At 56.8% G+C, this 57671-nt stretch carries 52 protein-coding genes (2 of these 52 only partly in view); 27 read left to right on the plus strand and 25 right to left on the minus strand.

The annotated features are described in order from the left end of the window. A protein-coding gene (locus tag GRI41_RS03770; RefSeq protein WP_160603433.1) for an SDR family NAD(P)-dependent oxidoreductase crosses the window boundary here: on the minus strand, positions 1-898 show its 5' portion. Its footprint begins 17 nt before the window's first position; 898 of the gene's 915 nt are visible here — the first part of the coding sequence; the start codon lies at positions 896-898; the stop codon falls past the left edge of the window. Positions 899-1083: 185 nt separating this feature from the next. On the opposite strand from GRI41_RS03770, the gene GRI41_RS03775 reads away from it, so the two are divergent. Beyond that, positions 1084-2439, plus strand: coding sequence for an aromatic ring-hydroxylating oxygenase subunit alpha (locus tag GRI41_RS03775; protein ID WP_160603434.1), 1356 nt, complete (start codon positions 1084-1086; stop codon positions 2437-2439). Between the two features lie 19 nt (positions 2440-2458). After that, positions 2459-3031, plus strand: coding sequence for a nuclear transport factor 2 family protein (locus GRI41_RS03780; protein ID WP_160603435.1), 573 nt, complete (start codon positions 2459-2461; stop codon positions 3029-3031). Here the strand turns inward: GRI41_RS03780 and GRI41_RS03785 are convergent. The 4 genes from GRI41_RS03785 to GRI41_RS03800 all read right to left on the minus strand — a co-directional run bounded on the left by GRI41_RS03785 (position 3021) and on the right by GRI41_RS03800 (position 6739). Next, positions 3021-3896, minus strand: a complete 876-nt coding sequence (locus tag GRI41_RS03785) for an SDR family NAD(P)-dependent oxidoreductase (RefSeq protein WP_160603436.1) — start codon at positions 3894-3896, stop codon at positions 3021-3023. The genes GRI41_RS03780 and GRI41_RS03785 overlap by 11 nt on opposite strands. Continuing rightward, positions 3893-4738: a TauD/TfdA dioxygenase family protein gene (locus GRI41_RS03790; RefSeq protein ID WP_160603437.1), complete on the minus strand. Its 846-nt coding sequence runs from the start codon at positions 4736-4738 to the stop codon at positions 3893-3895. Before GRI41_RS03790 ends, GRI41_RS03785 begins: the two co-directional genes overlap by 4 nt. Before the next feature lie 83 nt (positions 4739-4821). Then, on the minus strand, positions 4822-5586 hold the full coding sequence (locus GRI41_RS03795; protein ID WP_235901045.1) for an SDR family NAD(P)-dependent oxidoreductase: 765 nt from the start codon (positions 5584-5586) through the stop codon (positions 4822-4824). Between the two features lie 10 nt (positions 5587-5596). After that, positions 5597-6739 carry a cytochrome P450 gene (locus GRI41_RS03800; RefSeq protein ID WP_160603438.1) on the minus strand — a complete coding sequence of 381 codons (1143 nt, stop codon included), beginning with the start codon at positions 6737-6739 and terminating at the stop codon, positions 5597-5599. A gap of 200 nt (positions 6740-6939) precedes the next feature. Between GRI41_RS03800 and GRI41_RS03805 the strand changes: the two genes are divergently transcribed. The 6 genes from GRI41_RS03805 (at position 6940) to GRI41_RS03830 (ending at position 13213) form a co-directional block, all read left to right on the plus strand. Further along, complete coding sequence (locus GRI41_RS03805) at positions 6940-8517, plus strand: AMP-binding protein (RefSeq protein WP_202388648.1); 1578 nt, start codon at positions 6940-6942, stop codon at positions 8515-8517. 100 nt (positions 8518-8617) lie between these two features. Further along, positions 8618-10021, plus strand: a complete 1404-nt coding sequence (locus GRI41_RS03810; RefSeq protein WP_160603439.1) for an aromatic ring-hydroxylating oxygenase subunit alpha — start codon at positions 8618-8620, stop codon at positions 10019-10021. Between the two features lie 2 nt (positions 10022-10023). Beyond that, positions 10024-10800: an SDR family NAD(P)-dependent oxidoreductase gene (locus GRI41_RS03815; protein WP_160604616.1), complete on the plus strand. Its 777-nt coding sequence runs from the start codon at positions 10024-10026 to the stop codon at positions 10798-10800. Positions 10801-10816: 16 nt separating this feature from the next. After that, positions 10817-11911, plus strand: coding sequence for an alpha/beta hydrolase (locus tag GRI41_RS03820; protein WP_160603440.1), 1095 nt, complete (start codon positions 10817-10819; stop codon positions 11909-11911). Then, positions 11908-12471: a VOC family protein gene (locus GRI41_RS03825; protein WP_160603441.1), complete on the plus strand. Its 564-nt coding sequence runs from the start codon at positions 11908-11910 to the stop codon at positions 12469-12471. Before GRI41_RS03820 ends, GRI41_RS03825 begins: the two co-directional genes overlap by 4 nt. A 7-nt stretch (positions 12472-12478) precedes the next feature. Continuing rightward, a complete protein-coding gene (locus tag GRI41_RS03830; protein ID WP_160603442.1) occupies positions 12479-13213 on the plus strand; it encodes an NRDE family protein in 735 nt (244 codons plus the stop codon). Positions 13214-13228: 15 nt separating this feature from the next. Here GRI41_RS03830 and GRI41_RS03835 read toward each other — a convergent pair whose 3' ends face one another. The 4 genes from GRI41_RS03835 to GRI41_RS03850 are packed head-to-tail and all read right to left on the minus strand — an operon-like array spanning position 13229 to position 17885. Next, on the minus strand, positions 13229-14305 hold the full coding sequence (locus tag GRI41_RS03835) for an alpha/beta hydrolase (RefSeq protein ID WP_235901046.1): 1077 nt from the start codon (positions 14303-14305) through the stop codon (positions 13229-13231). A 25-nt stretch (positions 14306-14330) separates the two neighbouring features. Continuing rightward, positions 14331-15140: a sterol desaturase family protein gene (locus GRI41_RS03840; protein WP_160603443.1), complete on the minus strand. Its 810-nt coding sequence runs from the start codon at positions 15138-15140 to the stop codon at positions 14331-14333. A gap of 13 nt (positions 15141-15153) precedes the next feature. Continuing rightward, on the minus strand, positions 15154-16305 hold the full coding sequence (locus GRI41_RS03845) for an FAS1-like dehydratase domain-containing protein (protein ID WP_160603444.1): 1152 nt from the start codon (positions 16303-16305) through the stop codon (positions 15154-15156). 20 nt (positions 16306-16325) lie between these two features. After that, a complete protein-coding gene (locus GRI41_RS03850; RefSeq protein WP_160603445.1) occupies positions 16326-17885 on the minus strand; it encodes an acyl-CoA synthetase in 1560 nt (519 codons plus the stop codon). Between the two features lie 95 nt (positions 17886-17980). On the opposite strand from GRI41_RS03850, the gene GRI41_RS03855 reads away from it, so the two are divergent. Together GRI41_RS03855 and GRI41_RS03860 are read left to right on the plus strand one after the other, a co-directional pair. Further along, complete coding sequence (locus GRI41_RS03855) at positions 17981-18772, plus strand: IclR family transcriptional regulator (protein WP_160603446.1); 792 nt, start codon at positions 17981-17983, stop codon at positions 18770-18772. A gap of 97 nt (positions 18773-18869) precedes the next feature. Next, complete coding sequence (locus GRI41_RS03860) at positions 18870-19364, plus strand: nuclear transport factor 2 family protein (RefSeq protein ID WP_160603447.1); 495 nt, start codon at positions 18870-18872, stop codon at positions 19362-19364. 6 nt (positions 19365-19370) lie between these two features. Here GRI41_RS03860 and GRI41_RS03865 read toward each other — a convergent pair whose 3' ends face one another. From GRI41_RS03865 to GRI41_RS03890, 6 genes are all read right to left on the minus strand, one after another. Further along, positions 19371-20864 carry a CoA-acylating methylmalonate-semialdehyde dehydrogenase gene (locus tag GRI41_RS03865; protein WP_160603448.1) on the minus strand — a complete coding sequence of 498 codons (1494 nt, stop codon included), beginning with the start codon at positions 20862-20864 and terminating at the stop codon, positions 19371-19373. Between the two features lie 31 nt (positions 20865-20895). Beyond that, entirely contained in the window at positions 20896-22386 is a 1491-nt protein-coding gene (locus tag GRI41_RS03870) for an SMP-30/gluconolactonase/LRE family protein (protein ID WP_235901047.1), read from the minus strand. Positions 22387-22511: 125 nt separating this feature from the next. Next, positions 22512-23927, minus strand: coding sequence for an aldehyde dehydrogenase family protein (locus GRI41_RS03875; RefSeq protein WP_160603450.1), 1416 nt, complete (start codon positions 23925-23927; stop codon positions 22512-22514). Positions 23928-23953: 26 nt separating this feature from the next. Continuing rightward, a complete protein-coding gene (locus GRI41_RS03880; RefSeq protein WP_160603451.1) occupies positions 23954-25741 on the minus strand; it encodes a thiamine pyrophosphate-binding protein in 1788 nt (595 codons plus the stop codon). Next, complete coding sequence (locus GRI41_RS03885) at positions 25738-27153, minus strand: aromatic ring-hydroxylating oxygenase subunit alpha (RefSeq protein ID WP_235901048.1); 1416 nt, start codon at positions 27151-27153, stop codon at positions 25738-25740. Before GRI41_RS03885 ends, GRI41_RS03880 begins: the two co-directional genes overlap by 4 nt. A 28-nt stretch (positions 27154-27181) precedes the next feature. After that, positions 27182-29029, minus strand: coding sequence for a flavin-containing monooxygenase (locus tag GRI41_RS03890; protein WP_160603452.1), 1848 nt, complete (start codon positions 29027-29029; stop codon positions 27182-27184). A 225-nt stretch (positions 29030-29254) separates the two neighbouring features. Between GRI41_RS03890 and GRI41_RS03895 the strand changes: the two genes are divergently transcribed. From GRI41_RS03895 to GRI41_RS03915, 5 genes are all read left to right on the plus strand, one after another. After that, complete coding sequence (locus GRI41_RS03895; RefSeq protein ID WP_235901049.1) at positions 29255-29998, plus strand: SDR family NAD(P)-dependent oxidoreductase; 744 nt, start codon at positions 29255-29257, stop codon at positions 29996-29998. 185 nt (positions 29999-30183) lie between these two features. After that, a complete protein-coding gene (locus tag GRI41_RS03900; protein WP_160603454.1) occupies positions 30184-32928 on the plus strand; it encodes a TonB-dependent receptor domain-containing protein in 2745 nt (914 codons plus the stop codon). Between the two features lie 218 nt (positions 32929-33146). Then, a complete protein-coding gene (locus GRI41_RS03905; protein ID WP_160603455.1) occupies positions 33147-33803 on the plus strand; it encodes a carboxymuconolactone decarboxylase family protein in 657 nt (218 codons plus the stop codon). An 86-nt stretch (positions 33804-33889) separates the two neighbouring features. Continuing rightward, entirely contained in the window at positions 33890-35038 is a 1149-nt protein-coding gene (locus tag GRI41_RS03910; protein WP_160603456.1) for a sulfotransferase family protein, read from the plus strand. Positions 35039-35041: 3 nt separating this feature from the next. Continuing rightward, positions 35042-35854: an SDR family NAD(P)-dependent oxidoreductase gene (locus GRI41_RS03915; RefSeq protein ID WP_160603457.1), complete on the plus strand. Its 813-nt coding sequence runs from the start codon at positions 35042-35044 to the stop codon at positions 35852-35854. Positions 35855-35881: 27 nt separating this feature from the next. Here GRI41_RS03915 and GRI41_RS03920 read toward each other — a convergent pair whose 3' ends face one another. Both GRI41_RS03920 and GRI41_RS03925 read right to left on the minus strand, forming a co-directional pair. Beyond that, positions 35882-36739 (minus strand): TauD/TfdA dioxygenase family protein, encoded by an 858-nt coding sequence (locus GRI41_RS03920; protein ID WP_160603458.1) that lies wholly within the window; start codon positions 36737-36739, stop codon positions 35882-35884. Between the two features lie 19 nt (positions 36740-36758). Continuing rightward, a complete protein-coding gene (locus tag GRI41_RS03925) occupies positions 36759-37937 on the minus strand; it encodes an FAS1-like dehydratase domain-containing protein (RefSeq protein ID WP_160603459.1) in 1179 nt (392 codons plus the stop codon). 209 nt (positions 37938-38146) lie between these two features. Between GRI41_RS03925 and GRI41_RS03930 the strand changes: the two genes are divergently transcribed. From GRI41_RS03930 to GRI41_RS03960, 7 genes are read left to right on the plus strand one after another with little or no spacing between them, the layout of a single operon-like run. Beyond that, entirely contained in the window at positions 38147-38836 is a 690-nt protein-coding gene (locus GRI41_RS03930; protein WP_160603460.1) for a TetR/AcrR family transcriptional regulator, read from the plus strand. A 25-nt stretch (positions 38837-38861) separates the two neighbouring features. Beyond that, complete coding sequence (gene acuI, locus GRI41_RS03935; protein ID WP_160603461.1) at positions 38862-39845, plus strand: acrylyl-CoA reductase (NADPH); 984 nt, start codon at positions 38862-38864, stop codon at positions 39843-39845. 20 nt (positions 39846-39865) lie between these two features. Next, positions 39866-41560: a class I adenylate-forming enzyme family protein gene (locus GRI41_RS03940; protein ID WP_328600508.1), complete on the plus strand. Its 1695-nt coding sequence runs from the start codon at positions 39866-39868 to the stop codon at positions 41558-41560. Further along, positions 41557-41961, plus strand: a complete 405-nt coding sequence (locus tag GRI41_RS03945) for a nuclear transport factor 2 family protein (RefSeq protein ID WP_160603462.1) — start codon at positions 41557-41559, stop codon at positions 41959-41961. The genes GRI41_RS03940 and GRI41_RS03945 overlap by 4 nt, the downstream gene beginning before the upstream one ends. 31 nt (positions 41962-41992) lie before the next feature. Next, positions 41993-44314 (plus strand): arylsulfatase, encoded by a 2322-nt coding sequence (locus GRI41_RS03950; RefSeq protein ID WP_160603463.1) that lies wholly within the window; start codon positions 41993-41995, stop codon positions 44312-44314. Continuing rightward, positions 44307-45077, plus strand: coding sequence for an SDR family NAD(P)-dependent oxidoreductase (locus tag GRI41_RS03955; protein ID WP_235901050.1), 771 nt, complete (start codon positions 44307-44309; stop codon positions 45075-45077). The genes GRI41_RS03950 and GRI41_RS03955 overlap by 8 nt, the downstream gene beginning before the upstream one ends. A gap of 2 nt (positions 45078-45079) precedes the next feature. Beyond that, on the plus strand, positions 45080-46039 hold the full coding sequence (locus tag GRI41_RS03960; protein ID WP_160603464.1) for a metallophosphoesterase family protein: 960 nt from the start codon (positions 45080-45082) through the stop codon (positions 46037-46039). Between the two features lie 24 nt (positions 46040-46063). Here GRI41_RS03960 and GRI41_RS14375 read toward each other — a convergent pair whose 3' ends face one another. Beyond that, on the minus strand, positions 46064-46195 hold the full coding sequence (locus GRI41_RS14375) for a hypothetical protein (RefSeq protein ID WP_268893178.1): 132 nt from the start codon (positions 46193-46195) through the stop codon (positions 46064-46066). A 42-nt stretch (positions 46196-46237) separates the two neighbouring features. On the opposite strand from GRI41_RS14375, the gene GRI41_RS03965 reads away from it, so the two are divergent. From GRI41_RS03965 to GRI41_RS03980, 4 genes are all read left to right on the plus strand, one after another. After that, complete coding sequence (locus GRI41_RS03965; RefSeq protein WP_160603465.1) at positions 46238-47017, plus strand: hypothetical protein; 780 nt, start codon at positions 46238-46240, stop codon at positions 47015-47017. 109 nt (positions 47018-47126) lie between these two features. Continuing rightward, on the plus strand, positions 47127-47891 hold the full coding sequence (locus GRI41_RS03970) for an SDR family oxidoreductase (RefSeq protein WP_160603466.1): 765 nt from the start codon (positions 47127-47129) through the stop codon (positions 47889-47891). A gap of 1 nt (position 47892) precedes the next feature. Beyond that, entirely contained in the window at positions 47893-49356 is a 1464-nt protein-coding gene (locus GRI41_RS03975) for an aldehyde dehydrogenase family protein (protein ID WP_160603467.1), read from the plus strand. 35 nt (positions 49357-49391) lie between these two features. After that, positions 49392-50081: a TetR/AcrR family transcriptional regulator gene (locus GRI41_RS03980; RefSeq protein WP_160603468.1), complete on the plus strand. Its 690-nt coding sequence runs from the start codon at positions 49392-49394 to the stop codon at positions 50079-50081. Positions 50082-50087: 6 nt separating this feature from the next. Here the strand turns inward: GRI41_RS03980 and GRI41_RS03985 are convergent, their stop codons facing one another. The 5 genes from GRI41_RS03985 to GRI41_RS04005 all read right to left on the minus strand — a co-directional run bounded on the left by GRI41_RS03985 (position 50088) and on the right by GRI41_RS04005 (position 55669). Further along, on the minus strand, positions 50088-50888 hold the full coding sequence (locus tag GRI41_RS03985; protein ID WP_160603469.1) for an enoyl-CoA hydratase/isomerase family protein: 801 nt from the start codon (positions 50886-50888) through the stop codon (positions 50088-50090). Positions 50889-50898: 10 nt separating this feature from the next. After that, on the minus strand, positions 50899-53106 hold the full coding sequence (locus tag GRI41_RS03990) for an acyl-CoA dehydrogenase (protein ID WP_160603470.1): 2208 nt from the start codon (positions 53104-53106) through the stop codon (positions 50899-50901). Between the two features lie 4 nt (positions 53107-53110). After that, the gene (locus GRI41_RS03995) at positions 53111-53938 is read right to left on the minus strand and encodes a coniferyl-alcohol dehydrogenase (protein ID WP_160603471.1); all 828 of its coding nucleotides are present in this window, start codon (positions 53936-53938) and stop codon (positions 53111-53113) included. 112 nt (positions 53939-54050) lie between these two features. After that, positions 54051-55298, minus strand: a complete 1248-nt coding sequence (locus GRI41_RS04000; RefSeq protein ID WP_160603472.1) for a cytochrome P450 — start codon at positions 55296-55298, stop codon at positions 54051-54053. A gap of 23 nt (positions 55299-55321) precedes the next feature. Next, positions 55322-55669, minus strand: coding sequence for a 2Fe-2S iron-sulfur cluster-binding protein (locus tag GRI41_RS04005; RefSeq protein ID WP_456238410.1), 348 nt, complete (start codon positions 55667-55669; stop codon positions 55322-55324). A gap of 76 nt (positions 55670-55745) precedes the next feature. Here GRI41_RS04005 and GRI41_RS04010 point away from each other — a divergent pair, with 76 nt between their 5' ends. Continuing rightward, entirely contained in the window at positions 55746-56396 is a 651-nt protein-coding gene (locus GRI41_RS04010; RefSeq protein ID WP_328600509.1) for a TetR/AcrR family transcriptional regulator, read from the plus strand. On the opposite strand, the gene GRI41_RS04015 is transcribed toward GRI41_RS04010, so the two are convergent. Together GRI41_RS04015 and cysN are read right to left on the minus strand one after the other, a co-directional pair. Then, positions 56393-57148 carry a 3'(2'),5'-bisphosphate nucleotidase CysQ gene (locus GRI41_RS04015; RefSeq protein WP_235901051.1) on the minus strand — a complete coding sequence of 252 codons (756 nt, stop codon included), beginning with the start codon at positions 57146-57148 and terminating at the stop codon, positions 56393-56395. The two genes, GRI41_RS04010 and GRI41_RS04015, sit on opposite strands and share 4 nt — an antisense overlap. Beyond that, positions 57145-57671, minus strand: partial view of a sulfate adenylyltransferase subunit CysN gene (cysN, locus tag GRI41_RS04020; RefSeq protein WP_160603473.1) — the 3' end only. It continues 1381 nt past the right edge of the window; the window shows 527 of its 1908 coding nt (coding positions 1382-1908); its start codon lies beyond the right edge, outside the window; the stop codon is at positions 57145-57147. Before cysN ends, GRI41_RS04015 begins: the two co-directional genes overlap by 4 nt.

Below are 57671 nucleotides of genomic sequence, written 5' to 3' on the forward strand. Positions count from 1 at the left end.
CCCACTCAAAGCTCTTGCCGAGGTGATCGGCCATTCCGCTGGGGTAGGGCGGGAATGTCCATTGCTCTGACGCGTCGCGGATCGCGTCAATTTCACCCGCAATCTGTTCGATCGTCCAGGAAGGATGGAACACGCCTTTGCTTTCGGTAGTGAAGGCACGTGCCATGCGCCCAGCTGCCGCGACCAGATGTTCGCCAGACAAAGCGCAATCTTCATGGCAAAGATAGGCCACCATCGGTGCAACAAGCTCGGGCTCCATAGGCGGATATGCGCTGGTATCCAGCCCGTCCGCCATTCGCGTCACCGCAGCGGGGATAATCGTGTTGGATTTGATCCCATGATCGCCGCCCTCCAGCGCGATGACATTGTTCAAACCCATCAAAGCGGCCTTTGACATTCCGTAATTTACGGTCGTCTGGCTGCCGTAAAGACCGCTGCAAGAACTGGTCATGACAATGCGGCCATATCCTGCCGATATCATGTGCGGCATCGCGGCCCTGGCTAGGTAGAACCCGCCGCGCATATGCACGTCAATTACCGCGTCAAAATCTTCCAGCGGGATCTCGTGGATCAATCCATAACGCACATTTCCGGCGTTATGGACAAGGATGTCCAACTGCCCCCATTCGTCTATGGCGGCTGCGACCATTTCTTCCGCGCCTTCAGGAGTCGCGACTGAAGCGGTGCTGGCGATGGCCTCGCCCCCGGCGGCCCTGATCTCCGCCACGACATCCTCGGCCGGATTGGCCACGATCTCGTCACCACGCTGAGCGCTGCCATTGTCATTGACGACAATTTTCGCGCCACGTTCGGCCAGCAAAAGGGCGTATGATCGCCCGAGGCCGCGACCGGCCCCCGAAATCAAGGCTGTTCGCCCGTCGAAACGCAATTCATCCATGTGCAAGCTCCGCTGGTTCCGCACGGTTTGGCGGAATATCCAAGAGCTAGCGGGCAATTGCGCTGCGAAGCAAGCAGCAGGGCATTTTGCCCCGCGAGTTTCGCCGTGGCGATCACCTGCGGGTGATCGCTTGCACCTATGCTGGTGATGGCGCACTCTAGCTGATGCAATAGCTGGAGCGAGCGATGAACAAGCCTTTTCCTGATAGTGAAATGCTACAAAAACCCGTGCGCGTGCCGGCCGAGGCCTATATTTCGCGCGAATACGCGGCGCAGGAGCAGGAGCGGTTGTGGCGCAAGGTTTGGCTTCAGGCGGGACGGACCGAAGATCTCAAAAAGGCCGGGGACTTCATAACTTACGAGATTGGTTCCGATTCAGTGGTTATCGTGCTGGATGAAAGCGGGGATCTCGCCGCTTATCACAACGTTTGCCCGCATCGTGGTCGGCGGTTGGTCGATGTTCCTTCGGGTGAGCGGAACGCATGCGGAACGCGGAAAAACTTCATTTGCGGGTATCACGGCTGGACCTTTGGCCTCGATGGCGAAAACACATTTGTCGAACATGAGGAAGACTGGCAGGGCGCGCTCTGCAATGGCCGGGGCGATCTGAGCAAGGTCTGTGTCGAAAGCTGGGGCGGGTGGATATTCATCAACCTGGACCCTGAATGCGAGCCCTTGGCGGATTTCCTCGGCGTGATTCCGCAGATGCTTGAGCCCTATCAGCTCCAAAATATGCGCGCACGTTGGCGCAAGTGGATCATCTTCGACTGCAATTGGAAAGTCGCGATGGAGGCTTTTTGCGAAACGTACCATGTCGCCACCACGCATCCTGAATTCAATGCCTATGGCAAGTTTCGCGGCTGGTCGCGCAACCACGGCCTGCATACCAATATCGGCTATGAGGCGCCCAAGGGCATGGAGGAAGACACCGGAAAAATGCGCGTCGGGACAGAAGGGATTGACCCGCGTGCCACCACTGCGGAAATGCAGAATTACACCTGGGAAGCGGCCAACACCAATACTACCGAAAAGCTGGTAGAGGTTGCCAACCGGTTGGTAGATGAGCTTCCCGAAGGCACATCTGCGGCTGAGGTTTCAGCATACTGGATCAAGACCGCGCGGGAAGAGGACGCTGCGCGCGGTGTTGTCTGGCCTGAGGTCGCGCCCGAACACACTGTCGAGGCAGGCACGGCATGGCAGGTTTTCCCTAACTTCCAGATCGGGCAGGGCGTCCAGAATATGCTCTGCTACCAAGCCCGGCCTTATAAGGGCGATCCCGACAAATGCATTTTCGAAGCATCCGTCTACCAACTCTATCCCGACGGCGAAGAGCCTGAAACACAATGGGAATATACCGAGCCGGAAGATTGGCCCCCTGTGCTGCAGCAGGATTTCTCCAACATGGCCGCGGTGCAGGAAGGTATGAAAAGCGCCGGCTTCGCTGGAGCACAGCCCAACCCTTATATGGAAAGGGCGGTTGCCAGCCTGCACACAAACCTCGCGCGGTACATGGGCGCTGGTGAGCCTGTGCCCCTTGATTAAGGCAAGGGACGTCAGTTCGATGTCAGATACGAAGATCGATGAAATTCTGGAGACGGTCCGTTATTTGAAAGACCGGCAAGACATCCTCGACTGCATCATGCGCGAAGTGCGTGGCCGCGACCGTCACGATGAGGACCTTACCCGATCTTGCTATTGGGAAGACGGTTTTGACGAGCATGGGCCAAGCATCATGCAAGGCCCCGAATATCCCGCGCGCGCCAACGCCGGGCATGCGGCTTTTTTCTCTATGACAACGCATAACATCACCAGTCACACCTGCGAAATTGACGGGGCGACCGCGAATTGTGAGACCTATGTTGTTGGCACTTTGCTGTCGAAGGACGGGGGAACCTGTACGTTTGCGCCGGGCCGCTACATTGATCGTTTGGAGAAACGCGAGGGCGAGTGGCGAATTCTCCATCGCCGGTGCACAGTTGATATGTCACTGGAGGGCAGTGCCGAATGGGTACACGGACCGGCGGTCAAGGGGTTCCTGAGACCGACATGGGACAAGGACGATATATCCTACAAGCGGCCAATTGCAGTCGGCTCTGACGGGCCGCGTTGGGGGGATGGCGATCCTAGCGAATGATCAGCGGATATTGCTCGCGCGGTGCCAGCTGATGCGTTTCGCGCGCGGATTGCGGCACCCGTCCTTCGGCATCGGCGACTCCGTATCGCTGGCCCAGTTCCGCGCCGATCAGGGTCTGGCCGGATAGGTCGTGCAGGCCCTTGTCTTGCAAGAGTTCCCACAACACATGCCCGGTGAAATCTGGCGTTTCCAAGCGATCAAGAAGAAAAGAGTATTTCTCTGGCTCCTGATCAATCATGTCGAGCAAGCGTTCGGTCGCGAGCCCGCCCATCCAGACAGATATTGCCGAAACGCCTGTGTCGGCCAAATCGACCGCCATGTCTGCCGCCATCTTGTCGAGCGCAGCCTTGTGGGCGCCATAGGCGGGGCCGTAACAATAATGGACCGCGCCAGGTGAAGAGGTAAAAGCGATCAGACCGCCACCTTGTTTCACCATCATTTGCGCCGCAAACCAGCTGGCCTCGTAAGAGCTTTTGATCCCGACATCGAGCATCCTGCCGAGCGAAATAGGCTTCTCCCAGAAGTTGCCGGGGGTCGTCAGTGCATCCTGAATAGCGCAGGCATTGTTTACGAGAAGGTCGAGTCGGCCGCTTTCGCTCTCGATCCGCTCAAACAGCGCGGCCACATCGCTTTCGACCGAGTGGTCACAGCGAACGGGAATTCCTGTGCCGCCAACCTCGGTCACTTCATTAGCGGTCTGTTCAACAGTGCCGCCGAGCCTGTTGTCGGTCGTGCCCGATGATCGGGCGGTTACGTAGACGGTGCAGCCATGCGAGCCAAGCGCGCGGGCTATTCCCCGGCCGGCACCTCTGCTTGCGCCGGTTACAAGCGCAATCGGCGGCGGACCGGAATTGTCGGCTTTCACGCGAAGGATTCTTCGCCCTCAAGTTTGGTTCGGACCATCAACCTGCCGCTGCTGACATCATACCACTCGGCGCGATGCATCGTGCCGGTATTGTCCCAGATGACCAAATCGCCTTCGGACCATTCGTGACTATAGGTAAATTCATCGCGTGTCGCCCATTCGCGCAGTTCGTTGAGAATGAGCCGGCTTTCCATCTGGTCTTTTCCGACAACTGTGTGCGCCGTGTTGCCCAAGACGAGCGATTTTCTGCCCGATTTGTGTTTCCAAACCAGCGGCAGTTCATTGTCGCCGATTGACTGCATCCCTTTGAGCATCGCCACCGGCGGTTCCGGGTTGTAGAAAAACAGGCTGGCCCATGCGCCGTGCCGCACCTTCAAGCCATCAATCCGGTCCTTTTCCTCTTGCGGAAGCGCGTCATAGGCCGCGTATGTGTTGGAAAAGCCGGTGTTTCCGGTGCCTTTGGGCGATGGCTTCTTGCACGCAAGAATCGAAGCCAGGATCGGAACATCCTGCATCGTGCCGTCAATGTGCCAGTAAAGCGAACCTTTCAGATATTCTGCAGTTGCACCGGCAATCTTCGGATCAATCGAAATCTTTGTGACTTCCTCCGCGTCACCTTGGCGTTCCGGGGCATAGGTCCCGAGCGTCTTGGTGAAAGCGATTTGCTCTTCTTCGGTGAAGTTGATTTTTGGAAATACCAGAACGCCGCGAGCTTCCAGCTCTTCGCGGATCGCTTCGCCCAGCTCGCCCGACAGTAGATCTTCCTTCGAGTTGAGGATTTTACTGCCAATCAGTGGACGGATTTGCTCGACTTCAATCGAAGTGTCGGTGGCTACGCTCATAGTGGTTTCTCCGCATACTACCCCAATCATACAGAAGGGGAGTTGATCATCCAATTCGCACGGGCGATGTTGCGCCGTTCCTGTCAGGCAGAGCCCATATAGCGACCGCCATTGGTGCTCAGGGTCTGACCGGTGAGATAGCTGGAATCTTCGCTCGCAAGGAACAGGCAGGCCGAAGCGATCTCTTCAGGACGGCCGATGCGTTTCATCGGCAATGTCTTTGCATATTCGTCAATGTCGATTGGTGCCGCGCGCAGGCTGGGGGTATCGACCACACCGGGGGGAACCATATTGAACGTGACCCCGCTTGCCGCATATTCCAGCGCCAAAGCTTTGGTCATGCCCAGCACGCCGCCCTTGGAAGCAACGTAGTGGACCTGTGCAAAGCTGCCGCTTTGGGTCGAAGAAGAGGTGATGTTCACCACGCGGCCCCATTTGGCATCAAGCATCGCCTGCAGAAATTCGCGAATACAGAAAAACTGGCCCTTGGTGTTCACGTCGTTCACTTTGTCCCACTGCTCTTCGGTAATTTCAAAAAACGGGACAAAGGGAGAAATACCGGCATTGTTCACAAGGATATTGGGATCACCGAAAGCATCACGAACTTCGGCGCCGCCCTTGGCGATTGCATCCTTGCTCGACACGTCGACAACAGTGCCGATTGCTTCGCCGCCTTCGGCCTTGATCATCGAGACAGTCTCTTCGATCCCGTCACCGTTCATGTCCCAAACGGCGACTTTGGCGCCTTCCTTGGCAAAGCGTTGAGCAATGGCACGGCCGATTCCCGAGCCAGCGCCTGTCACAACGGCGATCTTGTCCTTAAGCTGCATCGCTTCTTCCTTTCGCATTGGTTTGCAATCAGCTTTTCCGCTGACATGTCACAACCGCATTACGCAATTCGTAGCTTTGCAACATCTCTGACCAGCCAATATCGGGGACGCGATGTAGCGCTATGCCTGGGACAATCATCAACGCTGAAAGGAACATCCGTGTTTCGTGAAGTGCGATTTGCCAACCGGGGCAGTGATGCGCGCCATCACCGAAACTCAGGAATTCGCCGCGTCCCTTGATCTTGGTTGCGCGGTCAGGATCCAATGCAAACGGACATTCGCCCACGGCATCGGGATCAGTATTGACCTGATGAGAACAGATCGCCAGCACTTCGCTCGCTTTGTCTTCCTGGCGCCGATAAAGAAATGCGGCAATCGGTTCGAGCCGGAGTATTTCCAGCAGGATTGCTTCCTGTTCCTTTTCATCACCGCTGACAAACCGTTGGCGCAGGGTTTCGTTCTCAAACATGTGCCATGCAGCCACGACGATGAATTCGCGGGTGGTAACCATTCCCGCTGCTGCATAGGTCATGCATTCCATCATGATGGCGCGGTCTGACAAGCCCGCAGCGATTAGGTGCGAGATGATGTCGTCTTGCGGTTCGGCGCGCCGGGCGCGAATTGTCGGCCTAACATCATTCCAGTAAAAATCGATCTGGTTGAAGAATTTGCGCGTATTGACAATGAACCGGCTTGCAAAGTCAAACTTGTGATAGATCGCCGCGGCAAGCGAGGTCGACAACCGTTTCGCCATTTTCTGACGATCGGTTACTGTCAGGCCGACAATATCCGCGGCGACCGCAACTGCTAGATCGAAGCTCATCAAGTCGATCCGGCCTTCGCCCGATTGCCGAAGCTGGTCGATTTGTTCCTTGGTGACTTCGTTTATGATCGCGGTGTAGCGCGTCTTGATCGCTTTGGGGGTGAAGAATTTCGCAATATCGGCGCGCTTCTTCTTGTGATCGGGCCCGTCCAGGAAAAACACCGGTGTACTGGCAGGATCGCTGGTGTCGAAAAACTCGGCTCCGCCCCCGGCTTGAACCAATTCCTTGTTCCGCAGGATCTCGCGTGCCTTGGTGTAGGAAGTTACCGAGCGCGAGTTTGCCCGGGGTTTTGCCCGCTGATGTACAACGGATGCGGTTTTGCGATCATCGCGCAGATTGGTCTCCATGCGGGTCCTCCCATGACTTGCATCGGGCTGACGGATCGTAATGGCAAAACCGTCTGGAGTCGCCCGAGGCAGCATTCACCAGCCGCAAATCGCCGTGGCGATGCAAGCGCAGCTGGAGGCGCCAAGTGTTGTGCTATGATCGAATGTGCCGTTGATGTGCATCTGACCCGATAGACAGGAGACGGAAATTGGAACGCCGCATGGCAGGAAAGTGGTCGGTGCGCGACGACAGGTCGCTTTCCGGAAAGGCGCGTGCCGCAGGCCATTGGGTTGATTCTACGATCGCTGACGCGCTCGAAGAACTCGCCCAGGCAGATGGAAACCGGACGCTGCTCGTTGATGGTGCAGTGCGACTGAACGCATCCGAACTGTGGGCGCGTTCGCAGCGGCTGGCGGCATATTTGCAGTCAAAATATGATCGCGGATCGGTTGTTTCATTCATGCTGCCAAATTGGCACGAAGCCGCCATTGTTTATTTGGGTGCTACGCTTGCCGGAATGGTCGCGAACCCGATCCTTCCCTCGCTTCGTGATCACGATTTGCGCTTTATCCTCGCGGATGCAGAAACCAGCATTGTTTTCATTCCCGTCGAATTTCGCGGTTTCTCATATGCGGACATGTTGCGCCGCGTAGCAGGCGAATTGAAGGGCCCAACGGATGTTGTCACCGTGAGAGGATCGGTTGACGGTTTTGATAATTTCGAGACCGTATCAACAACGAAAGCCGCAAGAGATCGCGTCGATCTGGATGCCGATGATGTGCGGATGATCATGTATACTTCGGGCACAACAGGGCGCCCCAAGGGCGTCTTGCACACGCACAACACGATCCACGCGCTTATTCGCCAGATTGGCGAGCATTGGCTGGTTGATCGCGGGGACAAGTTCCTCGTCCCTTCGCCGGTCAGTCATATTGGCGGGTCGATATATGCTTTTGAGTCCCCACTGCTGCTTGGAACGACAGCCGTCCTGATGGACCAGTGGGATGCGAATGCGGCCGTCCCACTCATGCTTTCGGAAAAGATCACGCATATGGCGGGGGCGACGCCGTTTCTGCAGCACCTTCTCGCCGCGGCTCGCGACCAGAAAACGCGGCTGCCTGACCTGAAGGTTTTCATTTGCGGGGGCGCATCGGTTCCTCCGTCCTTGATCAGGGAGGCAAATGACTATTTCGACAAGGCCCGCGTGTCGCGCGTCTATGGCTCAACCGAGGTGCCGGTGACCACCGTTGGCGCGCTGGATGCGCCTGCCATGCCTGAGGCGGCCGAAACCGATGGAAAGCCGGGTATTGCCGAGGTCCGTTTGGGAGAGGCGTCGGAGATCTGCGCATATGGGCCGCAAATGCTTCTGGGATATGCCCATCCTGAAGATGAGCAGGTAGCCTTTGACGAGCAAGGCTTTTACCGCACGGGTGATCAGGGCCGGATGACCGACAGCGGCGCCGTTGTGGTCACCGGACGGATCAAGGATCTGATCATCCGCAATGGTGAGAACATCGCGCCGAAGGAAATCGAAGACCTCTTGCTCGGACTGGAGGAGATTGAGGAAGTGGCCATTGTCGGCATTCCCGATGAGCGGACCGGTGAACGGGCCTGTGCAGTGATAGTACCTGCGGCTGGCGCGCAGCCCGATGTCACTTTGTTGGGCGAATTTCTTGCCGGCTTTGGGGTGGCAAAATTCAAATATCCCGAACGTGTCGATTTGCGCGCGAACCTGCCCAAGAACGAAGCGGGAAAAGTGTTGAAGCATGTATTGCGCAATGAACTGGCAGGCGGTTGAACGCTGCATCGCTGGTGCGCTTTCTGGGGCAGGGACTTGCAGCCGCCGCCCAGCAGGGTAGCTCTGGTATCAACGATTGAATGGCGCGAGAGGACTAACCATGGCCGAGGCCGACCCAAGCAAAAGTTTCGACATTCCTTATCTGGTCGAAAATCCCGAACGCATCCCGTCAAAACGTTACTATGACGAGGAATTCTACAAGGCCGAGAATGAGCGCCTGTGGCCGCATGTTTGGCAAATGGCGACACGTCTAGAAGTGATCGAGAATGTCGGTGACTGGATCGAATATTCGAACCTTGGGCGATCCGTCATCGTTGTCCGGGCCAAAGATGGGGTGAAAGCCTATCACAATGCATGCCGCCACCGCGGGGTGCCGATCGCGTCTCCTGGCGGCCACGGCAATTGCAAATCGCAGGGGTTTATCTGCCCATTTCACGGCTGGCGTTGGAATCTCGATGGCGAGAACACCTTCGTTTACGGGAAGCATTTTTTCAGTGAGGAGCAGCTCGATCATGCTGATCTGGCCTTGCGTCCCTGCCGTGTCGAAACCGCTATCGGCTGCGCATTCATCAATTTCGATGACGACGCGCCATCGCTGCGTGACAGTATCGGTCCACTGATCGACGATCTTGAAGCGCGCGGAATGCACAAACAGCGCGCCGAGTGGTGGTATGCGACCAAACTCCCTGCAAATTGGAAGACTGCGATGGAGGCCTTCATGGAAGGCTACCACGTGATGCGTACGCACCCACAGCTTCAGCAGAAGCTTCCGCAACTCTACAACACGCTTTACGGGATGGATACCGGCGGCATTGGCTTGCCAATCAATCCCAACCTTTCCGTCGGCGAGAATGTGAAGGCGCAGTATGAGCACATGATCCTGCTGAACGAAGGTATGGCAGGTATGATGCATCAGAAAGAGATTGAAATCGCGGGGCAGCTGCTCGAAGTCGATCTTCCCGAAGATCCGGCTGAAGCAATCCCGATGTGGTACGGGATAGTGCAGCATCAGGTCGTCGAGGCGCTAAGAGCGCGCGGAGAAGACCTTCCCGATCTCAATGCGGTCGCAGTGAGCAATCCGATCCAGGCGGTAGAATTCCTCTTCCCGCATTATTTTGTGCTGCCAATCATGAGCTCGGCTTCGGCATACCGTATTCGCCCGCTAGGGCCCGAGGAATGCCTGTTTGAACTCTGGTCGCTCACCAATTTCGCCGAAAGCGACAATCATAACCCGGTGACTGAGCCTACTGTTTTGCCATATGATAGCGAAGATTTCCCGACTATTCCAAGGCAGGATTACTCGAACATTCCGATCCAGCAGCAAGGACTGCACGCAGAAGGTTTCGATTTCATGCGCTTGGGCGGTGGTGTCGAGGGACTGATCAGCAATTACAATCGTGTGATCGACGGTCATCTGACGGGCGTCGAAAGCGAAAAGCTGTCTCAAGCAACGCATAAGCTCGCACATAATTTTGATGGCCAGATTCACGAGTTCGAATTTTGATTGTGCGGACCGCGATTATAACTGGTGCCGGTAGCGGCATCGGGCTGGCGACGGCCAAGATGCTGCACGAAGCTGGCCACGCAATTGTGGGTGTGGGCCGGAGCGAAGACAAACTTGCCTCCCTAAGCGAAGCTCTCGGCACAACCGATCGGCTAGCGACACTGGCGATCGATGTGACCGCTCAGGATGGTCCGCAGCAGATCGTCGACACGGCGCTTCAAACTTTCGGCAGCGTAGACGTGCTGATCAACAATGCCGGTCTCGGTAGCCCGACACCTTTGCACGAGACCGACGATGAAACGCTCGACCGGTTTCTCGATGTGATGCTGCGTGCGCCGTTCCGCCTTTGCCGCGAGGCGATCGGGCATATGGGCGAGGGCGGGGTGATCATCAATGTGACCAGCACCTTTGCGATGATTGGCGGAAAGCGTGGTGGTCCATACTCTGCGGCAAAAGGTGGATTGCGATCACTCACCGAACACATGGCTGCCGAATATGGTCCGCAGGGCATCCGCTGCAATAATGTCGCGCCCGGCGTCACCATGACCGATATGGTCCGCCACCGTTTAGAAGACGAGACATTCAAGCGGGTGAATGTGGAAACCACACCATACCCGCGCCTCGCGGAGCCAGAAGATGTCGCATCGGTCATCGCTTTCCTGTGCTCACCGGGCGGTGAGATGATCAACGGGCAATCGATTGTCGTTGATGGCGGTTGGACGCGAACCAAATATCTCTCCCCGCGCGCGCTCACGTCGCAGTGGAGCGACCCTGAATAAAACCGGAGAAGTGCCCATGTCCCTGATACGTCCGATACTTACTCTTGCCGCACTATCGACCGCAGTTGCCTCGCATGCGCAGGAAAATCGCCCCCCAATGCTGCCGGTGGAAACCCTTGGCGAGGTACAGGAAGACGGCACGGTTACGGTCGGCAGTTTTGACCTGCCGCCCTCGGTCTATCTGAGCGAGGAAGCGAAGGCGTCACTCCCGCGCAAAGCCAGTGATCCGATGGCGGTGCTTGGCATGATCCTCAATGCGCCCGACCCGTCTGCGGTGCGGCCTCTGGCGGCGAAAAGCATGGCGCCAATGCATGCAAAGATGGCTGAAACCTACGGCGTCCGGATGGAAGAAGGCGTATTGGGCGGGGTGCCGGTGGTCTGGGCGATTCCGAAGGGACTCGAAAGCATCTCCGACGCAGATCGCGTGATGATCAACTTTCCCGGTGGCGGCTTCATTGCCGGAACCGCTGGCGGAACCGGAATGACCGAAAGTATCCCGATTGCAGGGCTGACCGGCGTTCCGATTGTTTCGATAAGTTATAGGCAAGCGCCCGAGCACAAATTCCCAGCGGCCAGCGAAGATTCGGCGGCGGTGTATCGCACATTGCTCGAACAGTTTGATCCAAAGAAAATAGCAATTTTTGGTTGCTCGGCTGGCGGGGCGCTCGCTGCACAATCGGTTGCATGGTATGTGAAAGAGGAGCTTCCGCTTCCTGCGGCCGTCGGTATCTTTTGTGCATCGGCGGACGGGTTCCGGGGGGGTGATTCCACCCATTACGCCCGGCCTTTTCAGGGCCTTGGCGGTGAAGGGCTGGTGACGCCATATTTCGAAGGCATCGACATGTCCGACCCGCTCATTTCGCAAGTGGAAGATCCCGAATTGCTCGCCAAGTTTCCACCCACTTTGCTGATCACCGGAACGCGGGCCTTTGAATTGAGCGCCGCGGTGAACACCCATCGTGAATTGACGAAGGCAGGGGTTGATGCCGACCTGCATATCTGGGACGGGCTGGGGCACGCGTTCTTCTACAATCCGGCCCTTCCGGAATCGCGCGAGGCGTATCGGGTTATGGCCGATTTCTTCACAGAACAACTCGGAATTGAGAAATGAGCAGGCTTTACGGTCCGGCGATTCATCAAGCCTTTGTCTTTCCCGATTTCGACGCTGCCCTTGAACGGTTTTCGGCAGGCGGGATCGGCCCGTTCTGGACCATGGAAAGCGGCGGGATGGGAATTTATCGCGGCGAGGAACACCCGCTGTCGATGGATGTCGCGTTCTTCTATTCCGGCGACACCTGCTTCGAGATACTCTCGCCGCATGGGGATCAAAAATCTGCTTATGGTGAATTTCTTGAACGCAATCCCGCCGGCGGATTGCATCATATCGCCTATTATTCGGAAGATTTTGACACGACCTTGTCGAGAAGTGCAGAGGCGGGCAAACCATTGACGATCGTTCAGGAATTCAGGCTTCCCGGATCCGACGAAATGGTGGAGATTTACTGCGAGCCTACGGACGCAAAAAATCCGATACTCTTCCAATTCGTGAGGCACGGCCCCTTTGATGCATGGTTTGAGGCAATGCATAGAGAGGCTGCAAATTGGGACGGAAGCGATCCCATTCGCGACGCACGCGTTTCGATGGCAGCGGCCATGCAGCAAAGATCGTAAGCCGCCAATGTGTGTGGCCGCGCTTGCATGGCAAGTCAGCGAGAAATTTCCGCTAGTAGCCATTGGCAATCGCGATGAGTTTCACGATCGCCCGACCACCGCGCTTTCGCGTTGGGAAGATGATGCCGGGATAATCGCTGGCAGAGACGAAGGGGCCGGAGGAACCTGGCTCGGTGTTAGCAAGCTTGGGCAGTTCGTCTTGCTTACCAATTTTCGTGACCCCGAAAACGTCACGATCGGGCCTGTCTCGCGCGGGAAGTTGGTGGAGCAGATTCTTCGCGGAGAGGAGCCCAAGCAGATTGAGGACATGAATGCGTTCAATGTCGTGCAGGCCAACCTTTCGCGCGCCCGATTTCTTTCCAACCGGGGCAAGGCGCAATGGCAGGAACTGTCTTCGGGAATTCACGGCGTATCAAACGGGCCATTGGACCGGCCATGGCCAAAGACACTCCAGTTGGGCGGGGTTTTGGAACGATGGATTGAGGAGGGGACTGGCGAGATCGAACCGCTGTTCACTGCCTTGCGGGCAGAAACGCCCGAGCCATCAGCAGAGCAACCGATCGATGCGCCTCAACCCGAATATGCTCCTGTGTTTATCCGCAATCCCGTTTACGGAACGCGCAGCAGCAGCGTGGTGATCGTAAACAACGATGGCCGCGGACTGATTGCCGAACGCAGTTTCGACGCCAGCGCCGCGGTAACCGGCGAGAAGAAAGTGGAATTTACCTGGCCGCAAGTGTGAGGCGGCGGCGCAGCCCTAGTCCAAATGTTTGCGGAAATGCGCGACCGTTGCGGCATAGGCATCGCGCGATTCGGGCAAGGCAGGATTGTATTGGTAGCAATGCCCCATTGCTTCCCCAACGATTAGGGTAGACTCCACTCCTTCGCGAAGCAGCGCACTATTGGTGACAATGGCGGGGCTGAGATCCATCGCACGCGTGCCGGTTGTGACAAGGGTCGGCGGAAATTGTGCGATGACATCCGTGTGCAGGGCGGGTGAAACCACGCTGTCCTTCATGTCCACTCCGTCGAAATAACCAAGTGTCAAATCCGCAGCCAGTTTGCCTTCGGCATCCGGGCCAGGAAAGCTGCCATCAATATTGGCCGCGATATAGGCTGAATCGCCCGATTGAAAACGGACGGCACCGGCGCCGAATATTCCGGCAGCCCCCATTTGCGGTAGGTTGTTTTGCGGGAGATAGGCGGCGAGCTGGGCGGTCAGTGCACCACCTGCAGAGCAGCCGAACACGCCAATTTTGGCCGCGTCATATTCCTTGAGCAATTCCTGGTACACCGCTGCTGCATCCTTCACACCGGCCGGGTGCGAAAATTCTGGCGCCTTGCGGTAATTGACGCTCACAACGCGGTAGCCGCCCAGCACAGCAATCGGTAGGGATTCGATTAGCGAGCAGCTTTCCCAGCACACGTTGAAAGCACCACCGTGCAAATTGATCAGCGTGCGCTCCGGATCAAATTCGCCTTTTGCAGGTGTGATAATCCGCACGGGTACGCCGCCAATTGTCGTTTCTTCGACAAGCGCTGGATAAAGCGCTGTCATTTGATCTACACGAGGCTGAAGCATTCGCGCCAAAGTTGCGCGGCGCGCGCCGATCTCGGGATTTTGACCTGTGGTCATTTCGCTGACAGGAATTCGGCCGCGCATCTCCTGCGCTGCCCGCGCTTCCTCGCTGGCCAGCACCGAAGGCGGCAATTCGAATTCGGGGACCGAAACGGTACCGTCTACGTCAAAGCTTGGGCGGGCAGGGGCATCTTGTGCCATCAATGCAGAGCCGAAACCTAGCAGAGCGATTCCTGAAAGTGCTGCAACTCGCATATCGGCAATTCCCCTCTTGGCTATTTTATCCGGCAGCAATCTCGCCCGATTGACTATCCTTTTCGGACGGCCGGCTTTTCAGCTTTTCCCAGTCGGCGTCATATTTTTTCCGCTTGGTCCCGCAAATATGGTCCCAGATCGTCGTGTAGCCGCCAAAATTATAGTTGAAATATTTGTGGTGCTGATCGTGGAATGTGGCTGTGATGAACCACTTTGTTGCCCAGCTGCGGTTCCACCAGCGCGGGAACAACTCGTAACCGGAATGGACATACAGCCCCATAATGATGTTGGTGGGGCCAATCAGGAACATTGCCTGTTCGCTGATCGGCAGCGCGAACAATGTCGCGGTGGTGATGAAGATCGGTACGAATCCGCCATTGATGAAGCTTTCAAGCGGGTTGACCGATATTGTCGTCAGCAGATTTGGCGAAGTCGACAGATGATGCAGCTTATGAACATAGGTATAGAACGGCTCTTTGTGCATCCAGCGATGAAACCAGTAAAACCACGTGTCGAACAGCAGGAAATAGGCAGCGAATTCGAGCACCACGACCCACCAGGGGACGGGCGTGGGATCGATCACGGCAAAGCCGCTATCCTGCAGCCATGTTGTGGTCAGGCCCAGGATCGTGCCCGAAATCGCCACGTTGATGACACCGTACAGTGCCTCCATCCGGAACCGGTGCCATTTGAACCCTCTTGGCTGGATTTTGCGGGCCTTGAAGAAGCCTGTGAGAAGGCCGGCGACCAAACCCGCAATGATGAACAGCCCGAACCATAATTGGAGCGACCGTTCGCCGTTGAAAAGCGAGTCAAAGAGAACAGAACCATCCATTTGAACGTATCCTTTAGCCCTTGCTTGGCAGTTCAGCCACTGCGGTTCCTAGCGCGCTCAGCTCTCCGCGATGGGTCTCTGCGCGTTGCTGGATCTCGACATATTTCTTGCCGCCATCTTCGAACTTGCGGATTACCTGCCCGTCGATGAAAATCACGTCGCCATCGGGATTGTGGCGGCGGATCTGGCTTTTCGATTTGTGCAGGAAGCCATCATCGCCGATCCAGTTGGTGACATGGTGGGTCAGCCAGCTGTGGCGCTCTGGTCCGTAATCATATGCGCCAGGTGTTCCGACTTCGCGCGCAAAATCATCATCCCAGTGGACCCGTTCGGGAACATCACGCACACCGAACTTATTTGGAATGCCGAGGCCAGGATGCGCATCGATCAGCTGGAAGTGTAGCTTGTTGGTGCGGATATACAGGCCGCCCCAGCCTTGGGCGTAGCCGATAAATCCGGTGACCGTCATCGGCCCCTTCATCATTCGCGGCAGCTCGTCGCCTTCCTGCACGTCTTCCCAATAGCGCGGCGTGGCGCCGCGAATTTCTTCGTTGCGGTACAGATCGAACCATTCCTGCATCTGTTCGTCAGTGAGCTTTTCACTCGCTGCTTCGTGACTTGCCCGCGCTTCGGTATACTTGGTGCCTCGTTCGCGAGCCTCGTCCCGGTCGGTGCGGAAAACATAGCTGTCGCATTCGGCCACGTGATCACCGTGCTGGTTGAAGAAATCGACGTGGTAGATCTGTTGGTACGCGCGCCCGGCAAAGCGGGTCTGGTGTTCGATCAGGTCTTTGAGATGGGATTCGGTGCTGATCGTGTCGTTGCGCAAGACTGGCTTGTGCCAGGTCCAGTCGGCACCGGCCCACATCGCATGGACGCCCGGCAATCCGCCACAATAGCCCGAAACAATACGGTCGGTCGAAAACAGGAAGCTCGGAAGCGCCACGATCGTTCCATATTTGGTCTTGGCTGCATATTCAGGATCGCACCACAATGGATTGTCATCGCCGATTCCGTGGGCGTAGTGGCGAATACCGTCTCGTGTGGCCTCGTAATTCCACGGCTCAACCGTGTTCTCGATCTTTACACCGATCCGCTTGCGAAGATCGGCCAGGCCTTCTTCGGTGATCTTGGGAAATCGCTGCTCTTTTGCCTGAGTGGCCATGATTGTGGTTCTCCTTGAAATTATGCTGCTGCAAGTGCCGCTTCGCGATCACGAAGAACCTTGCGATTGACCTTGCCGGCCGGCGTTTTGGGAAGTTCGTCGACGAATTCGACGATCCGTGGAAATTCATGCTGCGCCAGTCGAGTGCGCGTGAAATCTTGCAATTCGCGAACAAATTCGTCCGATCTTGCGCGACTGCTGATGACGAAGGCCTTGACCACAAGTCCGCGTTTTTCATCGGGCGAACCGATCACCGCGCATTCGAGCACATCGTCATGTTTGAGCATGGTGTTTTCGATCTCGACCGCGCTCATCGTCCAACCAGCCGAAATGATCACATCATCGGCCCGGCCGCAGTGATAGAAGTAGCCGTCTTCATCAATCTTCGCGCGGTCTTTGGTCGAAAGCCAGCCATCCTTTCGCTTGAGCATCAGCTCGCCAACCTCACCCGGATCGGTAGCTGTGCCGTCTGCGCGCTGCACTTCGAGCGCGAGTCCCGGAATAGGCTTGCCGAGCGAGCCTGGCTTTACCGCGAAATCCTTGGCACCCGGATAATTGACCAGCACAACGCCGATTTCGGTCGTGCCATACATCGAACAAGCATCGACCGCGAAAGTCTCGTCAATCCAGTCCAGCGTGTCGGGGTCAATCGGTTCGCCGGTGTAAGAAAGCTTTCCGATGGCAAACCGGAACTGGCCCGATTGTCCGGTATTCTTCATCATCCGGTAATGCGTTGCAGCAGCCGACATGTTGGTAATGCCGAAATCCTGCAGCGCCTGCATCAATCGGGCCGCATCAAACTTCCCACGCCCCATCGTTCCCGTGGTCACACCCAGTCCCAGCGGGGCGAGGGTGCCGTGCCAAAGGCCATGCCCCCATGCCGGCGAAGAAGGGCAGAAGAACTCGTCGCCCGGCCGGATGCCGGTTCCATAGAGAGCGGCAAACATTAGCGTCACGAGCGAACGGTGAGTGTGTTTTACGGCTTCTGGCAATTCGCGCGTGGTGCCGCTGGTATATTGGAAGCAGGCGAGGTCATCGCCTTTGGTTTTGGCTTCATACTCGGTGGGATATTCCGCGAGCGAGCCGATCAACGTATCATTGGCAACAACAATCCGCGGGCCTTCGACCGATCGGGCGAGCTCAGCCTTCTCGTCGCTCGTCAGGAGCACCGCTGGCTTACAGTCATCAACTCTCAACCTCAACGCGTCGGGCCCGAACAGGGTGAACAGCGGAACGGAGATCGCGCCGTGCAGCATCGCGCCAAACAGGCAGACATAAAACGGCAAAGAGGGTTCGAGCATGAAGGCGATACGATCACCCTTGCTAACACCATTGGCATCCAGCCAATGGGCGAATTGTGCGGCGCCGGACGCAATTTCATCAAAGCTCAGAATTTCGTTTTCGCCGTCAGCATGTGCGATCCGGACCGCGGGACGGCCCGAACCATCGGCGTGACGCAGCATCGCTTCTGCAGCGATATTGAAGCCTTGCTTGTCGCCATCGAACAGCTCCCACAGCGCAGCGGAAGACGCGTGTTCCTGTGCGTCTGCATAGCTGGTGAAGCTGCTGAGATTGGTCACTTGGTTTCCCTTCTCCGGTCGATTCGGCGCGAGTGCCGATTAAATGCCATAAAGCCCTTGCTATTGCAAATATCGAATGATATTCAATATATCGAATGAATGAAGCTGCGTCCTCTACTCCCCCATCCAAAGGAAAAGCCCCGGCCATTGCCCGCGCGGTCGCCATATTGCGCTTGCTTGGGCGCAGCGAAAAACCTCTTGGAGTTCAGGCGATTGCCCGCGAACTTGAGCTGGTTCCAAGCACGTGCCTTTACGTTCTTCGCGCACTGGTTGAAGAACAGCTTGTCGCGGTTGATCCGAACTCCAAGCTTTACCGGCTTGATGCGGGGGTGCTGTCACTCGCCAGGGGGTGGCTGAAGCAAGATCGCTTCGCCGACATCGTGCAGCCAGAACTTGATTTGTTGGCGCAGCAGTCCGGTGTCAGCACCATGGCGGTCCAGATTGTCGGACTTGATCACATCATTGTGATCGGAACGGCGCAAGGAAGTGCCAGTTTCCAACTGTCCGCTCATATCGGCAGCCGCTTTCCGGCCCTGATTAGCGCAACCGGACGGTGCATTGCAGCGTTTGCCGATGTTTCCGTTGCCAGCTTGCAGGAACGCTTTTCGGAGCTGCGCTGGGATAACCCGCCGACATTTGAACAATGGCTCACCCAGATTGGCGAGACCCGGACGCGGGGCTTTGCCGTGGATGACGGTTTCTACATGGCGGGCGCGACCGTGCTTGCCGCACCGGTGTTCTCGCAGCCGGGCAGCGCGCCGGGGCACGCACTTGTCGCTTTGGGTATGGAGGGCAATGTTCGCGATGCCGGAGTGGATATGATTGGCGAAGCCTTGCGAAAATCTGCGGCTGTACTTTCATCCCGGCTTGAAAGCACGGGCGGCTGATTGCTTCGCGTCTGCGATAAATACGCAGGCACGGCGCTATTTCTGCGCGGGACTCTATAGTCGATGAACATCTGAGTATTGAGAGAAGGATCAGGCGATGGATGACTTCACAGTTGCAGCCGTAGGGATTGGCCAACTTCACGCGCGGTTTGTCGACGCTGTTTTCCGTCAGGATATTCGCCAATTTGCCGATTGCTTTGCGAAAGAAGGCGTCTGGAAAATCGGCGGCCGGGTCATGGAAGGGCGCGAAACCATTTTCGAGCTCACCGGCCCAATGCTGTCCTATTGCGAACGCATCCAGCTGGTTGCCCTCCAGCCGTTGCTTGATCTTACCGATGAAGGTGCGGTCGGCCGGCAGCAGATGATCGAATTTTCAAAGATGAAAGACGGTTCGGGCGCCATGACAATCGGCGTCTATCATGACCGCTATGTCTTGGAAGAGGGGCAGTGGCGCTTTGCAAAACGTCACTGGAGTTTCAAATATCGTGGTCCGCATGATTTCTCTGGCGGTTTTGCCGACACGCCAGACTATGGCGCATTCCCCAGCGGTCCGGCGGACGACGAAGAAACCTATATTCGCCCGCCAGATTGAGAATTCTCAGCCCATCGTCGGGATAACGAAGGCATTGCTTCCATCGCCACCGCCATCGGGCCAGCGCTGGGTCACTTTCTTGACCTTTGTCCAGAAACGCAGACCCTCCATTCCGTACTGGTCGGTGTCCCCGAAGCCCGAGCGTTTCCAGCCGCCAAAACTGTGATAGCTGACCGGGACTGGGATCGGCACATTCACGCCAACCATCCCGACATTGACCCGTGAGGCGAATTCGCGGGCCGCATGGCCATTGCGCGTGAAAATGGCGACGCCGTTACCGTATTGGTGATCGGAGGGAAGGCGGACTGCTTCATCGAAATCCTTGGCGCGGACAATTTGCAGCACCGGGCCGAAAATCTCTTCCTGATAGCTTTTCATTTGCGGTGTCACCCGGTCAATCAGGGTGGGGCCGACGAAAAAGCCTTTCTCATGGCCTTGCAAGCTGAACCCGCGACCGTTGATCACGATCTCGCCGCCTTCTTCTTCGGCAGTGCTGATCCAGCGTTCGATATTCGCCTTATGCTCTGGCGTTACCACCGGGCCGTAATGGGCGTCCGGATCGGTTGATACACCAACACGAAGGGCATTGATCGCCGGGATCAGCTTTTCCTTGAGGCGTTCTGCGGTGTCTTCACCCACCGGCACCACAACCGGCAGCGCCATGCAGCGTTCACCGGCCGATCCAAAGGCCGCTCCCATAAGGTCACCCACCGCCTGATCGAGGTCGGCATCTGGCATGATGATTCCATGGTTTTTCGCGCCGCCCATCGCCTGCACCCGCTTGCCTGCCGCAACACCGCGTTCATAGACATAATGCGCAATGTCTGATGATCCGACAAAGCTGACCCCGGCAATATCCGGGTGATCGAGAATTGCGTCGACCATTTCCTTGTCGCCATGCACAACCTGAAGCAGCCCTTCCGGGGCCCCCGCTTCGACAAACAATTCTGCGAGCCGAACGGGAACGCTGGGATCGCGTTCGGAAGGTTTCAGGATAAACGCGTTGCCTGCCGCAATTGCCATTCCGAACATCCACATCGGGATCATCGCCGGAAAGTTGAACGGTGTGATACCTGCACCAATCCCCAACGGTTGCCGCATCGAATAGACATCAATGCCCGGGCCAGCGCCTTGCGTATATTCGCCCTTCAAAGCTTCCGGAATTCCGCAGGCAAACTCGATAACTTCAAGGCCGCGCTGGACGTCACCCTTCGCGTCCTCGACAACCTTGCCGTGTTCGCTTGCAAGAAGTTCGGCCAGTTCCTGCATGTTTTCTTCGAGCAGTTGCTTGAACCGGAACATCACGCGTGCGCGGCGCTGCGGATTGGTTGCAGCCCATTCGGGTTGGACATTCTTGGCGGTTTTAACGGCTTGCTCCAGCAGAGCGGCATCACCCAGTCCGACTTCGGCTTGGACTTCTCCGGTAGAGGGATTCCATACTTGATGTTTGCGAGCAGGGGAAGGGCTTTCACCCACGATGAAATGATCGATCTGGCGCATGGTTGTTCCGATTGTTTAACTGTTGAACTTGTTACTGGACGGGTGCGAGAGAGAGCACGCTGCCTTCAGCATCGCCGGACACGTAGATCGTGCCATCCGCGGCAACGGCAATTCCGGCAAAGGATTCCATGGGACCCGAAAGATTTCCAACCCCGCCGAGAATCTTCGGGGTCACACCCGGGGGTGCTTTTACCGGCAGATTGCTGGCGATTGTCTGACGATCCGATCCGTCGAGGGCCGCGCTGACAAGCGATCTGTCGCCTACATCGAGTATGAATAGCCGATCGGCATGGATGGCAATTCCCTGCGGTTCGCGCAGACCGTCAATCACCGTTTCGGTTGCACCGCCTTTAATCGATACGACGCGGCCCGCACGGTTCTCGGATACGAAAACCTTTCCGCCACTACTGACAGCAACACCCATTGGCCTATCAAGGCCACTGGCCAGTTCCTCTACGGAACCATTTGTTGCATGAAGTACGCGGCCAGCGGCGCCATCTGCGAAAATTGCCGAACCGTCCTGAGCCCGCGTTACACCGAAAAGAACTTCGAAACCTTCCGCCACCACTTCGCTTTCCTGTGATGCAAGGTTCCATCGCATCACTTGTCCGCCTGCGTTGGTTGTCAACCATTGGCCGGGGCCATCGGCTGCGACACCACGGGCAAAACCCGGATAGCCGGGATAGAACAGAAATCCGATTGTCTGGCGCGTTCCGTCGGGGTCAACAAGATAGCTATACGCACCATCGGCGATAAACAGAGATCCGTCTTCGCCGAGAGCAAGGCCCATCGGCCATTGCAGCCCATCGGGCACAAGGTTCTTGGTTGTCCCGTCCGAGAGCACCTCGTTGACTTGTCCGGAGATGCTCGAGACAAACAGCCGGTCGCCCACGAAAGTGCAATTGTCGAGGCCAGGAGCCACTGTGGCGAGCACTTCGCGTTCACCGGTTTGTGGATCAATCCTCAAAACGTCTCCGCTCGCGACTTGGGTCGAAACGATCCGGCCCTTGCTATCGAACTTCACCGAATCCGGCACGCCCAGATCGCCGGCGACGACTTCGTGATCGCCTCCCTGCAAATCGATCCGCCAGATCTCGTTGACCGCCATCATCGGCATGTAGAGCTTGCCGTCGGGGCCCACCGTAAAGGCATTCGGCATTGGCGCATTTTCGAGAATGAGACGCTCGGCACCGGTATCCTTGTCCAACTCCATTACCCGCCCATCGGGTCGGCATTCGCCTGCGATTAGGCGTCCCTCATGCATCGTGATTGGATTGGCGACAGGCATTGCGCCGTTGACGACTCGGTACGCACCGTCAGCAGAAAGCATGCTGACTTTGCCCAGAGTCACCTCGGTGATGAACATGTTGCCGTGTTCGTCAAAAACGAGGTCATCGGGAGCGGTAACGGGGCCATCTATGGCGCAAATTGTCTCGACCGCGCCGCTGTCAGGATCAATCGCGCTTATAGAGCTGCCTGGCACCTGCGCGACGTAAATCCGCCCGTCAGGACCGGTGCGCAAACCATTGGCTCCATGCAACCGGCTTGGGTGGCTGACCCTAGAAAGGGTCCAGCCTTCAGCGACATTTGCTGACGGGATAGTATCCAGGCGACCTCGCGATAGTGACATTGGTTCGTGCCTCTTCCTCAGCCGTGACCGACAATAGCTTTGGTTTCGAGATATTCCTCAAAGCCGTGCGCACCCCATTCGCGGCCATTGCCGCTGCGCTTGTAACCGCCGAACGGGGCGTTGAAGTCAAATCCACCGTTGACGTAAATTGCGCCGGCACGGATTTTCTTCGCGATAGAGCGGCAGGCCTCGATATCTTCGCCATTCACGTATCCCGCCAAGCCGAAATCGGTGTCGTTGGCGATTTCGACAGCGCTTTCGATGTCGTCGTAGCCAATCATGACCAGCACCGGCCCGAAGATCTCCTCGCGCGCGACAACCTTGTCGTTGCTTGTGGCAAATACCGTTGGTTTAACGAAGAAGCCTTTTTCGAGGCCATCAGGGCGCCCGGGGCCGCCCGCTACGAGTTCGGCCCCTTCTGCAATTCCCTTCTCGATATAGTCCTGCACTGTCCGGTACTGCTCTTCGGAAACAACCGGACCCATCGCCGCATTGCCGCGCGGATCGCCAACTTCAACGCTCTCAGCCGCCGCCTTGGCCAGAGCTTTGGCTTCATCCATCCGCGATGACGGGACAAGCAGGCGCGATCCGGCGCTGCAGGTCTGCCCCGAATTGACCATCATGCCCGTCGTCGCGCCGGTGACATGTTCCGCCATCGACGCGTCGTCCAGAACGATGAACGGGCTTTTTCCGCCCAGCTCAAGGCAAACGCGCTTGACCGTGTCGGCCGCATCCTTGCTGATCTGGACACCAACGCTTTCCGACCCGGTGAAAGAGATCATATCAATACCGGGGTGCTTGGAGATGGCACTGCCGATGACAGATCCCTTGCCCTGCACCATATTGAAGACGCCCTTGGGAACCCCGGCTGCATCGAGAATTTCGGCGAGTATTTGCGCGGAATAGGCGGCCAGTTGTGGCGGCTTGAGAACGATCGTGCAGCCAGTGGCGAGGGCAGGGAATACCTTTACCGTCACTTGGTTTATTGGCCAGTTCCACGGCGTGATCATGCCGCAAACCCCGATGGGTTCCTTCACGATCAGGGTGTCGCCCTGTTGCTCCTCAAAAACGTAGTTTTCCAGGCTTGCGATCGCGGTGTCGAGGTGACCCGTACCAAGGAAGGTATGGAAACCGGAGGCAAGCGAAGCTGGCGCGCCCATCTCTTCGGTGATCGCAGCGGCGAGTTCGCCTTGCCGTTTGTCATATTCCGCCTTGATCGCCCGGAGCAGATCGAGCCTCTCTTCGCGTGAAGTCTGCGAATAAGAGGCGAATGCGCGGCGAGCTGCCTTGACCGCCAGATCAACATCCTCGGCTGTGCCCAATGCAATGCGGCCAGAGACTTCCTCTGTTGCAGGATCGATCAGGTCGACGGTTCCTTCGCTTTGCGGGTCAACCCATTCGCCATCGATGTAGAATTTCAGATATTCGCGCATTGCTCTCTCCTGCCGGTTAGCGGCTATTATTGGGTGCCCTCGGCATACCAGGTCCGGAATTTGTCATACTTGGGCATTTCTTCCGAATTGGCCTTGGGATCGATAGGAACATGAATCACGGTCGGCCCGCCGCGCTTGTATGCGCGTTCAATCGCAGGCCCGATCTCGTCTGCTGTTGCGCAAAATTCACCGTGAGCTCCCAGACCTTCGGCAATTTTGTCAAACCGGACCTTGTCGCTCCAATGCGTTCCGGTCTCTTCGGTCCCGGGACCAAAGGTGCGCTTGTAGACGCCGACTTCCAGCCCCCACTGGAAATCGACGCCTACCACACAAACGAGCGGAAGATTGCGGCGGACCGCAACTTCCAACTCGGCGATGTGGAACAGGAAGGAGGAATCTGATGTAACCAGCATTCCCGGCCGAGTTCTGCCGGTTTCAGCCTGATCGGCGAGCATGGCTCCGGTGGCGTAGGGTAGGCCAGTGCCGATATGGCCGTAATTCTGGTTCCAGATGACATCGTTGGGCTTGCACTGGTTATAGGTCCAGCCGAACACCACCGACGCACCGCCGTCGCGGATCATGATGCCGTCTTCGGGAAAGGCTTTGGTTGCCTCGACAATGAACCGGCTGGTGTGAACCGCTACGTTGCCGGTCCCATCGCTTTTGGTAAGTGTCTCTTCCGCGAGTTCGTCGAGCTCTGCCTGGCCGTCATGCATGAACTTCTCAAGATCGGCGGTGTCCCCAGACCAATCACCAAGCGCGCGGGTAAGCTGCGGCACGACTGCGCGAACATCGCCAACCAGCGGCACGTCAATCGGACGATTGACCCCGATGGCAGTGGGGTCCTGCTGCACATAAATCCATTTGCGATTGGCTTCGCCTTCATACCAGTGACGCCAGCGGCCGAAGTGAACCGGCTCGCCCAATTCTGTGCCAAGGGCCACGACAACATCGCATTTCTCGACCGCCTCGATAGAGGCATCGGAAAATACATATTGGAACGTACGATCTTCGATTCCCTTGATGTAGCTCGTCCCGCCGGAAGTCTGTACCACCGGACAGTTCATTTTGAGCGCGAGTTCCTTGACCGCTTCGCCAGATTTGGTCGTGTGAACCGCATGGCCGACCAGAAGAACAGGGTTCTTGGCATTCTTGATCAGTTCGGCTGCCTCGGCAATCCGATCACCGTCGGCCCCTTGCTGGGTTAGCCGGTACCGCGCCGGCGGCAGAATGTCGGGTGCATCAAGCTCTTCGAGGATAACATTGCTGGGATATTCGACATAGGTTGGCCCCGGCGTGCCTGACATCGCGACGCGGATCGCCTCTCGAATAACTTCGTCTGTTTGGTCAGCATATTCGATCGCGCCCGAATATTTGACCGAATCCTCGATCATCGGTTCTTGTCGAACGAACTGGATCCGCCCCCGCCGGACGCGGCGTTCGGTTACCCGCGCGCGCTGCCCGCCAAGGAAGATGACCGGTGAATTTTCCACTTTGCAGCATTGGATTGCCGGCATCATGTTGGCGAGGCCGGGGCCAAGCGTTCCGAAACATAATGCGGGTTTGCCGGTGATGCGGCTTGCAGCCTCTGCCATGAATCCGGCTGCTGCTTCATGATGGGGTGAAACAACGGTCCAGCCGCGCCGCTCTGCCTCAAGGCACATATGGACGAAGTTTGGATCGGGGATACCGAACAAAGTCTTGATGCCTTCCGCCTCGAACAGGTCGAGAATGCGCTTGTATACAGGCGTACCGCCTTCCTTTGTTGAAAGGTCGGATGTGGCCGTTTTCGGTTTGTCGTCTGCGTAGCTCATTGTTCGATTTTCCTTACTCCGCCGCGCCCCATGAAATTGGCCAGGTTGCGGTGCAGATTGATGACTTTTTGTTCTTGATGCGGATTGGGCAGGGGGCCCCTGAAACCGCTGGATTTCATACCTTTGTGGACGAATTCCATGTTATCGAAATCCTGCTGGAGGACAGTGCCCCAGTTTTCGGCATTGGGCTCGGCATAGACCCACTCGGTCTCGGGTTCTTCCCCATCAGGGAACCGTTCAAGTGCGTAGCTTTCGAATATGCATTTGTCGGGATCATCGCCGTAGGGGCGAACACGGTAGCAAAGAGCGTATGTCGCGCCGTGCAGGATATTCTGGTTGGGAAACAGCCCCCAGGCGAGGCCGGATTCTTTCTGGATATCAGCAGGAATTTCGGGCCAGACAACGCCGCGCTTGGCGTCATCCTTTTTGGCTGATGCGATCCAATGCGCCACGACATCGCCCGGCGGCGTGCCTTCGGGTAGCTCGTCGACCAAACGGCTTGCTGCATTGACCAGTGTTTCGGTCGAAGCGGCGTAATTTACCGTCTCGTAATTTTCCTTGATCAGCTGGTATGTCGAAACACGTGGGTCGAGGCCCGCTTTGCCGGAGCGCGTTGTGCCGCCGCTGGTCTCTGTCGCGAAATCTTCTTCGCGGACATCGTATCCCGAAACCGAATGCAGGCCGAATTGTTTGGAATAGGCATAGTAGTCACCATAGGCGAGGAGCTGCGTATGCGTTCCCGCAACGTGATAGGGTTCAAGGAAAGCTTCGATCGCAACTTTCCAATTGCACTCATAGATCGCCCATTGGCGCCACTTGTAGCGCATCTTGGACATCTCGTGCGCTTCCAGAACTTCGCCCGCGAAACCCATCCATTCCGCAAGCGGAACGGCATCGGGATCCATGTTGATGTAGATGAAGCCCCCCCAGGTATCGACCTGCACTTCTGACAGGCATGTCATTTCGGCGGTCAGCTTGTTGTCCCAGTCCTGTGGGTCGAGAATAAAAGTGTTGTTGCCGTCAGTATCAAACGTCCATCCGTGGAAACCGCAGATGAAGCTTTTGCGATTGTTCCCCCGAACGTCGTGCACTTGCCCGGGAAGCATATCGGGTACGCTAACCAGTTGGCGGCCCCGATGAGGGCAGACATTGTGAAAAGCCTTCAGGCTGCCATCATCCTTTCGCAGAACGATAACGCTTTCATCCGCGACATTATAAGTTAGCCAGTCACCCGGATTTGGCAGGTCTTCCTCGCGTTCGACCATTTGCCAGATTTTTGGCCAGAGCAGGCGCTTTTCATCGTCCAGATAGTCGCGCGATTGGAACGCTTCGAGCGGGTAAGTGACTAGCTCTTCGCGATCCATTACTTCGGGCGCGATGTTCGGCGTTGCTCGATGCTTGCTGTTGCTCATATCCGGTTCCGTTGATCCTCGCCCATCGTCAGCTTTGTGTCTCGGGAAGGCGGACATCCATTCCTTCCAGCTGACCGGCATCGCGCCAATCGGCGAGCATTTTCGTGAAATCATGCCAGCCACCGCCCCATTGGCGGAATAGACCCCATTCATGCGTGTCCGCGCCTTCGTTCGAAAAATAGCTAGGCGGGCAAATATTGAGCAGATCATCGTTTGAAATCTGCGTTGCCTTGAAGTGATCGGTGTATGACCGCATCGCTTCTTCGGTCGGTTCAACCGCGACAGCGCCTTTTTCAAGCGCTTCGGCGATAACATAGGCGATATGTTCGCCTTGGCGGCCAAACTGTTCTGTTACGGAGGCGTTGAGACCGCCCTGAATGTAGCCGATGTAGAACTGGTTCGGGAAACCATGCGTCATCGTGCCGTGCAGTGTCTGCGGCCCGTTTCGCCAATGGTCGTATAGCGATTTGCCTTCGCGGCCTTCGATTCTGTCGATGCCCCAACGCCTTTCGAGCGCGCTGGTGACCTCGAACCCGCTGGCGAAGATGATGCAGTCAGCCTCATACTCTTCGCCGTTTGCGACAAATCCCTTCTCGGTAATCTTCTGCAGACCTTTGGTGTCGGCGACATCGATCAGCTCGACATTCTTCCGGTTAAAGGCAGGGTAAAAAGCATCGCTCGACAGCGGCCGTTTGCACATGAAATTGTAATAGGGCTTGAGTGCCTCTGCGACTTCGCCGTCTTCCACCAGTTCGTCGACCCGGCGGCGCATACGCTCCATGACGCGGTGATCCATTTCCATCCGCCGCGCGAGAAATTCTTCTTCGGAAATTTCCGGCCAACCTTCTTGCTCAAGCCGCGCCTTCATGTTCCGGTTGATCTCGGTCCAGAAATCGCAGACCAGATCTTCATCATCGGGGCCATAGGCTTCCATTGCGCCGCGATGGAAATTGTCCTGCCGCTCTTTCTGCCAGCCCGGGCTGAGGCTTGCTAGCCAGCTTGTATCGGTTGGCGGATTGGGCCGCGCATCGACGCAGGACGGTGTGCGCTGGACGACATAAAGATGCTGCGCACTTTCAGCCAGAAAGGGGACCGCCTGAATCGCTGTTGCCCCGGTTCCCACCAGCGCCACTTTCTTGTCGCTCAGCTTCTCAAGCGTGGGATCGCCATATTTCCCGCCGGTATAGTCATAGTCCCAGCGGGCAGTGTGGAAAATTTTCCCTTTGAAGCTTTCGATACCTTCAATCGCGGGAAGTTTTGGCATGTTGAGCACGCCATTGGCCATGACCACAAACCGGGCCTTGATATTATCGCCGCGATTGGTCCCGACATGCCAGCGCTGGAGATCTTCGTCCCACACCAGCGATGTGATCATGGTATGGAACAGGGCCTTGTCGGCAAATCCGAACTGCTCGGCTATCTGCCGCGCATACCCCTGGATTTCCCAGCCATCGGCGAACTTCTTCGACGGCATAAAACCGGTTTCTTCCAGCAGCGGAAGATAGCAGTAACTTTCATTGTCACATTGAATTCCGGGATACTGGTTCCAGTACCAAACGCCGCCAAAATCCCCCGCCGTGTCGACGCAGCGGAAGTCCGTCACGCCTTGCTTGGTCAGGTAATAGGACGCAAGTACGCCGCCCCATCCAGCGCCCAGAATGACGACATCGATTTCATCGCTGATTGGTTCGCGGGGCGTTATTTCCTTGTGCGGGTCGCTTACAAAGCTCGAGACCGCGCCGCCGGATGGCTGGACATATTGCTTGCCGCCCGCGCGCTTCAGCCTGCGCTCTCGTTCCAGAGCATAGCGTTCCTGCAGCGCAGCAATGTCGATCTCGTCGACTGGCGGCACGTTGCTGGGCTTGCAAGATGTCATGGGCTCTCCCTTTATGGCCATTTGTTGGTGACCTTAATCAACAGCCGTGTCGATTCCAGAGCCAATGCCTTATTCCTAACTCTTATCGCCACGGCGGTGTCGCATCGCTGGTGCGATTGCTTTGGCGCTTGCCCGCACTGTGCATTTCAAATTTCCGGTGCACGCTGCATGCTTGCTTGATCAAAGGCGGATTGCGGAGGGCGAGGCCAAATGAAATGCGGAGATATGAGCGGACGTGTCGCTCTTGTGACCGGGGCAGGGTCAGGGCTGGGCAAGGCGAGCGCTGCCTGTCTGGCCAGAGCAGGAGCGAAACTGTGCATCGTCGATATCAATGAAACGCGGCTGCGCGAAACCGAGAAGGAGCTTTCAGCGAACTCTCCAGATGTGCTTGCAATCCATGCCGATCTGTCTGGCGCAGAGGCATGCAGAGCGGCAGTGGAGTCATGCGTATCGCATTTTGGCCGGCTTGATGCGCTCTGCCATGTGGCGGGGCTGATTCGCTTCGACCACACGCCGCAGATGAGCGAAAGCGATTACCATCTGATCCAGAACGTCAACCTGGCGGGCGCCTTCTTTCTTTCGCAGGCGGCGATCCCGCATTTGCTGAAAGTCGATGGCGCAATCGTAAATGTCGCATCCTCTGCGGCCTTTATTGGTGAGGCATATGCTGCGGCATATTGTGCGAGCAAAGCCGGGCTGGTCGGAATGACCAAGGCAATGGCAATGGAATATATGCACGAGCCGATCCGGATTAATGCAGTTGCGCCGGGTGGAATGCATACCAACATCGCCGAAGATATTGTTTGGCCGTCGGGAATGGACAGAAGTCTGGTCGACCGCTTTGCGGGGTTAAGGGGCCTTGTCGATGTCGATGATGTGGCCGACATGATCGCTCATCTGGCGTCGCCAGATGGCAAAGGCTTTCATGGAAATTGTGTCGTCATCGATAGAGGCGTCACCGCCGGATAGGGCCGTTGATCGTGCAACAGGGACCAGTAAGTTTAACCGAAAAGGGGCGTATCGCTCCGGCGTTATTGAGCGCCCGAGTCTGGAACTTTGCACAACAGTTGATCAACAGTGGTGTGCACTAACTGCACCGGTGTGGGCGTGAGCCTGCTTAGATATGGTGCGGGAGTAACACGGGAGAGTTGGAAATGAGGTTCGCTTCTAAGTTTAAGTTAGACGTTCGTTCGGCGTTGATGACAGGTGGTGCGGCGATCGCGCTGGCCAGCACTTCGGCGGCGCATGCGCAGGATGCCGATTCGGGCGAAGAAGCTGTTGAAGGCAGCGATGCTAACAACGATGAAGACATTGTCGTTATCGGGACTTTGATCCGCGGTATCGAAGTTGCCGGTTCGCAACCGATTTTGGTCTCGCAAGAAGATCTGGTCGAGCGCGGGGCGACCACGACCAACGAGCTGCTTTCTCTCGTTCCGCAGATTACAAACACCTTTAACGGCCGGTTTGAAGGTGATCCGCGCGGGGTCCGCGCAGGTATCTCGATCAACCGTCCAAACCTTCGCAACCTTCCGAACTTTAACAACGCCTCGGGTGGTACCACGCTGGTCCTAATGGATGGTCACCGGATTACCCCGGTCGGCGTTGGTCAAGCGTCGATTGATGCCGACGTTATCCCTGCCGCGGTTCTCGCTGGAATTGATGTCACAACCGATGGCGGCTCATCGCTCTATGGCGCTGACGCTGTGGCCGGTGTTATCAATTTCCGCACAATGCGCAGCTTTGACGGGGTCAAGGTTGACGCCAACTATGCGCTTGGTGCGACGCTCAAGGAATATGAGCAATATGACGGTTCGATCACCGTTGGTAAGGATTGGGGTACGGGTAACGCCTATTTCAATGTCGGCTATTACAATCGCGACATTATCCTGAACGGCGATACCGACTTTGCCAATGGTCTCGTTTTTGACCCGACGACTGGCGTCGGTGCGCCCATCGGTACGGAATGCCGCTCTCCGGTAGGCGTTCAGGTTGGCTACTTCTTCTTTGGTGCCGGTTATACAACCAACCCGGCTGCACCCGGGGCAGGCCCGCGTGCGGTCGGCACGCCGTGCGATCAGGTCGTTGAAGGAACCTATCAGCCCAAACAGGAGCGGACCAATTTCTTTGGATCGTTTACGCAAGAACTGTCTGACAAGCTGGAAATGCGGGTCACCGGTTACTGGGTGGATCGCGACACTGAAATTCGCAACTATCCGCTTGGCTACACCACGCGTCCGGCGACATTTGTTCCGCCGGCGGTGAACCCGCCAATCGGATCGGTCATCCTTATCGATGGCGGCACAGGCTTTTCGTTTGGTCCACATGCGTCATATGTCGACCGTCCAGTAGAAATCGGTCTCGAAACCTGGGGCATCACACCCACTTTCAAATATGATATTGGTGCCTCTTGGCAGCTCAACACCGTTTTCCACTATGGTGAATCGATCAACACTCAGGTGTTTCCCGACGTCAATCGGGTTGCTGCCCAGGCTGCTGTAGATAGCGGCGCTTTGGATCCGCAGAACGTTGCGGCTGCGAGCCCTGATGTTATCGCCAATATCCTGGATTTCGAGAATGCCCAGCGTACCCGGCATTCACTGTTTGTCGGGCGCGCGATTGCTGATGGCCCCTTGATCGAGCTGCCCGCAGGCCCTGTGTCTGCAGCGATCGGTGTGGAATACCAGTCGCCAATTGCACGGGTTCAACAGGCCTTCGGATCGGTGGGATCGGTGAACAGCACCGCTCCTATCAAAGCCAGCCGCGAAACGATCTCGGTGTTTGGCGAATTGTCTGTGCCGGTTACCGATTTTCTGACCATCGCCGGTTCGCTGCGTTACGATGATTACAGCGATTTTGGTTCGACCACCAATCCAAGCATCGGCTTCACTTTCGAACCGACTGACTGGATCCAGATCTTCGGCAACTTCAACACTTCGTTCAATGCGCCGACACCGCTGGATTCGCTGCCGCTTTCCTTGGGCCGTATCGGCGGCTTCGTCTACGATCTGGATCCAGGTCTGACGAACCCGTCATCAGTTCGACCTGATGACCCGCTTGGCCGGGACAATGGTTTGGGCACCCTTTCGCTGTTGCTGGAAGGTCCGGGTAACGGCTTGCGTCCACAAACGGCGCAGAGCTGGGCAGTAGGGTTCGAAGCAACCCCGACACCCGGGTTCAGATTTGGCGGCGAATATTACAGCATCGATTTCGACGATGTGCTGGGTGTGGTCGATGTGACCAATATCAGCACCTACACTCTGTTCCCGCAGTTCTATTACTACAATTCGGATGTTGACGGGCCGGGGGGCGTGTATGACGCGCTGGTATCCCAGCTTGCCAACGAGGATGTCATTCGCGCCACCATCCCGGCGGGCGATGTCGCGCTGCTCGTAGATCGCCGGATCAACAATCTGAACTCCGCCAAACTGGAAGGTATCGATTTCCACGCGAATTTCGACACCACAACCGGTCTGGGCGAGGTGTCGCTGGGTGTGGCAGGTAACGTGCAGCTGAAAGCTGACTTGATTGCCAGCGGCGTTCTGCAAGACAATCTCGGCCTCAACGCTCCAGAGTTCGTCGCGACCGCATTTACAGGTCTCAGAAGCGGAGGGTTCTCTGGCAAGTTGACCGTCAACTACTCGGGCAAATTTACCGATGGTGGCTTCGACTTCCAAAACAATCCGGTCACGATTGATCCGTATGTCACTGCCAACCTGTTCCTGTCCTATTCGATTGATGATGGCGCAGGTCCGCTCAATGGCACTACATTCCGTCTGAACGTCGACAATATCTTCGATGAACAGCCGGACTATATCATGCGCAACAGCAATAACTTCCTGTCGTACAATGGCTTCTCGCTTGGCACCGTAGTCCGCTTCGGTATCAGCAAGGAATTCTAGACGGAAGAAACTGCCTTTTGTGGCATTCTCTCCAAACTTCGGGCGGGGAACTTTCGAGTTCTCCGCCCAATTTTTTTGCCCGACGCTCGCTCGCCCCGCGCTCCTATCGCGCAAGCGATGCATTGTGGCGCCAAGCAATAGATCACCTCAAACCCGATCAAAATCTGATAGGCCGTGACGGATAGTCGCTTTGCAAGGTGAACAGGAGGAAATCGCGCATGACCGATGATACCAAAATACGGATTGGGCACCTTCCGCGCGAAGAGTGGACCGATGATGCGCGCGAAGTTTTCGCCTTTTGGGGCGAGCCGAATGCATGGGAAGAAGGGTCAAAGACCAACATCATGATGGTGATGGGCAACCATCCTCCGCTGGGCAAAGTGTTCAACATCTGGGGGAAGCATTTCCTCATGGAAAACACGTTGAGCACGCGGCAATTGGAAATCCTGGTACTGCGCGTGTCTGTTCGCGCGAAATCGATATACGAATGGCATAACCATGTCGGCTACGCCATGAATGCAGGTATCTCGCTGGAAGAGATCGCGGCAATCCGCGACTATCCCGAAGGTGGCGATTGGTCAGAAGAGGAAGGCGCGCTGATCCGCGCTGTCGATGAGCTGGTCGACCAACACAAGATCAGCGACGCTACCTGGGCGACACTGTCGAAGACGCTCAGCACCCAGCAACTGATGGATACGATCTTCACTATCGGGCACTATGTCATGACAAGCTGGGCGATCTCTTCGATGGGAGTTCCTGTCGAAGGCGGGGCTGACGTTATCGGGTTCGATCTCAAGACCGCATCGGGGAAGACGCCAGGCGGTACTTTCAAGCCTGGCGAGACCGACGATTGGGTCGATAGCCGCGGCTATTGAGGAAAGTTCACCCCCATACACTTTTGCATGTGCCGGTGCTTTCGCGACCATTCAACGAAACCTGCCGAGCTGAAGGAAGAAAATAGATGATCAAAGCTGAAGAACTGCTCGCAGCCGCCCGGGGTGCTTCCGGGCACGAAGATCTGGGAGATGACAGCATCCTGGAACCGTTCAATCTGCTGGTGGATTCGCTCAATAGCGAAGCCGGATTGACCGAAATGGGTGAGATGATCATTGGCCGCACTATTACGGGCTATCTGACCAACCGGCTCAATGTGGTCGATTGGATCAAGCAGAATCCCGAAATACTCGAAACCAGGATCGAAAAGCCCACATTTGTTTTTGGGCTTCCCCGAACGGGAACGACGCTGACCATAAACCTTCTCAATGAAGATCCCGCACGGCGTTGTTTCCTGCGCTGGGAAGCGTTTAATTCGGTGCCTCCGCCAAAGCCTGAAGAGCTGCATTCAGGCCCGCGTTACGAAGCTGCCCAGGCGCAAATCGATGCGTCATTGAAGGCGATGCCGCATATCTCAGCGATCCACCACGAGGATGGAGATTCGCCCAGCGAGTGCCAGTTCTCCATGGCACCAAGCTTCTGCGCGCAAGTGTATGACTCGCAATTTCATATGCCGAGCTACCACAAATGGTTTCTCTACGAAGCCGATTATCGTCCCGCCTTCCGTTACATGAAGCAGCTAATGCAGTTGCTGTCGTCTGAAACCGGCGGTCACTGGACGCTCAAAAACCCATGGCATCCGCTCTATCTCGATGCGCTGCACGAAACATTCAATGACGCGCAATTGGTGATGACTCACAGAGACCCCGCCGAAGTCGTGGGGTCGGCCTGCAGTCTGATCTGGAACGTGCGCAAGATTTACGCCGCTGAAGTGGATCGTGAACAGCTGGGTAGGGATGTGATCGAGACTTTCGATCTGATGATCAAACGTCAAAACGATTTCCGTGCCAAGCATGGGGCGGATGCGATCTATGACATCCAATATGCCGATCAGGTTGGTGACCCGATTGGAACAATGGAACGGCTTTACGATCATTTCGGAACCGATCTTTCGGAAAGCGCTCTTGCCGCAATGCGCGGCTATCTCGAAGCCAAGCCAAAAGACCGGTTCGGCAAACACGTTTATTCGCTGGAAGATTACGGCATGGACAAGGCCTTCGTGCGCGATCATTTCGCGGAGTATATTTCGGACTTTGATATCCAATTGAAGGATTGAGCAATGGACCTCCAGCTTTCCGGAACAGTCGCCATTGTGACCGGTGCCACTGCCAATATCGGCCGTGCAATTGCGCTTGATCTGGCCGCAGAGGGCGCAAAGATTATCGCAGTGGGGAGGGATGGCGAAGCTGGCGGCCGGCTGGTCGAGGAAATGCTCGATCGCGGTGCCGGAGCTGCGGAATTTGTCGCCGCCGACATGCTCGACCGTGCATCACCGGAGATCATCCGGAATGCTGCCGAAGCCCACGGGCCAGTCGATGTATTGATCAACAATGTTGGCGGAAATGTTGCCGGTGGCCATTTCGCTCAGTCAGACCCCGACAGCTGGGACGGCGATATCGATCTCAGCTTCAAGACCACTCTACGGATGACCCGGGAAATTCTGCCGGGAATGATCGAGCGGGGGCGGGGTCGGATCGTCAATATCGGTTCTACTGCGGGCATAGTCGGCGACTTCAATCTTCCGGTCTATTCCGCTTCCAAATCGGCAGTGCACGGTTTTACCAAGATTCTTGCCAAAGAGGTCGGCTCTAGTGGGATCACCGTCAATTGTGTCGCGCCCTATGCGACCATTCCGACCGAAGCGGCAGCGCTTAGCGCAGGCAGCCGGTTCAACCCTGAACGCAAATTCTTTGACAAGCTGTTTGCCGGTTCGAGCGATGAAGATGCCGCCAAGCGAATGCGGCCAACCGTTCTGCCAAAGCCTTTCGCCGCGCCCGAGGAAGTTTCCGGGCTTGTGGTCTTCCTCGCTTCGCACCGCGCCAGCTTTATCACGGGCCAAATTTACCCGGTAGATGGCGGCGCACTGCTGTAGCTGCAGTACGCGGCTGTAGTCAGCAGGTCAGGCAGCGGCCCTGATCTTTTCCGTCCCTTCAAGAGTCAGGCGGTGCATTACGCGCCCGGCGTCCTTGTCGTAGGGATAGGAACGGTGCAACAGGCCCGGGTTGTTGAACATGACCAGGTCGCCCTTCTTCCACTTGTGGCGATAGGTGAACCGGTCCTGCGTTGCCCAATCATAAAGCTCGTCGAGAATAGCACGGCCTTCATCATCGGACATGCCGGTAATCCGGTCGGCGGTCGAGCCAATCAGCATGGACACACGTCCGCCTGATTGTTGCCACACCAGCGGCCTGAAGGTGTCGGGCCAGATCGAATCCCAACGCGCGTAATCTTCTTCGGTCGGTGCGTCATACAGGCGGCTTGCGACCGCTTTCATACAGTGAACCACTTCGAGCTTCTTGAGTTGCTCTTTGCGCTCTTCGGGCAACGCCTCCCAAGCGGCATAAAGGCTCGCAAATCCGGTATCACCGCCTTCGCTTGGCGGGCTTTCGCATTTCAGCATCGTGCTCTTGCCGGGGGTATCGTAAATGATACCGTCCATGTGCCACCAGTCGTTGCCCTTGACGAATTCGATCTGGGTCTTGTCGTCCTTGTCCAAAGAGATGCGGTAAACACCCTGTTCGCTGCCAAGATGTTCATCCTTGGCGACGTCATAGAGTTCCTGGACATCACCCATCGCAGCATTGAGCGCGATGTAGGTTTCGTCGCTCATATTGATCTCAGGGAAAACGAGAACGTTGTACTCGCTCAAAGCTTCAAGGATGCGCTCGGGAACCCCGTCGTCGAGGACATCATCCAGGTCCACCCGCACATAAGCACCAATGGACGGTGTAATCGGGTCGAATTTCACTTTGGACATGATGTCATCCTCCTGAATGTCACTCCGGCTTCTTGAGCAGCTCGATCTCGGCCTTTGCTGTGGCGAGGGTTGCGCCCAGCTGGTTCTTCATTGCGCAGTCGACAGCGACCATGTGCCGTCCGTCATCGTCTACATATTTGTCCAGGATATTGCCGGTCATGATGGTGATATCGCCGGTCAGTGCCGGGCTGCGATAATTGGCAACCGAGTGCCGGACCAGGCCCCATTCGCTGGCCCAACCGGCGAAGTAATCGGTGATCCAGGCGCCCATTGATGCACCATATCCGTAGCCGCGCGGCATGCCGATGTAACGGGCCCAGCGTGGGAACAAATGCCCCCGCGAGGGGCCGATATAGGCACCATCGGTGTTTTCGGGATTGATCCGTTCTTCGGTCGGATCCTGTTCCGGCCCGGCCATAGGTCCCACAAATCCCAGTTCTTCCATGTCCAAATCGGTCCGCCGATGGGCGCCGCCCCACTGGGTAAAAGTGTAAGCGCGCCATTCAGTGGTGAAACTGACGATGGAATGCGGCCCGAATACCCTTTCCGGCAAAGCAGTGCCGGTGACGACATCGTCCCAATACCGCGCCGAATGGCCCAGATCGTGCAACATTTTGATCCACTCGAACTTGCGCGTTTCGAGCTCTTCCAGATCGTCATCGCTCCAAACCGGGTCTTCATGTCCTTCGGTCGTGTCGGATTGGCTCGCCTCGCCGGCCTCTTGATTATACCGGATCGAAGTCGAGCGTTGCTTGGCGATCAGGTCACCATCCTGATTGTAATAGAAATTGTCGCCCCTCTGGAAACAGGTGGGGCCAGCGAATGATGTGTCTTTGACTACGTAATCGTAGGGGATGCGTTCGTTCCAGATGCGATCACCGCTGACGATCCGCGGCCCGTAAAACCACCACTCATCACCGCCGAAAAGCATGTGCGAGTTGGGGATGTGCCCGATGCATGATGGCGCCGAACCATGCCCGTCATCCATGGTGACCGGGAAGCTTTGCGGCGCGACCAGCTGCCCGTGCCGACCTTCCATTGCAAAGGCGGAATCATAATGAAGGCGATTGGGGTAATGCATCGCCTGCGCCCATCGCCTGATATCGGTGTTCGCGACAGGTTCCACCATTCTGGCTGGCTGCATCGGCTTTCCGATGAAGTTGTCGAGATCCGAACAATCCAGTTTCGGTGTAGCCAATTTCAATTCCTCTCGCGATGTGACAGAGGAATCTCATGGCGCAGTTGGAAACCCTCGCCAAGGACTTGCGGAATGGACTCGGATTATATCGCCGCTGCGACGCTGCTGGCTATCAAGCAGAACATTCGCACTGGCGATGTATACTTGACTGTGATTGAATCGCTGTCTTGGACAGGTCATGGGTAAAGCCAAGTAAAGGGATTGGGAATATGACACGACAAGGTAAACGGCGCGCTCGCGATCCAATCGCAACCCGTGCTGACATTCTCGATGCCGCATTGACGCTTCTGGCCAAGGATGGCCTAGAGGCAGTGAGCCTTTCCGGAGTGGCGACACAGGCCGGTGTTAACCGGGGGACCGCCTATCAACATTTTGAAACGCGGGAGAGCCTCCTGGCGGCCGCCTTGCAACTGGTTTCAGAACGTATGTTCGAAGCGGTGTTCGGAGATTCGAACATTCTGGCGGAACGCGATGTCCGCAAGGTGGACATGGTCGAAACCACCGAAAATCTTGCAATATTCGCGATGGAAAATACCGAGCTCTGCCGGATCTGGCTGCTCCAATTGCTGGCGATGCCCGATCCGTCGCGCGATCCGTTCTGGCGCGAATACTCAGGCTCCATCGCACGCTTTGCCGAAACCGACCTCGCTAAACCGGGTATCGATGTTGATGTCTGGTCGCTGATTTCGCTTGCTGGCCAGTTTCTCTGGCCCGTCTGGTCGCGATCGCAGGCGAGAAGCGAGGAAGAGAAAGAGCAGCTGGTGCAGCGCTTTACCAATGAAATGCTGCGTCTCTCGGTCCACGGCGCTGTCGATCCGGAAAAGAACCCGAGCGTAATGGCGCGGCTCGCCTGGTCCAAAGGCAGGGGCGATCGCGAGAAGCGCAAAGCGACAAACTGATTACAATTAAAAGGACGATCCCAATATGTTCAATGCTATCCTCATCGAGAAAGAGGACGAAACCCAGTCGGTAAAACTGACGCAGGTTGATGAGGCCCAGCTTCCCGAAGGTGATGTCACGATCGACGTTGCCTATTCTACGCTCAACTACAAAGACGGGCTGGCGATAACAGGTTCGTCGCCTGTGGTGCGCAATTTTCCAATGGTGCCCGGCATCGACCTTGCAGGCACCGTTCGCGAAAGTTCGAACAGCGAATGGAAAGCGGGCGACAAGGTGGTCCTCAATGGATGGGGTGTTGGTGAAGTCCACTGGGGCGGCCTCGCGCAGGTTGCGCGCCTCAAGGGTGAATGGCTGGTTCCGCTTCCGGCTGCCTTCAGCGAAAAGCAAGCCATGGCGATCGGGACGGCGGGATATACGGCGGCTCTGTGCGTTGACGCGCTGGTCAATGGCGGTGTTGAGCCTGGTCAGGGAGAGATCCTTGTAACCGGTGCAACAGGCGGTGTTGGTAGTGTCGCAGTGGCCCTTTTGAAGAAAGCCGGCTTCGAAGTCGTTGGTTCGACAGGAAAGGCTTCAGAGGCGGACTATCTGGAGAAGCTGGGCGCTTCGAGTGTGATTGACCGGGCGGAGCTTTCCGAACGGGGCAAGCCGCTTCAGCGCGAGCGCTGGGCGGGCGTCGTCGATACTGTCGGCTCTTTCACTCTTGCAAACGCATGTGCGCAAACGAAATATGGCGGTGCGGTTGCGGCCTGCGGTTTGGCGCAGGGGCCTGATTTCAACACCACGGTGATGCCATTCATCTTGCGCGGAGTGCGGCTGCTGGGCGTTGACAGCGTGATGGCGCCGCGGCCCTTGCGGCTTGCCGCTTGGGAGCGGCTCGGCAAAGATCTCGATCCCGCGCTGCTTGAGGTTATTGCCGAGGAGATTTCCCTCGAGGATGCCGTTTCAACCGCTTCCGACCTTCTCGAAGGCAAGGTTCGCGGGCGTGTTGTGGTTGATGTGAACAGCTAAGCTGGCGGGAGATCGGGCCGGTGGCGCAAAACAAGTCGATTATCACCGGTCCGCCGCTGGAAGAAGAACCAGGTCTGGGCGATCTGACTCTTTCGGGTTGGTTTCGCCATGTCACCCGGCAAGGCGGCGATTCAGAGGCTCTGGTTTATTACGAAGGCGGGCTTGAGACCGGCGATCGTACCAGCTGGACATATGCCGATATGTGGGATCGTGCCAACGAAATTGCGCGAGCGCTGGTCGCGTGCGGTATAGGCAAGGGTGAACGGGTTGGCATCCTGATGACCAACCGGCCGGAGTTTATCTCTGCGACGTTTGGTGCTGCTTTGGCCGGGGCCGTTGCAACCACATTCAGTACCTTTTCTACCGCAGCCGAGATGGAGCATTTGCTCGCCGCATCTGGCGTTTCGATCCTGCTGTTGGAACGTAAAGTTCTCAAGAAGGATTTTGCGGAGATGATGGCCGGTTTCGATGCGGCAATAGCCGACGGGAAACCAACCAGCTTCCAGTCTGAGAAATTCCCCTTCCTGCGCCACATTGCCTGTATCGGCGAGCCTTTGGGCGCGATTGAAACGCTTGACCAATTTATTGTGCGCGGGGGTGACACGCCGCAGAACATTGTCGATGCCAGGGCGGCAAGCGTGACTCCCGCCGATCCCGGCGTTCTGTTCTTTTCTTCCGGTTCGACGGCAATGCCCAAGGGCGTGCTTTCGGCGCATCGCGGGGTTACCTTGCAGCTGTGGCGTTGGCCCCGCTGGTATCAGGTTGAACCAGGTGAAGCACGGACATGGTCGGCCAACGGATTTTTCTGGTCAGGCAATTTCTCGATGGCGTTTGGCGGGGCGCTGACGTCTGGCGGCAGCCTTGTTTTGCAATCCACATTCGATGCCGCTGAAGCACTGGCCTTGATCGAGCGCGAAAAGGCCACGCAGGTGCTGGCATGGCCGCATCAATATGGGCAGCTGGTCGCCGCGCCGAATTGGGATGTGGTAGATCTCTCGTCATTGAAATATGTCGATTGCAAATGCGCCATGGCTGATCACCCCACGATCGATAGCTCATGGCGAGAGCCCTATGCCGCCTTTGGCAATACGGAGACTTTTACGCTCATTTCCGCCTTTCCCGCCAACACGCCTGAGGATGTCATTTCGGGTAGCGTGGGCAAGGCTTGTCACGGCAATCGTATCAAAATTGTCGATCCGGTCAGCGGAGAGACGGTGCCGGTCGGCGAGAAAGGTGAGATCGTCGTCAAAGGGCCAACGCTGATGCTTGGTTATATCGGCGTACCAAATGATATGGTGCTGGATGGTGAAGGCTATCTGCATACCGGCGATGGCGGCCATATTGACGAAGAAGGCCGATTGTACTGGCATGGCCGGTTGAGCGATATCATCAAGACAGGCGGCGCCAATGTATCGCCGGTCGAAGTCGATACGCTTCTCAAAACGATGACCGGTGTCAAAGCGGTCCAGACGGTTGGCGTGGGCGATGATATGTTGGGTGAACTGGTCGTCTCCTGCATCGTGGCGCAGGATGGTGCAGATATCGACGAGCAGTCGGTCAAAGCATTCGCCAAGGAAAAACTCGCCAGCTTCAAAGTGCCGCGCCGGGTCTTGTTCTTTGCCGAACAGGAGCTTTCGCTGACCGGATCAGCCAAGATCAAGACCGCTGACCTGCGCGAGCTTGCGACCAAAAAACTGGCGGGAGATTCAGTGTGAGCAATGATGCAACAGCGATCGCCAATCTGAAAGCGCGCTATTGTCTGGCGGCTGACACCTCGACCAACGACGAGTCCGAGGCGCGGGCAATGTTTGACGGTGTTTTTACCGATGATTTTGTCGGCGATTATGGCTTCGGGACAATGGAAGGACCGCAAGCCATTACCGACTTTATGTGCAAGGCCATTTCGGCTGGCAGCGAATGGATGATCCACATGCTCGGTTCGCCGCGGATCGTGGTTGATGGCAATTCGGCGACAGGCGATTGGACCATCCACGTGGAATCGCGCCGGCGCGAAGGCGCGGGGTTGATGACAGTGGTCGGTCGGTACTCGGACACGTTCCGGAAAACGTCACAAGGATGGAAAATCGCGAGCATCACGTTCCAGCGATACGAATAATTGCCGGGCCGCCAGTGGGAAGGGGACCTCAATGAACGTCAGAGGAGTGATCCTGGCCGTGTTCGCTGCAACAGCGCTTGCGGGCACCGCGGTAGCCCAGGGAGGCCGTGAGATCCTGCCCATTCCCGATGGCGAGTTTCGCGGACGGATCGCGGAACATGTCAATGATTCGGAGCCAGATTTCGGGAATGCGGTAAAAGCACCTGCGGGCGCGCCGAACATTCTGCTTTTCATGAGCGACGATGTCGGTTTTGCGATGGCGGGCACATTTGGTGGTCCGGTACCCACGCCGAATTTTGATCGGCTGGCCCGCAAGGGCCTCCGCTTCAACCGGTTCCACACAACCGGAATCTGCTCGCCCAGTCGCGCAGCCCTTTTGACCGGGCGCAATCACCACAATGCAGGGGTCGGTTACCTCGCAGATCTCCCCAACGGCTATCCCGGCTATAGCGGGCGCATTCACCGGTCGACCGCGTCAATTGCCCAAGTTCTCACGCTAAACGGTTACAGCACTGCGATGTTCGGCAAACATCACAATACACCCACGCAAGAGAGGACGGAGGCTGGCCCGTTCGACAATTGGCCCACAGGTCTGGGATTTGAGTATTTCTTTGGCTTTGTCGGGGGCGATATCGATCAGTTCAGCCCCAATCTCTATCGCGGAATCCAGCGTGTCGATCCCGATGAAGCGCCCGACACTATCTTGGAAAAGCGTTTGGCAGATGATGCCATTCGCTGGATTCACAACCAGAAAGCCGGCGCGCCTGATAAGCCTTTCATGATCTATCTTTCACCCGGTTCAACGCATGCCCCGCATCAGGCACCGGCGGAAGTCGTTGCACGGTTCAGTGGCAAGTTTGATCATGGCTGGGATGAGGAGCGCAAGCGGATTTTTGCGCGCCAGAAGTCTGCAGGAATCATTCCCGCTTCGGCAACGCTCACACCGCGTCCGGAACAAATGCCTGCCTGGGATACACTTACCGACGGTCAGCGACGCTTCGCAGCACGATCGATGGAAGCAGCGGCGGCGCAAATGGCCTATCAGGACGAACAATTGGGCCGGATCGTCGACGAACTCGACAGGATGGGCGAACTTGAAAAAACGCTAATCGCGATCGTTAGCGGCGATAACGGTGCGAGCGCCGAAGGCGGCCCCAGCGGCACTCTGAACGAGATGCGCAACATCAGCTTCCATGCCGAACCGGATGATTGGCTTCAGGCAAATATTGACGAAATCGGTGGTCCCGGGGCGCACGGAAATTATCCTGTCATGTGGGCCTGGGCGATGAACACGCCCTACCGCTGGACCAAACAATATGGCTCCATGTTGGGCGGGATCCGCAACCCCTTGATCCTCAGCTGGGGCAATCGCGCTTCACAACCGGGCTCGGTATGCGGGCGATTTGGCCATGTGATCGATCTATACCCAACAATCCTCGACGCAGCAGATTTGCCAGTGCCGGTCAGTGTGCTTGGCACCAAGCAAAAATCTGTCGACGGGGAAAGCCTGCTCTCTAGCTTCGACATGTGCGAGCCGGACAAACCGCGCACGCAATATTTCGAAGTCGGCGGCAAGGTTGGCCTGTATCACAATGGCTGGTTCCTATCCGGTGATGACGGCCGGGTAGGGTGGAAGGATGTACCACCGGAAGGCGATCGTCCGACGATCAAATGGACGCTGTATGATCTGCGCAAAGACTTCTCCCAAGGCACGGATGTTTCGCAGCAGCACACCGCAAAACTCGCGGAAATGCAGTCTCTGTGGGGTGATATAGCCCGCGCCAACAATGTATTTCCGCTTGATCACCGTTTCGCCCGGGCCCGTGGAAGTGCACTGCATCGGCCAAGCGGCCGGTCGGTATTTGAATTTTGGGGCAAGGATGTCTCGCTGCCCGGCAACGTCGAGCCGATGCTGCTTGCCCGAAGCTTTACCGTAACCGCGACTATCGCGCCCGAGAGCCCCGATGCCTCGGGAGTAATCCTGGCAATTGGCAGCCGGTTCGGAGGGTGGAGCCTCTATCTCGATAAGGGACGGCCCGCATTCCATTGGGCGCGATCGCGGATGGAATGGGAAAACCAGTCTGGCATCGCATCCCGCCCGCTGCCAGCAGATGCAGAAGAATTGACGATGCGCTTCGTCACTGGCCGGCCTGGTGGCCCTGCCACGGTGATCATCACATCGGCTGAAGACGAATATTTGCGCGTCGAATTGCCGGTCAATGTTTTCACAGTCGCTGGCGGAAGCGAGACGCTGGATATCGGGCGCGATCTGGGCGTCACGGTCACAGAATACCGGACCGCGCGCGGCGCGTTCGAAGGTGAAATTCCCCATATAGAGGTGAGATATGACTGACATGCCAAACAGGTTTTCGGGCAAAGTTGTTGTTGTAACAGGCGGTGCGGCCGGGCTTGGACGGGCATTTGCGCTCGCCTTTGCAAGGGAAGGGGCGCATCTCGTTCTGGTCGATATCGACGAGGCAGGGATGAGGGAAACGACACGGCTGGTCGAACAGGCCGGGGGCACTGCTTCGTCGCATCGCTGCGATCTATCGCGCGAGGATGAAATTGGATCGGCTGCAGATGCAATTCTGGCAGAGCGCGACCATGTCGATGTTCTGATCAACAATGCGGGATTGCACGCTGGACAGATTGCGCGCGATTTCTTCGATGTCGGGCTGGAAAAATGGCAGCACTATTTCGCAGTCAATTGTTTTGCACCTGCGCTTCTCGCTGAAAAGCTGCGCTCTGGCCTCGCAAACGCCAAGGGAGTGATTATCAACCAATCTTCGATGGCCAGCTATGTCCCTGCAACCGCTTACGGGATCACCAAGGCTACGCTCAATGCGTTTACCTTCGCGATGGCAAACCAGTATGCCGGTGATGGTGTGAGAGCGGTCGCAATTGCGCCGGGCCTGATGGCCACCGAAGCAGCGCAGGAAGGCGTCGAAGATGCCAATTGGGAACGGCTGAAATCAATGCAACAAGTTGGGCGGCAGGGCACTCCCGAAGACATAGCCAATCTTGGCGTATTTCTGGCTTCGGATGAAGGAAGCTTCATCAACAACCAAGTCTATCTTTGCGATGGCGGAAACTCCTTGAGAGGCTGGAGAGGGTAGCAATGCCGTTATTCCGAACCATTCTTGGCATTGCGTGCCTGTCAGTCCTGATGGGCTGCGCGTCGGTGCCGGATGGCGCGATACTTGCTGAAGAACCGGCCAGCGGCGCTCAGGAAAAGACGCTTCGTATCGCTGTCATCGGGGACCGGACCGGAGGGCACCGGCCGGGCGTGTTTAGCAACGCGATGGGCAAGCTTGAACTGATGGACCCGGACATAGTGCTATCGGTTGGCGATCAGATCGAAGGATATGTCGCAGACGAAACAGAAATCCGCCGCCAGTGGGATGAAGTCGAGCAAATACTGGAACCTTTTGGTGACCGCTTTCACGCGGTCCCGGGCAATCATGATTATGCCAATGACGTTCAAGCGCGCATCTGGCGCGAGAGGCGCGGCCCACCTTTCTGGAGCTTCGTTCAGGATGGAGTGCTGTTTGTCGGGTTGTCGACCGAAGACCCGCCTGTCAAGCTACCCGACTATGCGATAGAGGGGCACCGGCGGTTGCAGGAGGCAATGCGGCGTGACCCATCGGCTACACAGCAACGGATACTGGATGCGTCGCGGGCGCGGACCGACAATCCCAAACCGGGAGAAGTTGCGATCAGCGATGAGCAGGTGAACTTTGTTCGCCAAACACTTGAGAAATATCCGGATTCGCGATGGACTTTTCTCATCATGCACAAGCCGGCGTGGAACTATAACAACGCCAATTTTGCACGGATCGAACAATTGCTTGCAGGGCGGTCATTCACCGCAATCGCGGGGCACGAACATTACTATGGATATGACCGAAGGGGGGAGCGTGACTTCCTTACCTTGTCAACAACCGGCGGCGTCTGGCTGAAGGACGGTCCCGGCCGTGTCGACCACATATTGTGGGTGACCTTGCGCGATGGCAAACCGGGTTTTGCCAATATCAGGATTGACGGTATCTTTCCCAAATCCGGGCCGATCGCCGACTGATCTCATGGCACATTCTGCCTGACATCAAAATGTGAGTTCAGGAGGTGTTCGCGGACTGGTGCCGGTGTTTTCGCCGGCTTCGCTTTCCGCAAAATGGCTCGAATACTTCGCCCCGATGATGGAAAAGCGCGGCGTGTCGTTTTTCGTTTTGGTCATGCTCCACCGATGTTAACGCATTGGCCATCGGGAGAATTTCACATGGCGTTATTTACCACCATCCATTTGCATAACGTAGCTGACGCGAAGGAGGAGGCTTACGCACAATGGTTTGATGGCGATCACCAGGCTGATCTCGCTCGCCTGCGCGGGTTCAAGAGTGCGGACCGTTACGAGATTACACAAGAGCAAATCATGCCGGATATCGCCCAACCGTGGCGTTTCATGAGCGTATACGAATTCGATTATCAATCGCCCGAAATCGATTTGCCTGCGCTCGGCCCGCTATTGGCCGAATCCCGTGACAGTGGCCTAATCGATGATACAGACCAGTCAGAACGCATTTACAGCTACCGGATGTATTCGGACTGGGTGTTCAGCGGAAACTATCAGTCCGATCAGCCATTTTCGGGCGTGTCGATCATTCTGGCAAACTTTGTTGCCGGCCGTGAAGCAGAGTATCACGAATGGTACGATAATGTGCACGCGCCGGAAGTAACAAAAGTGCCCGGCAAAGTGGGCATGAAGCGCGGAAGATTGTCTGACATACAGGTTGAGCCGCGCCGATATTGCCCAGGCAGCGAGCTCGTTTTCTGCGCGCAGCAAACCGATGATCTTTTGTTCACGGTAAAGGACTTCAGCGCCCGCGCGCGCGGCGTCAGCCCATCGGGAATAGCATTTCAGGAACGATCAACGGCAGGATCCTTTGCGCGCACCGTTCACTACTTTCGCAGGATCAGTGGAGGCGCTTTCTGGAAAGGCGGGGTGGCTTATTATGGCGACCTTTCGGTGTATCCCGCTGACTTTGCGAGACCCGCCTAGAAAGCGCCAAGCATCGCGCCTGCGATCATACATCGCGCCTGCGATCATACATTACGGGCATTGGCATATGTCCGATGAGCAAGCCTAAACTGGCTTTAAAGAGGAATTTATGACCAAGACAATTGCAATTACAGGTGGTGGCGAAGGACTGGGGCGTGTGCTTGCCAGACGTTTCGCGGCAGATGGTGACCGTGTCATCTTGCTTGGGCGGACTTTTGCCAAGGTGGAAGCTGTCGCAGAAGAACTGGGCGAGCCGCATTTCGCCGTCCAATGCGATGTTACCGATCCCGATTCAGTACGAAGCGCATTCAAAACTATCGGCGAAAAATGCGACCGGCTGGATGTGCTGGTCAATAACGCCGCATCTTACGAGCCATTTGAGCTTTCGGACGTGACCGACAGCCAACTTGCCGCCACGATCAATACGAATCTGGCTGGACCGATCCTGTGCGCACGCGAAGCGCTGCCATTGCTGCAGGGCGGGGGGCATGTGGTCAATGTCAGTAGCGAAAGTGTCCGTCTGAAATTCGCGATGCAATGGCTCTACACGGCGACGAAGGCCGCTCTCGAAGTGTGCTCGGAAATGTGGACTCGCGAATTGGAGCCGCAAGGTGTTCGGTCGACAGTCGTCCAATGCGGGCAAATGTTCGATGAATCAAAGACCGGTTCGACATGGCCGATGGAAGTCGCCATCAAATTCATGGAAGAAAACATGAAAGTAGGCATCGATGTCCGAAATCGTCCATTGTCGCACTTCAAATCGGTAGCCGAAGTGTTCCGCGCGGTGATCGATACCCCGCCGGATGTTCACCTCGGAATCGTGACAATCAGTGGAAACCGCCCGAGCGACGGTCAAACAAAGGGAAACAGCTGAGATGATCCTGCGCGACGCCAATTTGTATATTGATGGACAATCCCGTGCCGCAGAAGGCGGGAAGACCTTTGATGTAATCGGCCCATGGACGGGCGAAGTGGTCGGCAAAGCAGCCGATGCTTCGGCATCCGATGTCGATGCTGCTATCTCTGCTGCACGCCGCGCATTTGACGAGACCGACTGGTCGACCAATGCCGAACAACGCGTTGCACTGGTCACACGGCTGCGAGAGCTTTTTGAAGAAAACCGCGATCGCCTCGCCGAACTGGCCAGAGTCGAAGCGGGCGCCGCAATGGGTGCGGTGGGCCGTGCGCATGTCGATATGGCGCTGGACGGTTGGGACGACAATCTGGCGCTTTTCCCGCAAGTCGAATGGGAAAAGGACTATGGCACGCGCGAGGGCTACGGATTTACCAGCCGCCGTAAGGCGGTGCGTGAAGCAATCGGCGTGGTCGGGGCCATCACGCCTTGGAATGTCCCGCTTTATGTAAATGTCGGCAAAGTGGTCGCAGCCTTGCTTGCTGGCTGCACGGTTATCCTGAAGCCCGCGCCGGATACCCCGGGTATGGGCGCGATCTTTGGCGAGCTGGCAGAGCAAGCAGGCTTCCCGCCCGGAGTTCTCAATGTCGTGTTCGGAAGCGATCCGGCGCTCGCCGGCGAGATGCTGGTAACCGATCCCCGCGTCGATCTCATCAGCTTCACCGGATCAACCGGTGTCGGCAAACGGATTATGGAACAGGGCGCGGCGACGCTGAAACGGGTGTTCCTCGAACTGGGCGGCAAGTCGGCCAAAATAGTGCTGGAAGACGCGTCTGAATTCGCAACGGAAATCGCGCATTCGATGTTGGTCTTTCATGCCGGGCAGGGCTGCGCAGTCCAATCGCGCCTGCTGGTTCACAAAAGCCGCTACGAAGAAGCCAAGCAAATCCTCGCGCATGCCTATGCCGGTTTCGGCGATAGTTGGGGTGAGTTCGACAATCCCCAACACATCATGGGGCCGGTTGTTTCGCAGCGACAGATGGAGCGCGTCTTGTCCTATATCGAGCTGGGCCAGGAAGAGGGCGCGACATTGTTGGCCGGCGGCAAGGCCCGCCCGGACAAGGGTGATGGCTTCTTCATCGAGCCCACCGTTTTCGTCGATGTCGACAATGAAATGCGGATTGCACAGGAAGAAATTTTCGGACCTGTTCTTGTCGTGATACCTTTCGAAGACGATGATGATGCGGTACGGATCGCCAACGAAAGCGATTATGGCTTGTCTGGCGGGGTTGCATCAGACGACTTTGATCGGGCAATGGCAATCGCCAAACGGGTCCGGACCGGATCCATGAGCGTGAATGGCGGCATGTGTATTGCCGGCGATATTCCGTTCGGAGGGTATAAGGCGAGCGGCATGGGCCGCGAATGGGGGGTTGAAGGGATCGAAGAGTTCCTTGAAACCAAATTGATCGCTTGGCGTGAATAGGGATGGAACTGGGGTTGAACCAAGAGCAGAACAGAGTGCGTGTCGCGCTTGACCGCGCTCAACGTGCAAAAGTGGTTCACAACCTGCAGGGGCAAAAGCTTGGCCGTAAAGGCCAAATTACCCGCGCCAAGATTATCGCTGCCGCGCAAGAATTAATCGCGGAAAGCGATGACCCCAATATCTCGCTAAGCGCTGTGGCCCGCGTGGTCGGCATCGGGATGACTTCGCTCTATAATTACTTCGCTGACCTGTCAGAGCTGGTGCTCGCTCTGCTGGAATTGGCGATGGAAGATGCTGACGAGGCCTACATCCATCATTTGTCCGAGCGGTGGAGCGATGAAACCCTGGCGGAGGATTGCCGCAAATTTGTGACCAACTTCGCCGAGTTCTGGGCGAGAAACGCAAATCTTTTGCATGTCCGCAATTACCTTGCCGACCAGCGAAACCAGCAGATGATCCACCACCGTGTTCTTGCGGCGAAACAGGTTGGCCTGCTGCTTACCATGCAAATGGATACGGAGCCCGATGGGCGCGACTCCATGACCCAAGGGATGGCTACGGCGCTTTACATCGCGATTGAACGGGTGTCCTCGGTGCTTAACAACGGTGATCTGCCTGCGGATGTCGACGGAAGCTTCAGGCCGAAGAGCACATTCCTGCTCGAAGCGCAGTCGCATCTTCTGGAAATGGGCTTGCGCTCGATGAGAGAGCAGAACCGCGGCTAGCGCGGATCAAGACTTCTTGTTGCCCAGCTTGGCAATGTAATCGTCGATCCGTTTGCGATAGGCCGGGTTCAGCATCAGCGCGCTGTTGGCCATTCGCTCTACATGCCGCCCCTGTTCACGGCCCAGATCGGCAGCAAGCTCAATCGCGATTTTGGCTGCACCCATTTGTTCCGGATCGCTCTTGGTCAAATGGCGGCAAAAATCGAGGGATGCTTCCTCAAACCCGTCATCTGGTGTGACATCGTGCACCAGGCCCATGATCAACGCCTTTTGCGCATCTGCTTTCTTGTTGCCCATAATCAGCCAACGTGCCCAATGGGGGCCGCACAGGCGCGTCAACCGGCTTACCCCGTTGGAGGCCGGAAGAACGCCGAACAGCCCTTCCGGAAACGAAAATTCGGCGTTTTCGGATGCGAGGCGGAAATCGCACGAGAGCGCAAGTTCAAGCCCGCCGCCCACGCAGGTCGAATGGATAGCGCAGACGATCGGCTTTTCGATATGTTCCATCTCGTCATAGATGCGGTGCATACCATGCAGTCCGATCCTGTGATTTTCCCTGATCTCGGTCGCCGTTTGCGGGCGAGGGCGGTCGGAACTTCCTTTGAGATCCGCGCCAGAGCAGAAAAAGCGCCCCGTTGCGCGAACCAGCAGGACTCTGAGTGCAGGATCGTCCCTGAAACGGATCAGGGCCTGTTCGAACAGCTCCATGGTCTCGCCCGAAAGCGCATTGAGCTTGTCGGGGCGGTTCAATGTCGCGATCAGGATGCCATCGCGTTCTTCGGTCAGCAGATGCGGTTCGTCACTCATAGATATAACCCTAGGCCCGGGTCCGCGGCAGGCCAAGTCCCCGTTCGGCGATCATTGATCGGTGCACTTCGCTTGTACCGCCATAGATCTTTGTCCCGTGGGCGTGGCGGTAGGACTGGTTGATAAGCGCAGCAGCGCCTTTGCGTTTGGTCAGCGATAATGGCGCGGTAAGGTTCATTAGATCGCGCGCATCATCCATAAATCGTTCGGACGAAAACATTTTGGCCATCGGGCCGTATGCCAGATTGGGTTTCTTCTCGACACCGGCCCATGTTGCGCGATGTTCAAACAACAGGGACACTGCCACGTTGGCCCGCGCCTTCATAAGGCGCTGCTGTGCATCAAGGGTTTCGATCAGTTTCTGCCCCATACCGGTATCGATTTCGCTGCAAAGCTCTTCGGCAGCTTCGACAGTATGTAGCATAGGGTTGGAAAACCCTCCGCCATGCTCGAGCTCGAGTGCAAGCGACATCGTGCGGACACCGCCATCCACCTCGCCAAGCCGCCAGCTGTCGGGGATCTTGACGTTATCGTAGAAGGTTATGTTGGTCCGTTCGTCCTGGAAAGTGTGGACTGGCTGGATGGTCACGCCTTCCGCTTTCAGCGGGACAATGAACATCGTCAGCCCCTTGTGTTTCGGGACTTCCGTGTTGGTGCGTGTCAGCATCAAGACATAGTCAGACAGGTTCGCCCCGCTGGTGAACATCTTGGTGCCGTCGATACGCCACCCATTGCCATCGGGAGTAGCGCGTGTTTGGGCAGCGAAAACATCTGAACCGGCCCCGGGTTCGGAATAGCCGAGGCTGGCGATTGAATCCCCTGACATGATTTTTGAAAGGACTTCTTCCTTCAATTCGTCCGAGCCGGCGCGTGAGATCATCAGGCCGACCATTTCGGCAACGCCCGCCGCTGGATTGTTGTAGCCGTGACGATCGAATGTCCGTCGTGCCGCAGCCTTGGCGTAAGGGCCTATGCCGCGCCCGCCGAGTTCAGGGCTGGAGAGAAACATCAGCTTCGCCTCGATCAGCTTCTTGTGAAGCTCCGGAACCCAACCTTCCCAACTGTAGTGGAATTTTTCACGCATTTCAGGCGTGACATTGGCGTCCATGAAGGCGTCGATTTCGGCCATCACGTTGCGGGCTTCCTCGCCAATATCAAATTCGATTGGCAGGTCGCCCACATCGGGCAGGTACACGCTTGTCTTGCCATAATGGCGCGTGGCCGCTTCGCCGAGAAGCAATTGAGGATCGCCCCAGACCAAGGGCCATGAGCGGGCGCGCAATGTGTAAAGGTAGATGTCATATTCGGTGGTCAGGCCATAGCCGCCAAAAGTCTGGAGCGATTGGCTGACGGCCTTTCCGGCTGCGTCGATATTCCACCACAAACACGTCGAAACTTGCGCCGCTGCATCGGTTTCGTTGTCGGCAATGGCGCGCATTGCCTTCCATGCAAGCAGCTTGCCGCCATCGACTTCGCAAAGTCGGTCCGCGAGCGGATGGCTGATCGCCTGAAATTGGCCGATCAGTTGGCCGAATTGCTTGCGTTCGCTGGCATATTCAGCCGCCATTTTGAGCGCCTGCCGACCGAGGCCGGCGAGCGCGACCGAAGTCAGCAGTTTCCATTCTTCGATGGTGGCTTCGAAAAGCGCGGCTGCTTCGGGCCCCGAGGCAAGCGGGGTCGATTTTGCCGACGCCAGATCGACTTCGGCCAAGCTGTCCGATGCGAGATTCTTTTCCGCAGGGCGTGCCTCGCTTGGTACTTCGTACAGGACAACCTCGTCGCCGCGACGCCCGATGACGATCTCGGCGACTGTACCGCCTGCAACAAATTGTGATGGACGCGAAGCCGTGTCGTGCAAAGCTACCGAAGCCACGGTTCCACCCGATACAACGTTTGCCAGACAGTCCGCCGCATTGTCTGTCCCCAGCATTGCTATCAATCGCGCGGCCAGGAGGGTTTCAGCGATAGGTCCAAAAGGCAGTTTCCGCCCGACTTCTTCCATCAGAACAGCGGCATCGAAAGTGCCGAGGCCGAGACCGTCCTGTTCCTCTGGCACGCGGAGAAGAAATGCGCCCAGTTCCGCAAGGCCGGCCCAAACCTCCTTGTCAAAACCGGATTTCTCGGACTCGCGCAGGCGTTCGGGTGTGCACTTGTCATCAAGCAGCCGCGCGAAGCTCTCGCGCATCATTTCCTGATCTTCGGTCAAATCGAAGTTCATAATATTACTCCGACTTTCTTCCTCGCCTCATCATCTTGCTGATATCGACTTGGCCGGTGGCCAAACCGCCCATGAAACCACCATCGACCGGGAAGACGACGCTGTTTACGACAGAGGCAAGATCGCTGTTTATGAGGACCAGTCCGCCGGCTTGCTCCTCTGCAGTGGTGTATCGGCCGAGCGGTTCCGCAGCCGCGTCAACGACGTCCTTGCCCGATGCCTCGTGAAACTGCTTCATCATCGGCGTTTCGGTTGGCGAGGGGAGAGTGCAATTCATACGGATCCCCTGCTTGATCAGGCGCGCGCCCATGAATTGGGTCCAGACGATCACGTTCTCTTTTGAGAAAGAGTAACCTTCGTTGACCGTTTCCATATTGGCTTCGCACCATTCTACCGCAGCATCCCAGCCTTGGGTTGTCACGAATTCCATATTGGTGGGGATGCGCCGGCTCCATCCCAGCCCGCCGGTCGATGCGATGTTGGCAATTGCGCCTCCGTCAGCCATCAAGGGCAGAACCTGTTCGGTCAGATGGCGCAGGCCGATGAAATTGACTTTCATGATGTCCATCGCCGGAAACCCGGTCGGCAAACCTGCGCAGTTGAACAGCGAATCCACCTTGCCACCGATCGCGCTTACGCCGGCTTCGATTGATGCCGGATCGCGCAGGTCAATCTGGTTGAAGGAGGCTAGCGGAAGATCGCATTCCTTGAAGTCCAAGCCATGGACTTCTGCGCCGAGCTCGCCGAGCATCTTGGCCGTAGCATGGCCCATACCGGAATAGCACCCGGTCACGACAACCCGTTTGCCCTTGTAACCCAAAATGTCGGTCATTTACGCACTCCTTCTGGCCAGAACCATTGACCGCTGATGCCAAACTGATCGCAGTCAGCCCAGCAACGATCAATGCCCGGAACGCCAAATCGCGGGCGCGATATGCTCTAATTCACCAAACGAGCGGAAGTTCGTGCGGGCCGATAACGCCGCCCATCTTGTATTCGACCTGTGTTCCCGGCTTTGCCTTGAAACGGGGAATGCGTTTGAGCCATTCTTGCAAAGCGATTTTGACTTCCAGCCGGGCCAAATGAGCCCCCATGCAGCTGTGTACGCCAACTGTGAAAGCGAGGATGATCTTCTTCGGCCGATGGAAATCGACCTTGGTCGGGTCGGGAAAGACGTCCGGATCATAGTTGCAGGCGGGTAGAATGCTGGTGACTTTATCACCCTTCTTCATCTGCACCCCACGCAGTTCGATATCCTGCTTCACGGTTCGCCCGGAGAAAGTGACCGAGAACACCCGAAGCAGCTCTTCGACCTGCGCGTTGATATTGTCCGGATCGTCGATGATTTCCTGACATTTATCCGGGTTTTCAGCGAGATAATTCCAGATGTTGTTCAGCGTCGCGAAGACCGTATCCAGCCCGGCAATGAACAGGAATATAACAAATCCGAACTTCTCTTTCGCAGAGATAGGCCGATCATCGATCTTGGCGTGGACAATCTTGCTGACCAGCCCGTCATCGGGATTGGCTTCTTTTTCTGCAATTTGACCCTGCAGATATTCGGTAATCTTGGCCATTGTTGCGGCCATCACTTCGCGGTCATTTGAATGCAGAAGATCGACCGACCATTCAACAAACGTATCGCACATATCGCGCGGCAAGCCCATCAGGTCGAGGAACACCAAGACCGGCAATGGACGGCCGAACTGTTCGGGGAAATCGCACTCTCCCTGATCGATGAAATCATCGATCAGTTCATTGGCCAGGTTTCTGATCCTGTCTTCCCAACCCAGCACTGCCTTTGGCGAGATGTACGGGTCAACGATGTTGCGATACTTCCGGTGATCAGGCGGATCGAATTCGATCGGAATGAAGTTGAAATAGTCTTCTGGATTGCGGGGGAAGGGGGTTGCATCCTCGGTGCTAAAATATTCGGCGTGCCGAAGTGCGAACAGCGCGTCCTCATGCTTGGTCAGGACCCACGCGTTCCCAAAGGGCGTAACGTCATAGAAGATCGGTGGAAACCGGTCATGCATGGCCGGAAAGAACTTGTAGGGATCGGCGAGGAATTCGGGGCCGTAAATAATGCCCGATTGCCGGATCAAGTCATGGGGGACGTGGTCGGGCACCTGATCCATCCCGATCCGGCGGGTTACCTTTGGCGGCGTCGGGTTGGTAGGATCAAATTTCATTGTTCGAGGTCCTCTGGCCGGAGTTAATATTGCGCTTCTGGAAGGTGGACGACAAGTCCATCAAGATCGTCGGTGAGTTCAATCTGGCAAGACAATCTGCTGGTCGGCCTGGTGTCGCTCGCGGTCATTTCAAGCATATCGCGCTCGTCCTGCGAAGTTGGCGTACCCGCTTGGTCGGCCCATGCATCATCGACATAACAATGGCAGGTCGCACAGGCGAGACCGCCCCCGCATTCGGCAACGATGCCTTCAACCCCGTTGTCCAGCGCGCCGCGCATCACGGAATCGCCGTTCTCAATATCAGCGGACTGGCTTTCGCCAGTGTGGGAAACATAAGTGACCTTCGGCATAAATCCTCTCGTGCGAGCCATGAGAACAGCGTTCTCGTAATTTCTGTTCTATCGTGATAGACGGGAAAGGAAAGAGCGAAACCGTAGGAGGTGAGCTGTGCATGACATAGATATCGCCTCGGCGGAGCAACTCCCGGCTGTCGCAGACAAGCGTGCGGCGATTGTTGCAGCGGCGAACGATCTGTTGCTGGAGCGCGGTCTCGATGGTCTGACGATCCGTGCGGTTCTTTCCCGCACAGGGCTGGCGCGCCGGGCATTCTATGATCTTTTCGCGACCAAGGATGATCTGGTGCTGGCGCTGTTCGAGGCATCGCTATCCGATGCTGCCGCGCTGATGAAGAAAACGGGTCGCGAGCTGGATGGGCCCGTCGACCGGCTTGACCTGATCATCCGGACGATTTCGGTTCGCGGCGCGGTGGAGGTCGAAGGCACCAGCCCGCAAAGAGATCGGCGCGGCGCGGCCTTCAGCCGCGAACATATGCGGCTTGCGCAGGAACGCCCGGCCGAATTGCGACGCGCGACCAAACCTTTGATCGACCTGATCATGCAGGTTGTGCAAGAGGGGATCGGCGAGGGGCAATGGCACAGCGCAGACCCTTCGCGATCTGCGCGTTTCATCTATAATTTGGTTTCAACGACTGTGCAGACCGAATTGCTTGATCCCGGAAACACGGCATCAGACCGCGCGGAACGGGAAAAATTGGCAGACCAATTGGTCGCGTTTTGTGTAAAGTCGCTATCGCGCTAGGCGTGGATGTCCTGCACTTCGGCAAGCACTTGCTCTGCCAATTCAGGACGGCAAATCAGAAGATCGGGCATGTAAACATCGCGCTGGTTGTACACCAGCGGCGAGCCGTCAATGCGGGAACAGTGCAATCCGTGGGCCAGCGCGACTGCGACGGGGGCGCAGCTGTCCCATTCATACTGCCCGCCCGAATGGAGATAGATTTCCGCCTCACCGCGCACGATGGCCATCGCTTTGGCGCCGGCGCTACCCATTTCCACCAATTCACCGCCAATGCGTTTGGCCACTTCCACTGCTTCTTTGGCAGGACGTGTCCGGCTCACCACCAGTCGCGGAACATTGGCAGCTTCGGCCAAAGGCGCGGGTTGATCGGTGCGCAGGACCAGATCCAGTCCGGGCAGAGCGACCGCGCCAATCTCCGCCATTCCGCCGATGGATAATGCCACATGCACGGCCCAGTCTGTTCGCGCTTCCCCGTACTCGCGCGTCCCGTCGACAGGGTCGATGATCCAGGTTCGCTCCTTGGACAAGCGCTCTTCGGTATCCTTGCTCTCTTCTGACAACAGGCCGTCATCTGGACGCAAATGCTGCAAGGCATGGATCAGAAACTGGTTCGCGGTCTGATCGCCCGCCTTACCCAGCGCCTTTCCTTCGATCAGTCCGGATTTCCGGACGTCGATCAACAATTGGCCCGCAGCTTGAGCCAGGGCGGCGGCGAGAGCGGCATCGCTCATGGTGCTTGGATCATCAGTCATTTGAGCGGCGTAATCTTGCGGACGATGAATTCTGCCGCTTCGGCGGGAGACATTTCGACCGTGTTGACTGTGATGTCCGCATTTTCAGGCGGTTCATAGGGGCTATCGATCCCCGTAAAGTTCTTGAGCTGCCCATCGCGCGCTTTCTTGTAGAGCCCTTTTACATCGCGTTCTTCGGCAACTTCGAGAGGGGTGTCGACAAAGATTTCGATGAACTCGCCATCGGGCAACATGTCGCGCACCATCTGGCGCTCTGCACGGAAGGGGCTGATGAAAGCAGTGAGCACTATCAGGCCCGCATCCGCCATCAGCTTGGTGACTTCGCCGATACGACGGATATTCTCGATCCGGTCGGCATCGGTAAAACCAAGATCCTTGTTCAGCCCATGGCGGACATTGTCACCGTCGAGAAGGAACGTGTGCCGGTTCATCAGGTTGAGAGCTTTTTCGACTTCATTGGCAATGGTCGATTTGCCCGATCCGGAAAGCCCGGTGAACCACAAAACCAGCGGTTTCTGGTTCT

The organism is Pontixanthobacter aquaemixtae (assembly GCF_009827395.1).
In the GTDB taxonomy this organism is placed as follows: Bacteria; Pseudomonadota; Alphaproteobacteria; order Sphingomonadales; family Sphingomonadaceae; genus Pontixanthobacter; species Pontixanthobacter aquaemixtae.

What these genes read in the sequence shown, in the direction of transcription:
- GRI41_RS03875 (WP_160603450.1), bottom strand. Translation starts at nt 23,927, where the DNA reads ATGCGCGAATATCTGAAATTCTACATCGATGGCGAATGGGTTGACCCG.
- GRI41_RS04000 (WP_160603472.1), bottom strand. Translation starts at nt 55,298, where the DNA reads ATGAAATTTGATCCTACCAACCCGACGCCGCCAAAGGTAACCCGCCGG.
- GRI41_RS04005 (WP_456238410.1), bottom strand. Translation starts at nt 55,669, where the DNA reads ATGGCTCGCACGAGAGGATTTATGCCGAAGGTCACTTATGTTTCCCAC.
- GRI41_RS03845 (WP_160603444.1), bottom strand. Translation starts at nt 16,305, where the DNA reads ATGGCCACTCAGGCAAAAGAGCAGCGATTTCCCAAGATCACCGAAGAA.
- GRI41_RS03930 (WP_160603460.1), top strand. Translation starts at nt 38,147, where the DNA reads ATGACACGACAAGGTAAACGGCGCGCTCGCGATCCAATCGCAACCCGT.
- GRI41_RS03895 (WP_235901049.1), top strand. Translation starts at nt 29,255, where the DNA reads ATGAGCGGACGTGTCGCTCTTGTGACCGGGGCAGGGTCAGGGCTGGGC.
- GRI41_RS03800 (WP_160603438.1), bottom strand. Translation starts at nt 6,739, where the DNA reads ATGGAGACCAATCTGCGCGATGATCGCAAAACCGCATCCGTTGTACAT.
- GRI41_RS03855 (WP_160603446.1), top strand. Translation starts at nt 17,981, where the DNA reads ATGAATGAAGCTGCGTCCTCTACTCCCCCATCCAAAGGAAAAGCCCCG.
- acuI (WP_160603461.1), top strand. Translation starts at nt 38,862, where the DNA reads ATGTTCAATGCTATCCTCATCGAGAAAGAGGACGAAACCCAGTCGGTA.
- GRI41_RS03995 (WP_160603471.1), bottom strand. Translation starts at nt 53,938, where the DNA reads ATGACCGACATTTTGGGTTACAAGGGCAAACGGGTTGTCGTGACCGGG.
- GRI41_RS03790 (WP_160603437.1), bottom strand. Translation starts at nt 4,738, where the DNA reads ATGAGCGTAGCCACCGACACTTCGATTGAAGTCGAGCAAATCCGTCCA.
- GRI41_RS03990 (WP_160603470.1), bottom strand. Translation starts at nt 53,106, where the DNA reads ATGAACTTCGATTTGACCGAAGATCAGGAAATGATGCGCGAGAGCTTC.
- GRI41_RS03905 (WP_160603455.1), top strand. Translation starts at nt 33,147, where the DNA reads ATGACCGATGATACCAAAATACGGATTGGGCACCTTCCGCGCGAAGAG.
- GRI41_RS03965 (WP_160603465.1), top strand. Translation starts at nt 46,238, where the DNA reads ATGGCGTTATTTACCACCATCCATTTGCATAACGTAGCTGACGCGAAG.
- GRI41_RS03840 (WP_160603443.1), bottom strand. Translation starts at nt 15,140, where the DNA reads ATGGATGGTTCTGTTCTCTTTGACTCGCTTTTCAACGGCGAACGGTCG.
- GRI41_RS03810 (WP_160603439.1), top strand. Translation starts at nt 8,618, where the DNA reads ATGGCCGAGGCCGACCCAAGCAAAAGTTTCGACATTCCTTATCTGGTC.
- GRI41_RS03820 (WP_160603440.1), top strand. Translation starts at nt 10,817, where the DNA reads ATGTCCCTGATACGTCCGATACTTACTCTTGCCGCACTATCGACCGCA.
- GRI41_RS04015 (WP_235901051.1), bottom strand. Translation starts at nt 57,148, where the DNA reads ATGACTGATGATCCAAGCACCATGAGCGATGCCGCTCTCGCCGCCGCC.
- GRI41_RS03970 (WP_160603466.1), top strand. Translation starts at nt 47,127, where the DNA reads ATGACCAAGACAATTGCAATTACAGGTGGTGGCGAAGGACTGGGGCGT.
- GRI41_RS03960 (WP_160603464.1), top strand. Translation starts at nt 45,080, where the DNA reads ATGCCGTTATTCCGAACCATTCTTGGCATTGCGTGCCTGTCAGTCCTG.
- GRI41_RS03900 (WP_160603454.1), top strand. Translation starts at nt 30,184, where the DNA reads ATGAGGTTCGCTTCTAAGTTTAAGTTAGACGTTCGTTCGGCGTTGATG.
- GRI41_RS03890 (WP_160603452.1), bottom strand. Translation starts at nt 29,029, where the DNA reads ATGACATCTTGCAAGCCCAGCAACGTGCCGCCAGTCGACGAGATCGAC.
- GRI41_RS03955 (WP_235901050.1), top strand. Translation starts at nt 44,307, where the DNA reads ATGACTGACATGCCAAACAGGTTTTCGGGCAAAGTTGTTGTTGTAACA.
- GRI41_RS03910 (WP_160603456.1), top strand. Translation starts at nt 33,890, where the DNA reads ATGATCAAAGCTGAAGAACTGCTCGCAGCCGCCCGGGGTGCTTCCGGG.
- GRI41_RS03920 (WP_160603458.1), bottom strand. Translation starts at nt 36,739, where the DNA reads ATGTCCAAAGTGAAATTCGACCCGATTACACCGTCCATTGGTGCTTAT.
- GRI41_RS03885 (WP_235901048.1), bottom strand. Translation starts at nt 27,153, where the DNA reads ATGAGCAACAGCAAGCATCGAGCAACGCCGAACATCGCGCCCGAAGTA.
- GRI41_RS03985 (WP_160603469.1), bottom strand. Translation starts at nt 50,888, where the DNA reads ATGAGTGACGAACCGCATCTGCTGACCGAAGAACGCGATGGCATCCTG.
- GRI41_RS03805 (WP_202388648.1), top strand. Translation starts at nt 6,940, where the DNA reads ATGGCAGGAAAGTGGTCGGTGCGCGACGACAGGTCGCTTTCCGGAAAG.
- GRI41_RS03950 (WP_160603463.1), top strand. Translation starts at nt 41,993, where the DNA reads ATGAACGTCAGAGGAGTGATCCTGGCCGTGTTCGCTGCAACAGCGCTT.
- GRI41_RS03835 (WP_235901046.1), bottom strand. Translation starts at nt 14,305, where the DNA reads ATGCGAGTTGCAGCACTTTCAGGAATCGCTCTGCTAGGTTTCGGCTCT.
- GRI41_RS03825 (WP_160603441.1), top strand. Translation starts at nt 11,908, where the DNA reads ATGAGCAGGCTTTACGGTCCGGCGATTCATCAAGCCTTTGTCTTTCCC.
- GRI41_RS03775 (WP_160603434.1), top strand. Translation starts at nt 1,084, where the DNA reads ATGAACAAGCCTTTTCCTGATAGTGAAATGCTACAAAAACCCGTGCGC.
- GRI41_RS03830 (WP_160603442.1), top strand. Translation starts at nt 12,479, where the DNA reads ATGTGTGTGGCCGCGCTTGCATGGCAAGTCAGCGAGAAATTTCCGCTA.
- GRI41_RS03860 (WP_160603447.1), top strand. Translation starts at nt 18,870, where the DNA reads ATGGATGACTTCACAGTTGCAGCCGTAGGGATTGGCCAACTTCACGCG.
- GRI41_RS03780 (WP_160603435.1), top strand. Translation starts at nt 2,459, where the DNA reads ATGTCAGATACGAAGATCGATGAAATTCTGGAGACGGTCCGTTATTTG.
- GRI41_RS14375 (WP_268893178.1), bottom strand. Translation starts at nt 46,195, where the DNA reads ATGACCAAAACGAAAAACGACACGCCGCGCTTTTCCATCATCGGGGCG.
- GRI41_RS03880 (WP_160603451.1), bottom strand. Translation starts at nt 25,741, where the DNA reads ATGAGCTACGCAGACGACAAACCGAAAACGGCCACATCCGACCTTTCA.
- GRI41_RS03865 (WP_160603448.1), bottom strand. Translation starts at nt 20,864, where the DNA reads ATGCGCCAGATCGATCATTTCATCGTGGGTGAAAGCCCTTCCCCTGCT.
- GRI41_RS03915 (WP_160603457.1), top strand. Translation starts at nt 35,042, where the DNA reads ATGGACCTCCAGCTTTCCGGAACAGTCGCCATTGTGACCGGTGCCACT.
- GRI41_RS03975 (WP_160603467.1), top strand. Translation starts at nt 47,893, where the DNA reads ATGATCCTGCGCGACGCCAATTTGTATATTGATGGACAATCCCGTGCC.
- GRI41_RS03795 (WP_235901045.1), bottom strand. Translation starts at nt 5,586, where the DNA reads ATGCGAAAGGAAGAAGCGATGCAGCTTAAGGACAAGATCGCCGTTGTG.